At 64.5% G+C, this 56,692-nt stretch carries 54 protein-coding genes (1 of these 54 running past the window's edge); 43 read left to right on the top strand and 11 right to left on the bottom strand.

From position 1 onward, the window contains the following. The 12 genes from JI75_RS07070 to alaS form a co-directional block, all read left to right on the top strand. On the top strand, window positions 1-589 hold the 3' portion of the coding sequence (locus JI75_RS07070; protein WP_039689839.1) for a homocysteine S-methyltransferase family protein. It extends 287 nt beyond the left edge of the window; only the last 589 of its 876 coding nucleotides appear in the window; its start codon lies beyond the left edge, outside the window; it ends in the stop codon at window positions 587-589. Window positions 590-596: 7 nt separating this feature from the next. Beyond that, the gene (locus JI75_RS07065) at window positions 597-872 is read left to right on the top strand and encodes a hypothetical protein (protein WP_420804800.1); all 276 of its coding nucleotides are present in this window, start codon (window positions 597-599) and stop codon (window positions 870-872) included. Next, window positions 872-1,735 carry a mechanosensitive ion channel family protein gene (locus JI75_RS07060; protein ID WP_052241663.1) on the top strand — a complete coding sequence of 288 codons (864 nt, stop codon included), beginning with the start codon at window positions 872-874 and terminating at the stop codon, window positions 1,733-1,735. The genes JI75_RS07065 and JI75_RS07060 overlap by 1 nt, the downstream gene beginning before the upstream one ends. A gap of 543 nt (window positions 1,736-2,278) precedes the next feature. Further along, window positions 2,279-3,961, top strand: coding sequence for an NEAT domain-containing protein (locus JI75_RS07055; protein ID WP_039689836.1), 1,683 nt, complete (start codon window positions 2,279-2,281; stop codon window positions 3,959-3,961). A gap of 10 nt (window positions 3,962-3,971) precedes the next feature. After that, window positions 3,972-4,868, top strand: coding sequence for a heme-binding Shp domain-containing protein (locus JI75_RS07050; RefSeq protein WP_039689834.1), 897 nt, complete (start codon window positions 3,972-3,974; stop codon window positions 4,866-4,868). Next, entirely contained in the window at window positions 4,858-5,892 is a 1,035-nt protein-coding gene (isdE, locus tag JI75_RS07045; protein ID WP_082019807.1) for a heme ABC transporter substrate-binding protein IsdE, read from the top strand. Before JI75_RS07050 ends, isdE begins: the two co-directional genes overlap by 11 nt. Window positions 5,893-5,894: 2 nt before the next feature. Then, complete coding sequence (locus tag JI75_RS07040; protein WP_039689832.1) at window positions 5,895-6,890, top strand: FecCD family ABC transporter permease; 996 nt, start codon at window positions 5,895-5,897, stop codon at window positions 6,888-6,890. After that, complete coding sequence (locus tag JI75_RS07035; RefSeq protein WP_039689830.1) at window positions 6,880-7,686, top strand: ABC transporter ATP-binding protein; 807 nt, start codon at window positions 6,880-6,882, stop codon at window positions 7,684-7,686. The genes JI75_RS07040 and JI75_RS07035 overlap by 11 nt, the downstream gene beginning before the upstream one ends. Window positions 7,687-7,803: 117 nt before the next feature. Further along, the gene (locus tag JI75_RS07030; RefSeq protein WP_039689828.1) at window positions 7,804-9,111 is read left to right on the top strand and encodes a replication-associated recombination protein A; all 1,308 of its coding nucleotides are present in this window, start codon (window positions 7,804-7,806) and stop codon (window positions 9,109-9,111) included. Between the two features lie 96 nt (window positions 9,112-9,207). Continuing rightward, entirely contained in the window at window positions 9,208-9,861 is a 654-nt protein-coding gene (locus JI75_RS07025) for a hypothetical protein (RefSeq protein WP_039689827.1), read from the top strand. A 12-nt stretch (window positions 9,862-9,873) separates the two neighbouring features. Next, window positions 9,874-11,310: an AI-2E family transporter gene (locus tag JI75_RS07020; RefSeq protein ID WP_082019806.1), complete on the top strand. Its 1,437-nt coding sequence runs from the start codon at window positions 9,874-9,876 to the stop codon at window positions 11,308-11,310. 100 nt (window positions 11,311-11,410) lie between these two features. After that, complete coding sequence (alaS, locus tag JI75_RS07015) at window positions 11,411-14,041, top strand: alanine--tRNA ligase (protein ID WP_039689825.1); 2,631 nt, start codon at window positions 11,411-11,413, stop codon at window positions 14,039-14,041. 92 nt (window positions 14,042-14,133) lie between these two features. On the opposite strand, the gene JI75_RS07010 is transcribed toward alaS, so the two are convergent. From JI75_RS07010 to JI75_RS07000, 3 genes are all read right to left on the bottom strand, one after another. Further along, complete coding sequence (locus JI75_RS07010) at window positions 14,134-15,057, bottom strand: LysR family transcriptional regulator (RefSeq protein WP_039689823.1); 924 nt, start codon at window positions 15,055-15,057, stop codon at window positions 14,134-14,136. Window positions 15,058-15,297: 240 nt separating this feature from the next. Further along, window positions 15,298-16,548, bottom strand: coding sequence for an SPFH domain-containing protein (locus tag JI75_RS07005; RefSeq protein WP_039689821.1), 1,251 nt, complete (start codon window positions 16,546-16,548; stop codon window positions 15,298-15,300). Window positions 16,549-16,647: 99 nt separating this feature from the next. Beyond that, a complete protein-coding gene (locus JI75_RS07000; protein WP_052241662.1) occupies window positions 16,648-17,508 on the bottom strand; it encodes a TPM domain-containing protein in 861 nt (286 codons plus the stop codon). Between JI75_RS07000 and JI75_RS06995 the strand changes: the two genes are divergently transcribed. Continuing rightward, window positions 17,507-18,376: a hypothetical protein gene (locus tag JI75_RS06995; protein ID WP_039689819.1), complete on the top strand. Its 870-nt coding sequence runs from the start codon at window positions 17,507-17,509 to the stop codon at window positions 18,374-18,376. The two genes, JI75_RS07000 and JI75_RS06995, sit on opposite strands and share 2 nt — an antisense overlap. Window positions 18,377-18,840: 464 nt before the next feature. Further along, window positions 18,841-19,800: an SGNH/GDSL hydrolase family protein gene (locus JI75_RS06990; RefSeq protein ID WP_039689818.1), complete on the top strand. Its 960-nt coding sequence runs from the start codon at window positions 18,841-18,843 to the stop codon at window positions 19,798-19,800. 7 nt (window positions 19,801-19,807) lie between these two features. Here JI75_RS06990 and JI75_RS06985 read toward each other — a convergent pair whose 3' ends face one another. From JI75_RS06985 to JI75_RS06965, 5 genes are all read right to left on the bottom strand, one after another. After that, on the bottom strand, window positions 19,808-20,140 hold the full coding sequence (locus JI75_RS06985; protein ID WP_039689817.1) for a hypothetical protein: 333 nt from the start codon (window positions 20,138-20,140) through the stop codon (window positions 19,808-19,810). Next, window positions 20,133-21,437 carry a Y-family DNA polymerase gene (locus JI75_RS06980; protein WP_039689816.1) on the bottom strand — a complete coding sequence of 435 codons (1,305 nt, stop codon included), beginning with the start codon at window positions 21,435-21,437 and terminating at the stop codon, window positions 20,133-20,135. Before JI75_RS06980 ends, JI75_RS06985 begins: the two co-directional genes overlap by 8 nt. A 114-nt stretch (window positions 21,438-21,551) precedes the next feature. After that, entirely contained in the window at window positions 21,552-22,043 is a 492-nt protein-coding gene (locus JI75_RS06975; protein ID WP_039689815.1) for a hypothetical protein, read from the bottom strand. 31 nt (window positions 22,044-22,074) lie between these two features. After that, window positions 22,075-23,028 carry an L-lactate dehydrogenase gene (locus JI75_RS06970; RefSeq protein WP_039689813.1) on the bottom strand — a complete coding sequence of 318 codons (954 nt, stop codon included), beginning with the start codon at window positions 23,026-23,028 and terminating at the stop codon, window positions 22,075-22,077. A 257-nt stretch (window positions 23,029-23,285) separates the two neighbouring features. Next, window positions 23,286-24,749 carry a helix-turn-helix transcriptional regulator gene (locus tag JI75_RS06965; protein ID WP_039689811.1) on the bottom strand — a complete coding sequence of 488 codons (1,464 nt, stop codon included), beginning with the start codon at window positions 24,747-24,749 and terminating at the stop codon, window positions 23,286-23,288. Between the two features lie 296 nt (window positions 24,750-25,045). On the opposite strand from JI75_RS06965, the gene JI75_RS06960 reads away from it, so the two are divergent. From JI75_RS06960 to JI75_RS06935, 6 genes are all read left to right on the top strand, one after another. Continuing rightward, entirely contained in the window at window positions 25,046-26,356 is a 1,311-nt protein-coding gene (locus JI75_RS06960; protein ID WP_039689809.1) for an MFS transporter, read from the top strand. 9 nt (window positions 26,357-26,365) lie between these two features. Further along, on the top strand, window positions 26,366-27,361 hold the full coding sequence (gene aes, locus JI75_RS06955; RefSeq protein ID WP_039689807.1) for an acetyl esterase: 996 nt from the start codon (window positions 26,366-26,368) through the stop codon (window positions 27,359-27,361). A 60-nt stretch (window positions 27,362-27,421) separates the two neighbouring features. Next, window positions 27,422-28,570, top strand: a complete 1,149-nt coding sequence (gene caiA / locus JI75_RS06950) for a crotonobetainyl-CoA dehydrogenase (RefSeq protein ID WP_039689805.1) — start codon at window positions 27,422-27,424, stop codon at window positions 28,568-28,570. Window positions 28,571-28,681: 111 nt separating this feature from the next. After that, a complete protein-coding gene (gene caiB / locus JI75_RS06945; RefSeq protein ID WP_039689802.1) occupies window positions 28,682-29,896 on the top strand; it encodes an L-carnitine CoA-transferase in 1,215 nt (404 codons plus the stop codon). Window positions 29,897-29,951: 55 nt separating this feature from the next. Then, window positions 29,952-31,595 (top strand): crotonobetaine/carnitine-CoA ligase, encoded by a 1,644-nt coding sequence (gene caiC, locus JI75_RS06940; RefSeq protein ID WP_039689800.1) that lies wholly within the window; start codon window positions 29,952-29,954, stop codon window positions 31,593-31,595. Between the two features lie 30 nt (window positions 31,596-31,625). Further along, window positions 31,626-32,948 carry an MFS transporter gene (locus tag JI75_RS06935; protein WP_039689798.1) on the top strand — a complete coding sequence of 441 codons (1,323 nt, stop codon included), beginning with the start codon at window positions 31,626-31,628 and terminating at the stop codon, window positions 32,946-32,948. 87 nt (window positions 32,949-33,035) lie between these two features. Here the strand turns inward: JI75_RS06935 and JI75_RS06930 are convergent, their stop codons facing one another. Continuing rightward, window positions 33,036-33,821 carry an enoyl-CoA hydratase/isomerase family protein gene (locus tag JI75_RS06930; RefSeq protein WP_039689796.1) on the bottom strand — a complete coding sequence of 262 codons (786 nt, stop codon included), beginning with the start codon at window positions 33,819-33,821 and terminating at the stop codon, window positions 33,036-33,038. A 289-nt stretch (window positions 33,822-34,110) separates the two neighbouring features. Here JI75_RS06930 and JI75_RS06925 point away from each other — a divergent pair, with 289 nt between their 5' ends. The 12 genes from JI75_RS06925 to JI75_RS06870 all read left to right on the top strand — a co-directional run bounded on the left by JI75_RS06925 (window position 34,111) and on the right by JI75_RS06870 (window position 42,167). Continuing rightward, on the top strand, window positions 34,111-34,866 hold the full coding sequence (locus tag JI75_RS06925) for an adenine nucleotide alpha hydrolase family protein (RefSeq protein ID WP_039689794.1): 756 nt from the start codon (window positions 34,111-34,113) through the stop codon (window positions 34,864-34,866). 43 nt (window positions 34,867-34,909) lie between these two features. Further along, complete coding sequence (locus JI75_RS06920; protein ID WP_039689792.1) at window positions 34,910-35,794, top strand: electron transfer flavoprotein subunit alpha/FixB family protein; 885 nt, start codon at window positions 34,910-34,912, stop codon at window positions 35,792-35,794. A gap of 10 nt (window positions 35,795-35,804) precedes the next feature. Further along, a complete protein-coding gene (locus JI75_RS06915; RefSeq protein ID WP_039689790.1) occupies window positions 35,805-37,106 on the top strand; it encodes an FAD-dependent oxidoreductase in 1,302 nt (433 codons plus the stop codon). Continuing rightward, window positions 37,103-37,402, top strand: a complete 300-nt coding sequence (locus JI75_RS06910) for a ferredoxin family protein (protein ID WP_039689788.1) — start codon at window positions 37,103-37,105, stop codon at window positions 37,400-37,402. The genes JI75_RS06915 and JI75_RS06910 overlap by 4 nt, the downstream gene beginning before the upstream one ends. Before the next feature lie 464 nt (window positions 37,403-37,866). Further along, window positions 37,867-38,085, top strand: a complete 219-nt coding sequence (gene infA / locus JI75_RS06905; RefSeq protein ID WP_039689786.1) for a translation initiation factor IF-1 — start codon at window positions 37,867-37,869, stop codon at window positions 38,083-38,085. A 194-nt stretch (window positions 38,086-38,279) separates the two neighbouring features. After that, window positions 38,280-38,393, top strand: coding sequence for a 50S ribosomal protein L36 (gene rpmJ / locus JI75_RS06900; protein ID WP_039689784.1), 114 nt, complete (start codon window positions 38,280-38,282; stop codon window positions 38,391-38,393). 17 nt (window positions 38,394-38,410) lie between these two features. Further along, complete coding sequence (rpsM, locus tag JI75_RS06895; protein WP_039689782.1) at window positions 38,411-38,779, top strand: 30S ribosomal protein S13; 369 nt, start codon at window positions 38,411-38,413, stop codon at window positions 38,777-38,779. A 10-nt stretch (window positions 38,780-38,789) separates the two neighbouring features. Further along, the gene (gene rpsK / locus JI75_RS06890) at window positions 38,790-39,188 is read left to right on the top strand and encodes a 30S ribosomal protein S11 (RefSeq protein ID WP_039689780.1); all 399 of its coding nucleotides are present in this window, start codon (window positions 38,790-38,792) and stop codon (window positions 39,186-39,188) included. Between the two features lie 17 nt (window positions 39,189-39,205). Next, window positions 39,206-39,799 carry a 30S ribosomal protein S4 gene (rpsD, locus tag JI75_RS06885; RefSeq protein ID WP_039689778.1) on the top strand — a complete coding sequence of 198 codons (594 nt, stop codon included), beginning with the start codon at window positions 39,206-39,208 and terminating at the stop codon, window positions 39,797-39,799. Between the two features lie 30 nt (window positions 39,800-39,829). Further along, a complete protein-coding gene (locus JI75_RS06880; protein WP_039689776.1) occupies window positions 39,830-40,780 on the top strand; it encodes a DNA-directed RNA polymerase subunit alpha in 951 nt (316 codons plus the stop codon). Between the two features lie 13 nt (window positions 40,781-40,793). Next, window positions 40,794-41,336: a 50S ribosomal protein L17 gene (gene rplQ, locus JI75_RS06875; protein WP_039689774.1), complete on the top strand. Its 543-nt coding sequence runs from the start codon at window positions 40,794-40,796 to the stop codon at window positions 41,334-41,336. 60 nt (window positions 41,337-41,396) lie between these two features. Next, window positions 41,397-42,167 (top strand): CbiQ family ECF transporter T component, encoded by a 771-nt coding sequence (locus tag JI75_RS06870; protein ID WP_082019804.1) that lies wholly within the window; start codon window positions 41,397-41,399, stop codon window positions 42,165-42,167. Window positions 42,168-42,207: 40 nt separating this feature from the next. On the opposite strand, the gene JI75_RS06865 is transcribed toward JI75_RS06870, so the two are convergent. Beyond that, complete coding sequence (locus JI75_RS06865; RefSeq protein ID WP_158407632.1) at window positions 42,208-42,843, bottom strand: CPBP family intramembrane glutamic endopeptidase; 636 nt, start codon at window positions 42,841-42,843, stop codon at window positions 42,208-42,210. A 352-nt stretch (window positions 42,844-43,195) separates the two neighbouring features. Here JI75_RS06865 and eno point away from each other — a divergent pair, with 352 nt between their 5' ends. From eno to JI75_RS06835, 6 genes are all read left to right on the top strand, one after another. Further along, window positions 43,196-44,491: a phosphopyruvate hydratase gene (gene eno, locus JI75_RS06860; protein ID WP_039689768.1), complete on the top strand. Its 1,296-nt coding sequence runs from the start codon at window positions 43,196-43,198 to the stop codon at window positions 44,489-44,491. Window positions 44,492-44,664: 173 nt separating this feature from the next. Continuing rightward, window positions 44,665-45,921, top strand: coding sequence for a molybdopterin molybdotransferase MoeA (locus tag JI75_RS06855; protein ID WP_039690737.1), 1,257 nt, complete (start codon window positions 44,665-44,667; stop codon window positions 45,919-45,921). A gap of 15 nt (window positions 45,922-45,936) precedes the next feature. Next, window positions 45,937-46,419 carry a MogA/MoaB family molybdenum cofactor biosynthesis protein gene (locus tag JI75_RS06850; protein ID WP_039689766.1) on the top strand — a complete coding sequence of 161 codons (483 nt, stop codon included), beginning with the start codon at window positions 45,937-45,939 and terminating at the stop codon, window positions 46,417-46,419. Between the two features lies 1 nt (window position 46,420). Next, window positions 46,421-47,752, top strand: coding sequence for an alanine racemase (gene alr, locus JI75_RS06845; protein WP_082019803.1), 1,332 nt, complete (start codon window positions 46,421-46,423; stop codon window positions 47,750-47,752). Between the two features lie 14 nt (window positions 47,753-47,766). Then, the gene (locus JI75_RS06840) at window positions 47,767-48,372 is read left to right on the top strand and encodes a uracil-DNA glycosylase (RefSeq protein WP_039689764.1); all 606 of its coding nucleotides are present in this window, start codon (window positions 47,767-47,769) and stop codon (window positions 48,370-48,372) included. Beyond that, a complete protein-coding gene (locus tag JI75_RS06835) occupies window positions 48,369-49,682 on the top strand; it encodes a bifunctional folylpolyglutamate synthase/dihydrofolate synthase (protein WP_039689762.1) in 1,314 nt (437 codons plus the stop codon). The genes JI75_RS06840 and JI75_RS06835 overlap by 4 nt, the downstream gene beginning before the upstream one ends. On the opposite strand, the gene JI75_RS06830 is transcribed toward JI75_RS06835, so the two are convergent. Beyond that, on the bottom strand, window positions 49,679-50,518 hold the full coding sequence (locus JI75_RS06830; protein ID WP_039689760.1) for a TrmH family RNA methyltransferase: 840 nt from the start codon (window positions 50,516-50,518) through the stop codon (window positions 49,679-49,681). The two genes, JI75_RS06835 and JI75_RS06830, sit on opposite strands and share 4 nt — an antisense overlap. Window positions 50,519-50,632: 114 nt before the next feature. Between JI75_RS06830 and mazG the strand changes: the two genes are divergently transcribed. The 5 genes from mazG (at window position 50,633) to JI75_RS06805 (ending at window position 56,242) form a co-directional block, all read left to right on the top strand. After that, window positions 50,633-51,565, top strand: coding sequence for a nucleoside triphosphate pyrophosphohydrolase (gene mazG / locus JI75_RS06825; protein WP_082019802.1), 933 nt, complete (start codon window positions 50,633-50,635; stop codon window positions 51,563-51,565). Continuing rightward, window positions 51,552-52,268 (top strand): GTP pyrophosphokinase, encoded by a 717-nt coding sequence (locus JI75_RS06820; protein WP_039689758.1) that lies wholly within the window; start codon window positions 51,552-51,554, stop codon window positions 52,266-52,268. The genes mazG and JI75_RS06820 overlap by 14 nt, the downstream gene beginning before the upstream one ends. Before the next feature lie 131 nt (window positions 52,269-52,399). Beyond that, complete coding sequence (locus JI75_RS06815) at window positions 52,400-53,224, top strand: ABC transporter substrate-binding protein (protein ID WP_039689756.1); 825 nt, start codon at window positions 52,400-52,402, stop codon at window positions 53,222-53,224. Window positions 53,225-53,360: 136 nt separating this feature from the next. Further along, on the top strand, window positions 53,361-54,686 hold the full coding sequence (locus tag JI75_RS06810; RefSeq protein WP_039689755.1) for an amino acid ABC transporter permease: 1,326 nt from the start codon (window positions 53,361-53,363) through the stop codon (window positions 54,684-54,686). A 290-nt stretch (window positions 54,687-54,976) separates the two neighbouring features. Next, entirely contained in the window at window positions 54,977-56,242 is a 1,266-nt protein-coding gene (locus JI75_RS06805; protein ID WP_039690732.1) for an Nramp family divalent metal transporter, read from the top strand. The last annotated feature ends 450 nt before the right edge of the window (window positions 56,243-56,692 follow it).

Raw genomic sequence — 56,692 nt, 5'->3', positions numbered from 1 at the left:
TCCCCAGCATATCCTCGCGGAGGTCGGTCCGTGCGGTCTGCCGTTGGACGCGTCATCGAAGGCGTCGCTGAACGAGCATCGCGCGCAGTACGCCCGCGCGGCTTGCGATCTGGAACCGCTTGGGATCGATGCGGTGTTCCTGAACGGGTTTTCCCGCATAACGGAGCTTAAGTGCGCTCTTATGGGGTTCGCCCAGGTTATGGACACGCCGTTGTTCGCATCCGTCAACGTTGACGGCGAAGGGAACCTCGCCGCTTCGGACGAGCCGCTCGAAGGCGCGCTTTCCGCTATGGCCGACCTCGGGGCCGCGGTCGGCGGGTTCGCGACCGCCGCGCCGGCGGAGCGCGCGGCGGCGCTCACTCGCCGCGCCCGCGCCGCAACCGACCTTCCCCTGATGGCTCAGCTGTCGGTCGGCTCCCGAGACGGCCGCTCCGATGCGGCCTACGTGTCTCCCGACGCGATGGTGACCGCCGCGGCGCATCTGCATGCCGCCGGGGCCCAGTTCGTCCGTGCGTCGGGCGAGGCGACTCCGGCCTACACCGGTGCGCTGGTCGCCGCCGTCACCGGCCTGGACGTTCTCGATCGATAGGATGGTTATGGAGGATCGGATGCTTTCGTCGAATGCGATGCGCAGCGACGATTACGGGGCTTTGCAGACGGTGGTGAGCGCGCTGTTCTCCGACGCGCGGGTCGAATCGGTTCGCCGGCTTGACGTCGTGCTGGCGGCCGAGGCGAACGACCTTCCCTCCGACCTGCTGGAAGTGGTGAACCTGCTTCCTCCGGGAACCTACACGCGCCGGCGCCTGTGCGATCAGCTGAACTCGGCGATCGTCGGCCACGCATGGGGCCAAGTGTACGGGACGGTGCAGTAATGGCGCTGGTGAACGGAATCGACTCTTTGCTGAAGCACCTGGTTTCGGGCGAGGTCCCCTGGGCGGTATCGGTCGGGATCACCGCCATGCTCGAAATCGTCGCGACGGCCATCATCGTGCGGATCGTCTCGTACGCGCTGAGGAGCTTCCTGCGCCACGATTCGGTGCCCATCCCCTCGAGCTCTATCTTCGTGAACATCGCTCGCGTTTCGCTGTGGGCGATCTGCGTGTGCGTGGTTCTGGCATCGTGTTTGGGAATCGACGTGTCGGGCGCCATCGCCGCGCTGGGCGTCGGCGGCATCGCGCTCTCGCTGGGATTCAAGGACACCATCTCGAACGTCATCGGCGGCGTGCAGGTGTCGGTGATGGGGCTGGTGGCTCCGGGCGACCATATCCGCGTGGGTACCTCGCAGGGTGTGGTCGAGGACGTGACCTGGCGCCAAACGGTGGTGCGCAGCGCCGAGGGCCAGCAGATCTACATCCCCAACTCGATCATCAACACGGCTGCGCTCGAAAAGCTCCCTGCGGCCGGGCTCGTGAAGATCGGCGTGGTGGCGAACGGCCCCGCGTCTTGCCTGGACGAGTCCGCCCGCGCTATGGCGGATGCTGCGAGGCGGGCCGCCCGCGGCGTCGATGAGCTGCTGGGCGATCCCAAGGTCTCGTTTTCCGAAGTGGTCGAAGGCGGCGTGAAGGGATCGGTGCTGTTCGAGGTGGCGTCTCCCAACCGCGCGGCAGAGGCGCGCGACGCCGTGGTGCGCGCCATCGCACCGTTCGCGCGGCCCGTCGCAGGGGGTTCGGACGGAGATGCGGATTCGGGCGCCGATCGGCCCGACGCGGGGCGCGCCGGAGGGCAGGGGGTTTAAGCGGGAAGCTGTGCGAAGGGCCCTGGAAGGGCCGGGTGCGCAAGAAGTTCCGCACCTGCCCCAGGGTGAACCCACCTCGAAAGGTGGGTGCTCGCAGCTCGCTTCCTGGCTTTCGCATCAACGGATGCGAATCCCCATTTCACTCGCAATCTGGAGCTCCCTAAGAAAGGACATCGGTCCACCGCGTATCGTGGCTGGGTGCGGAACCACTTAGAACTTTAGAGCTCGAAAAGCGCAAAGTAAAGGGTTGACTTGACGTTCGTTTAGCGGTTGTAGGGCGCGGCGCGCATGCGCTGTGCGAACCGCCCCGTTTCCGCGCCGTCAAAGCGCGTTTTGCCCTTCGAGTAAGATGCAGCATACATTTTTTCTTATAGTCGGAGACTCCTCCTTTCCGATGCATTGCGAAAAAAGTAAACCGGTGTTAAAAATTAGGGGTTAAAGAAACCCAAGTCTAACTTTATTCGCCGCATCGATTCGATCTCGGCACCCTTCCCCAGAGGGTGCCGGTCCCGTGCGAGGGCGGGGCGCAAAGGAGGAACATCTATGTACATGACTGGGAAGAACTGGCTTTCATGCGGAGCCGCCGTGGCCCTGGCGGCGACGCTGGCGACCGCTCCCGTGCCGGCCGTCGCGTTCGCCGACGGGGCGAACGCGGTATCCGAGCAGGCTGCGAGCGTCGATTGGGCGAAGCTGGCGAACGGGACCTACACCGTTTCCGTGTCGGCCAAGCAGACCCCTGCGGCGACGTCTGATTCCGTGATGAACTCGGCGCTTACCAAGACGGCGAACCTGACGGTGAAAGACGGCACCTACCGACTGCAGCTGCAGATCGGAAGCGTGTTCGGCGGGTATCTCAGCGCGGTCGACCAGTTCGGCAGCTTCACCAAGGGCTCCGAGCCGACGGGCGGCACGCAGCGCGTGTGGACCAGCCCCGATTCCCAGAACGGGTCGGCAGCCGACTTCACCATCACCCTGAACGAGCAGACCAAGAGCACCGGTCTGGTGGCGCTTCGCTTCACCGCTCCCAAGATGGAGGGATACACGCCCAGCGCCGCTATCCAGATCGACACCTCGTCGGTGAAGGTGGTCAAGCTCGACCAGCCCGCGCCCCCCGTCAACCCCGGCGGCGGATCCGAGGGCGGCAACCCCGGCGGCGGGACGAACCCCGGCGATCCTTCCGACAAGCCCTCCGAGAACCCTTCGGATCCCGCGAAGGTGCCCGGAGATAAGACCGCTGCAGTCAAGTTCGTCAGCCCGACCTCGGGCAAGGACGTGACCGCTCACATGGCGGGGATGGTGGGTACCACGGCAGGGTACACCGCCAAGGCCGACGGGACGTTCGATGTGTTCCTGGTGATCGCGAAGAAGTCCGCCGATATGTTCGCCGGCGCGACTTACGGCGATGACGGGAAGGCCGCCGAGGTATCCGAGGCCGCGGACGGCTCCAAGATCTACAAGTTCAACGTCGCGTCCGTTACGAGCCCCTTCCGCGTGAAGTGGAAGGTGACCGCCGGCCCGCATTCCGAGGTGGCCACCGACGTGGTGCTGGACGTGCAGGAGGCGCCCAAGCCCGATCCCGAGCCCTCGCCCAAGCCCGACCCGGATCCGACTCCGGGCCCTGTCGTGCCCGGTCCCGACCCGGCTCCCAAGTCCGACCCGGCTCCGGCCGAGCAGCCCAAGCAGGCCCAGGGCATGCAGGTCGGGCATTCGTACCGGATCCCCATCAACTTCACCAAAACGGGAACCGGCACTGCGTCCATGGCCGGCCAGTACTTCGGCGATAACGCGGTCGTCATCCCGCGGGCCGACGGGACGCTGGAGGTGCGCTTCTCCACGAACCGTCCCGACTACATCACGAGCCTCACCTACGGCGGTGTCGCCGCATCCGTGGTGAGCGAGAGCGCGGGCAGCCGCGAGTACAGCATCGTCGTTCCCCGGTCCGACAAAGACACCACGGTCAACCTGTCGATGACCATCAGCGCCATGAACAACATGACGGTGAGCGCCGACATGCACCTGTACCTCAGCGATGCGAAGGATCTGGGCGAGGGATCGAACTTCCATGCCACGTCGAACAAGACCGGCACCGTCCCCAGCAATTCCGCCGTGACCGGCGCGCCCCAGACCGGTGATGCGAACGCGCCTGCCGCAGCTGGTGCGGTGACGCTGGCCTCGGCTCTGGCCGCTGCCGGCGCCGCTGTGCTCACCCGCCGCCGCGCCAGGTAGGGATGCGTCGATGAAGGCTTGTGCGACTTTCGCGGACCGCGCGCGCATCGTTGCGGGGCTGTTCGCGCTCTGCTGCATGCTGGCAGCCTGCCTGGTGGTTCCGGGCGGCGTCGAGTCGGCTTATGCCGAGGTGTCGGCGGTCTACACCGCCACGGTGAACCCCTCGTACTCCAATCCCGATACGGGGGCGATCGAGGATGCCGGCGGTTCCGCCCAGTCGGTGCTGGGCACCTCGATGGTCCAGAGCATAACCGGCCAGCAGGCCTACGTCGAAAAGGACGTGGACGGGGCCGTGTTCGTCACGCTTCGCATGGCACAGGCCGCCGAGGTGGGCGCCGTCTCGATCGCGTCGGATGCCGACCATGACGGCGCGTTCGACGAGGCTCAGTCCGCCCAGGTGATGAAAAACGACGCCGCCGAAAACAAGGTGGACGTGCGCGCCCGGATCGCCCATGAGCAGGCCACGCTGCGCGTGAACATGTACGTGAACGCGATGGGCCGCGAAGTGGTGTACTTCGTCACCCTTTCCGATCTGCGGGAGGGCAATGCCGCCGGGTTCGTCGAGACGGTCGTGCCGGGCGAGGGGAGCGCTCCTGCGCCCTCTGCGGAAGCCGGTGCTTCCGAGCCTGCCGCCGATCGTGCAGAGGGCCAGCAGGCCGCCGTCGCCGAAGGGGCCGCCGCGTCGGGCGTGAAGGAGTACACGGGAGACGGCGCCGCGGTCAGCGGTTCTGCTCAAAACGATGCGGGCTCGCTGAACTACCCGGCCATCGTCGGGGGGATCGTCTTGGTGGCGGTCCTCGGCGGCGTTGCGGCGTACGTCGCGGTCGTGAGGCCCCGCCGTGCGGCCCAGGCGTCGGCCGCCGCAGCGGCGGCGGAAAGCGCCGGGGACTCGAGCCGTGACGTATAAGCTAGCGGAATGCGCACGCGGCGCGAAGCGGCGCATAGGGCTTGCGGCTCTCGGCGCGCTCGCCGCCTGCGCACTGCTCGCGGGATGCGTCAACCAGCATCCCGATCGGCCCTCGTCCGGTGAGGGCGACGGGTCGCCGCGGCTGGTTTCCACATCGGCCGCCGTCGTCTCGATCGCCGAGAAGCTCGACCTCGACCTGGTGGGCGTGCCCAAAACGTCGTCGGAGCTTCCCGAGCGCTATGCGGATGCGACGGTCGTGGGGCCTCCCATGGCGCCCGACCTCGAGGTCCTCGCGAAGCTCCATCCCGACTTCGTCATATCGCCCGTATCGCTGGAAAACGACCTGCGGCCCAAGTACGTCTCGATCGGCAAGCCTTCCATCTTCGTCGACCTGAACAGCGTGGAGGGGCTCTACGACTCCATCGCGTATCTGGGAGGCAGGTTCGATCGCGCAGAAGAGGCCCAGCGCCTCCTCGATGAGCGCGATCGGTTCATGGAGGGCTACCTGGCCAGCATCGAGGGCAAGCCCCGCCCGCGCGTGCTCATCCTCATGGGCCTTCCGGGGTCGTATCTGGCGGCCACCCCCCGCAGCTATGCGGGGAGCCTGGTGGCGCTTGCCGGGGCGGACAACGTGTACGCGGACGCCGAGGACGCGTTCGTGAACGCGAACACCGAGGATATGCTGGCGCGCGATCCCGACATAATCCTGAGGACCTCCCATGCGCTTCCCGACGAGGTTCTGAAGATGTTCTCCGACGAGTTCTCGACCAACGACGTGTGGAAGCATTTCAGGGCGGTGCGGGAGGGAAGGGTGTTCGACCTTTCCAACGACCGTTTCGGAATGAGCGCGACGTTTCGCTACCCCGATGCGCTGAGGGATCTGCGCTCGATCCTCTACGAGGATTCCAGCGGATCGGACGGGTCCTCGGCGTCTGTTTTCAAGGCCGATGCATCCGATTTGCCCGAGGCGGGGTCGGATGCGGACGGGGCTCCGAGCGCCCCTTCTGATTCGATAGGCGGGTAGGTATGATCGGTACGGTACGCAAGATCGTCGCGTTTGCGGTGCTGCTCGTCGCGCTTGCGGCGCTGTTCGCCGTCGCGGTGAACACGGGCACGCTGAAGGTCGGCCCGACGCAGCTGCTCCACGGGCTGTTCGTCGAATACGACGACAGCGTCGCCACCGTTTTCGACCTGCGCTTCCCGCGCATCTTCATAGCGATGGCGGGCGGGGCGGCGCTTGCGGCGTCGGGCGCGCTGCTGCAGGCCGTCATCAGGAACCCTTTGGCCGATCCGGGCATCATCGGCATCAGCTCGGGGGCCGGCTTCGCCGCCGTGGCCGTCACGCTGTTCGCCCCCGCGCTGTTCTACTTCACGCCGCTTATCGCGTGCGCGGGTGGATTCGCGGCGTTTGCGCTGGTGTACGCCCTGTCATGGCGGGGAGGGTCGCTGTCTCCCTTGCGCATCGTGTTGGTGGGCATCGCGGTGAGCGCGATGTTCTCGGGGCTGTCGGCGGCGGCGAGCACCGGTTCGGGAGGGGCACTGTCGGGCGCGGCGGCCCTGGTCGACGCGAACATCACTATGAAAACCTGGGGCGATCTGCGCGTGCTGCTCGCGTATGCGGCCCCCCTGCTGGTTGCGGCGCTTGTCGTGTGGAAGCGCTGCGACCTGCTGCTCCTCGAGGACAAGACCGCCCGCTCCCTGGGCGTCGACGTTGCGGGGAGCCGCCTGGGGATCTCGGCGATCGCGGTCGTGCTGGCCTCCATCGCAACGGCCGTCATCGGCCCCATCAGCTTCCTCGGGCTGATCGTGCCGCATTGCGCGCGCCTGCTGGTGGGCTCCGGGCATAAGTGGCTGGTGCCCTATTCCATGCTGCTGGGCGCCTTCGCGCTCCTTCTGGCCGATACCATTGGGCGAAGCGTGGCGGCTCCCTATGAGATCGGCGCCGCCGTCGTGATGTCGGTGATCGGCGGGCCCGCGTTCATCGTCTTGCTGAGAAAGGCTGGGAGCGCGTATGGCGAATAGTGTGTTCACCATCACCGACCTGGGGTTCTCGTACGGGAGCACGCGCGTGTTCGACGGTTTGAGCCTTACGGTGCCCGAAGGCGCGGTCACCACGCTGATCGGGGCGAACGGATCGGGCAAGACGACGCTGTTCAACCTGATGAGCAAGGGGCTGAAACCCTCGTCGGGCACGGTGTTCCTCCGTCGCGGGAACGTGGCCGACCTGCGCTTGCGCGATTACGCCAAGCTGGTGGCCATCGTCCACCAGAACAACACCGCTCCGTTCGACCTGACGGTCGAGCGGTTGGTCGGATACGGCCGTTTCCCCCATCGGGGACGCAGCCGGCTTCTCGGCGCATCGGGCGGGGAGGGCCGGCGCGCTTCGGGGGAGGAAGACGAGCGGATGGTCGACTGGGCGATCGGGGTGTGCGGCCTGTCCGAGGTTCGCTCGCGGACCGTCGCGTCGCTTTCGGGGGGGCAGCGCCAGCGGGTCTGGATCGCGATGGCGCTCGCCCAGGGCTCCAAGGTGCTTTTGCTCGACGAGCCCACGACGTACCTGGATGTGAGGTTCCAGCTGGATATCCTGCGCTTGGTGCGGCGGTTGAACGAGGAGTTCGGCATGACCGTCATCATGGTTTTGCACGACATCAACCAGGCCCTGCGCTACAGCGACCACCTGATCGCGCTTTCCCAGGGGAGGGTCGTCGGCCAGGGCGCGCCCGAAGACGTGGTGACGCCGCAGCTCATCGAAGAGGTGTACGGGGTGAGCCTCGACATCGCCCATGTCGGGGGCAAGCCCTTCGTGCTGGCCGTCTGACGGCTGCGGGGCGCCAGGCCCGGTTTTCGCCCGGTGCGTCCGATGCGCCGGGCGCATGCGCTTCCACAGCGGAGGCTCGTCGCCCAAAACACGAACATATGTGCTATAATCAAGCGCATGGATACTTTGTTCACAGAGCTTGAGAACCAGGCTAAGGAAAAGGTCGCGCCGCTTGCGGTGCGCATGCGCCCGCGCTCCCTCGACGAGATGGTGGGTCAGACCGAGGCATGCGGGGAGGGCAGCTGGCTGCGCACGGTCATCGAGCGCGACCGCCTGAGCTCCATCATCCTGTTCGGTCCGGCCGGGACGGGCAAGACCTCGCTTGCCCGCGTCATCGCGCAGAGCACCGCCGCGGCGTTCGTGGAGGTGTCCGCCATCGGCGGCACCGTGTCCGACCTGCGCAGAGAGATCGCCGAGGCCGAAAAGAGGCTGGGGCTCACCGGCCAGCGCACCATTCTGTTCGTCGACGAGATCCACCGCTTCAACCGCGCTCAGCAAGATTCGCTGCTCCATGCGGTCGAAAGCGGCGTGGTCGTTTTGATCGGCGCCACTACCGAGAACCCGTATTTCGAAGTGAACAGCGCTCTGCTGTCCCGATCGCGCGTAATCGAGCTCAAAGGGCTCGACGATACCGACATCTCCGCCCTGCTCGACCGCGCCTTGGCCGACGAGCGCGGGCTGCAAGGGCGCTACAGCCTCAGCGACGAGGCGCGCGATGCGCTGGTGATGCTGGCGGGAGGGGACGGCCGCGCGGCGCTCACCACGCTCGACCTGGCTTCGGGCATGGTGGAAGCCGGCCTCGCCGATGCTCCGGCCGAGATCGGCGTCTCCGCGGTTACTTCGGCGGTGCCCCACCGCAGCGTCCCTTACGACAAGAACAAGGACATGCACTACGACATCGTATCCGCGTTCATCAAGTCGATGCGGGGAAGCGACCCCGACGCCGCTCTGTACTGGCTCGCCCGCATGGTAGACGGCGGGGAGGACCCGAAGTTCATCGCCCGGCGCATGATGATCGCCGCGTCCGAGGACGTGGGCAACGCCGATCCCCAGGCGCTGCTGGTTGCAGCGGCCGCGTTCAAGGCGGCCGAGGTCATCGGGTACCCCGAATGCCGTATCAACCTCGCGCAGGCGGCCACGTACCTGGCGCTCGCCCCCAAGAGCAACGCATGCGAGGCGGGCATCGACGCGGCGCTGTCCGAGGTGCGCCACGGTCCGGTGCGCGACGTCCCCGACCATCTGCGCGATCGGCACCGCCCCGGATCCGAGGACTACGCGGACTACCTCTATCCCCACAACTACCCGGGCGGATGGGTGGATCAGCGCTATCTTCCCGAAGGTCTCGAACGCGGGGCGTTCTACCGCCCCTCCGAGCGCGGATGGGAGGGGTACCGCATCGACGGCACCCAGCGCGACCGCGCGTAGCGGGCCTATGAACGGCGCATGAACCGAGGGGCAATCAGCCGTTTTCTCAGGGGCGGGATGATATAGTGAGGTGTTACCGTTTTCAGGAGGCTTCCTATGGATGCAACTACCGTGCTCAGCGTGGCGCTGCCCGCCGTATTCGTCGTGGTCGGCATCGCCCTCGTCGTTTTGCTGATCGAGCTGTACCGCACGGTGAAGTCCCTGCGTGCGACGGTCGATGACGTGAAGAAGCAGATCGAGCCCACGCTCGAGCACGTCGAGTACATCACGCGCACGCTGCAGCCCGCTATCGACAAGGTCGATCCGCTGGTCGATCGCGTTTCGCTCACACTCGACGCCGCCAATCTCGAGCTCATGCGCGTCGACCAGATACTCGAGGACGTCACGACCATTTCCGACACGGCGTCCAACGCGGTGGCGGCGGTCGATTCGGTCACCAACGCCCCGATCAATGCGGTGAAGAGCGTTTCCGACAAGGTTCGCTCGGTCCTCCAGCCGAAGATCGTCAGCGACGAGACCGCCCGTCTCGGCCGGCAGCGCGCGGCGGCCGCCCAGGCGCTCGAGCAGCTGAAAAGCGAAGAGCAGAAATCGGGGTTGCGCGCATCGGTTCCGTGCGACGATCCCGCGGTCGAATCCGCCGTCGAGCGCTCCGAGGCCGACGCCGGCGCAACGGCTCCGTCGCCCAGCTCGCCGTCGAGCTCGGATGGTTACTTCCACTACGGGTCCTCTTCGCCCGAGAAGACGGCCTAGGGACGAGCCCCCATGCCCAGTCCCGTTGCCGACAAAGCGAAGCGCCTGCTGGACGCCTTGCCCTTGAAGGGCCAGGCGAACGACGAGGCCGCCCGCGAGGCGGCTCGCGAGAGCCTGCGCGCCGTCAAGGCGCAGCGCAGGTTCTTCACCGTGTGGGCCTGGGTGGGCGCCATCATCCTCGTCGTCGCGGCGGTCAACGCCGTGGTCGTGGTGTCCATTCCCGTCGGCATCATCCTGTGGACGGTCGTGTTCGTGTTCCTTTTGCGCACCCCCGTCGCCTTCCTCGAGAAGCGGGGCGTTCCGCGCCTGATCGGGACCATCATCGCCTACCTTCTGCTCATCGCGGGGCTGGGCGTCATCTCGTTCGTGGTCTTCTCTCCGCAGATCGGCATCAGCAACCAGTTCGCCGACCTGGTGGCCAACATCCCCGATTACTTCAGGTCGCTTAACAACCTGTTCAACGACCTGTATGCGCGCTACTCCAATTTTTTGCAGAACGACCAGGTGAAGCGCACGGTCAATGGGATCGCGTCGTCGCTCATCAACTGGACGTCCTCGCTTGCGGGGTCCAGCGCGGGGACCATCGTCGCGGCGGGCACCTCGATCGCCAACATCTTCATCACCGTCGGCTTCTCGCTGGTCATCGCGTTCTGGATGCTGGTCGACCTCCCGAACCTGGGAGCGGAGGTGCGCCGAGTGTTCGGCCCCAAGTACTCCGACGACCTGAAGATGCTCCACGGCAGCGCGACGCGGGTCATGGGCGGCTACATCGTGGGAACCGCCGTCCAGTGCGCCATAATCGGCGGGTGCTGCGGGGTTCTGTTCACCGTGCTGGGCATCCAGAGCCCGGCCGCGCTCGGGGTCATCACCGGCCTGCTCAACATCATCCCCATCGTCGGACCGTGGCTGGGCGGGCTTATCGCCGCCCTCATGAGCCTGTTCACAAGTCCCGTTACCGCGCTTGTCGCGCTGTTCGGGACGATCGTCATCCAGCAGCTGGTCTACACGTTCGTGTCGCCGCGCATCATGAGCAACGCGGTCGACATCCATCCCGCGCTCACCTTCCTGGCCCTGCTCGCCGGCTCCGCTATCGGCAGCACCACGGCGGGCCTCATGGGAGCTTTGGTCGGCGCCCTCCTGTCGATCCCCGTAGTCGCCCTCGCGAAGTCCGTTTTCGTGTACTATTTCGAGCGGAACACGGGGCGGCGCATCGTGTCCGAGGAGGGCGTCTTCTTCAAGGGCGCGCCGGTTTCCGAAGACGGGTTCGATCCCCTTTCCGATGCGACGGGCGAGGAGGTGGCCCAGGCCGAGCGCGTTGCCGAGGCGCTGAGGCAGCCCGAGGAAAGCCCGCCGATCCTGTCCGAGGAATCCCAGGTGGCGAAGGTTTCCATCGAGATGGACGAGGCGGGGTGCCTCGATCGGTCCCAGGACCGCCGCGAAGGCGTTTAGCGAAGCTGCGACGGCGGCCCTCGCCGGTTCGGGCTTTCGGAGCGAGTAAGGTAAGGCCATGCGAGAGCATGGGTACAGGCGATAGATAGGTAGTTGTTTCGTGAAATACATGACCACGGCGGAGATCCGCGAAAAGTATCTGCAGTTCTTCGAGGCGAAGGGATGCAAGCGCATGCCCTCGTCCTCGCTCATCCCCGACGATCCCTCGCTGCTTCTGACCAGCGCGGGCATGGTCCAGTTCAAGCCCTACTTCCTCCATGTGAAGGAGCTCGACCCCCAGTACACGGGGACCACGACGGTTCAGAAGTGCGTGCGCACCAACGACATCGACATCATCGGCACCACCGGGCGCCACCTCAGCTTCTTCGAGATGCTGGGCAACTTCTCGTTCGGCGCGTACTTCAAGAAGGAGATGTGCGCCTGGGCCTACGAGTTCTCCACCGAGGTTCTCGAGCTTCCCAAAGAGCGCCTGTACTTCACGGTGTACCTCGACGACGACGAGACCATCGAGATCTGGAAGAGCCTGGGAGTGCCCGAGGACCATATCACCCGCCTAGGCGAGGACGACAACTTCTGGCGCGCCGGCCCCACCGGCCCGTGCGGCCCGTGCTCCGAGATCTACTTCGACCAGGGCCCCGATTTCGAGGGCGAGAAGCCGGGTGACGACGGGGACCGCTTCCTCGAGTACTGGAACTGCGTGTTCACCCAGTTCGACGGGCAGGAAGACGGAACGCTCGCGCCCCTTCCCACCAAGAACATCGATACGGGCATGGGCCTCGAGCGCATGGCCGCCATCATGCAGGGCGTCCAGTCGAACTACGAGACCGACGTCATGCGCGACCTCATCAGCGTGGGCGAGCGCCTCAGCGGCAAGGTGTACAAGCAAGACGCCGCGTCCGACCTGTCGCTGCGCATCATCGCCGACCACAGCCGAAGCGTCTCGTTCATGATCGCCGACGGCATCCTGCCGTCCAACGAGGGCCGCGGCTACGTGCTGCGCCGCCTGCTGCGCCGTGCGGTCCTGCATGGGCACAAGCTGGGCATCGAGGGCCCGTTCCTCGGCGCGTGCTTCGAAGAGATCATCAAGCTCATGGGGCATGTGTACCCGGAGGTCATCGACAACCGCGAGCTGGTGGAGCGCGTCATCCTCTCGGAGGAGGAGCGCTTCGGCGCCACGCTTCGCCAGGGCCAGGCCTATCTGGCCGACGCGCTGGCCGATATGGCCCCCGGTTCGGTCCTCGACGGGAAGGCCGCCTTCACCCTGCATGACACCTACGGGTTCCCCGTCGAGCTCACCGAGGAGATCTGCGCGGAAAGCGGCATCTCCATCGATCGGGCCGGCTTCGAGGCGAACATGGAGCAGCAGCGCAACCGCGCCCGCGCGGCCAACACGAAGGACGCGGAGGCCGCCTGGAGCACGTTCGGCGGGGTGTACGCCGACCTGCTGAAGCAAAACGGTCCCACGGAGTTCGTCGGCTACGGGGCGCTTGAATCCGCCGCCAAGGTGGTCGCCCTGGTCAAAGACGGGGCGCTTGCCGCATCGCTTTCCGAGGGAGACGAGGGAGACGTCGTGCTCGACGTCACGCCGTTCTACGCCGAGATGGGCGGCGAGGTGGGCGATACCGGCGTCATTTCCTGCGAGGGCGCGCGCGTCGAGGTGCTGGATACCCGGGCGCCCGAGAAGGGCCTGGTCTGCCACAAGGTGAAGGTCGCATCGGGCGAGATCGCAGCGGGTGCGCAGGTAACCGCCTCGGTTGACGGGCTGCGCCGCGCGCGCATCACGCGCAACCACACCGCCACCCATCTGCTGCATGCGGCGCTGCGCGAGGTGCTGGGCGATCACGTGAACCAGGCGGGCAGCTATGTGGGCCCCGACCGCCTGCGCTTCGACTTCACCCATTTCTCGGCGGTTTCCCCCGACGAGATCAAGCGCATCGAAGCGCGGACGAACGAGATCGTCATGCAGGCAATCCCCACCACCATCTACGAGACCTCGCTCGACGAGGCGCGCGCTTCGGGCGTGACGGGCCTGTTCGGCGAGAAATACGGCGAGGTCGTCCGCGTCGTCGAGGCGGGAGCGTTCTCGCGCGAGCTGTGCGGTGGCTGCCATGTGGGCAATACGTCGGAGATCGGCCTGGTCAAGATCGTGGGCGAATCGAGCGTCGGGGCGAACGTGCGTCGAATCGAGGCGGTCACCAGCTTCGCGGCCCTCGAGTACCTCAATTCCTGCGAGGAGCAGCTGAAGGCGGTTGCCGACCAGCTGAAGGCCCAGCCCTTCGAAGCGGCCGAGCGCGTCGCCGTCAGCCTGAAGGCGCTCAAGGAGCTGCAGGCCGAGGCGAAGCGCTCCAAGCAAAGCGCTGCCGCAGACGGCGTGGCGGGCCTGCTGGAGCAGGTGCGCGAGACCGCTGCGGGCTACCCGGTGGTCGTCGGGATCGTGGAGGGGGCCGACTCGTCTTCGATGCGCAACGCGTGGGACATCCTGCGTTCGCGCATGGAGCGCCCCGGCGCCGTGGTGCTTGCGGGCGAAAGCGGGGGCAAACCCGTGCTCCTCGCCGCGGGAACCGACGAGGCGGTTGCGGCCGGCTTCGATGCGGGCGCTATCATCAAGGCGATCTCTTCTGCTATCAAGGGAGGCGGCGGCGGCAAGGCCTCGATGGCCCAAGCCGGCGGCAAGGACGCGTCGGGCCTTGACGAGGCCCTGAGCCAGGCCCGCGCGATGCTGGGGCTGTAGTTCCCCGAATCGCCGGAACGCTAAGAGCGCATAGGGAAGGGGGAGCCGCATCGTGCGGCTCCCCCTTCCTCGTTTCTCTTTCGTTCGCGCGCTTAGTCGAACGACTGGACGGAGGGATGCTCGTCGATCACGCGGTGGAGCTCTTCGATGTAGCGCAGGAGGAGCTGGCCGGGGCGGCGTTCGTTGTGCATGATGTAGCCGACGGTCATCTTCTGGTCCACGTCCAGCGGGATGGCCACGATGCCCTCGTGCATCTCGGGCGACAGCACGCCGGTCGACACGGTGTAGCCGTTGAAGCTGGTAAGCAGGTTGGTGAGGGTCCCGCGATCCGAATAGCGGATATTGCGGTCGTGGGGGAGGTAGCCGAACGGCTCTTCCGAGTAGTAGAACGAGTTGGCCGTCCCCTGCTCGAACGAGTAGCGCGGATACGCGTCCAGGTCGCCCAGGCTGAGGATCTTGCGGTCGGCCAACGGGTGCTTCTCGCTTACGAATACGTGCACCTTCGCCTTGAACAGCGGCGTGAACGCCACTTCGGCGTCTTTGAAGGCCTTCTGAAGGACGCGCGAGTTGAAGTCGTCCATGTACAGGACGCCCACGTCGCTCCTGAAGGTGCGGACGTCGTCGATGATCTCGCCCGTCGCGCACTCGCGCAGCACGAAGTCGTACTTCTCGCTCTCGCAGCCTTCGGCGACGTTGATGAAGGCCTGGAGCGAGAAATGGTAGTGCTGGGTGGAGACGGCGAGGCGCACCTGGCTCTCGCGCCCGTGCGCATAGCGCGTCTCCAGCATGTCGGCCTGCTCGATCACCTGGCGGGCGTATCCGAGGAGCTCGGTGCCGTCGTTGGTGAGATGCACGCCGCGGTTGGAGCGGGTGAAGATGGTGATGCCCAGTTCGCGCTCGAGCTCCTTGACCGCCGTCGAGAGGTTCGACTGGCTGATGTAGAGGTTCTGAGCGGCGGCGTTGATGGAGCCGTGTTCCGATATGGCGATCAGATAGCGGAGTTGTTGGAGCGTCATGTGCCGTGTTCCCTTCGTTCGATACGCGTTCATTCTAATACAAGATCGGTTATCGAAAAAAGCGAATACTGATTCAGATCCTTTCCGTTGAAAACGGACGACCCCCGACGCCGCCTACGTGCGGTGTCGGGGGTCTGCTGAGCGCGATAACCCGCGATGCATCGGGGGATTCCGACGCTTTTGGCCGGTCGGGCTTTCCGCTGGTTGAAGGCAGCGGAAAAGCGTTTTCACAGAGGTGCGCTAGGGGCGCGGGGTGCCGCAGTTGCTGCAGAACTTGCCCGCGTTCTGGGTTCCGCACTCGGGGCAGAACCAGTTGGCCGCCTCGGGCTTCTTCGTCCCGCAGTTGCTGCAGAACTTGCCGGTGTTCGAGGTTTGGCAGCTCGGGCACGCCCACGAACCGGCCGCGCCTGCGGCGACGGCCGCTCCGACGGCGCCCTGGGGGCCGTCCGCGCCCGTCGGAGCAGCGGAGGCCTGCCGTTGCGCGTTCATCTCGAACAGCTGGTTGGCGCTGACGCCGCCTGCCTGCTGGGCCATGCCGAATCCCATGAAGCCCGCAAGCGCCCCGTTCTCGTTCGCGGCGGCGGCGCGCATGGCGTCGCCCTGGGCGGCGGTAAGCGAACCGGCCGCCATGCCGGGATCGCGCAGCGCGCCGGCCTTCTGCATCTCCTTGATGAGCTCGGCGTCTTCCTCGGACACGTTCACCGAATTCAGCGCGACCTTCTCGAGCGTCAATCCGCGGGCCTCGCCCCATGCCTGGCTCAGCTCGCCGCGCAGGGCATCGGTCAGCTCGGTCACATGGCCGGGCAGCTCGCTGTAGCGGATGCCCATCGCGGAGATGCGCGCGAGGGCGGGCTGGAGCGCCGTCAGCATCTCGCTGCGCAGCTGGCCTTCGATATCGGCGCAGGTGAACTTCTCGGCGACGTTTCCGGCGATGTTGGTGTAGAAGCGCACCGGGTCGGTGATGCGGAACGAGTACACGCCGTTCGTGCGGATAGCCAGGTCGATGTCGAGCCCGACGTTCTTGTCGACCACGCGGAAGGGGATGGGGGAGGTGGTGCCGAACTTGTTCCCGATGATCTCTTTGATGTTGATGTAGTAGACGCGCTGGTCTTTTCCGGGGTCCCCGCCGAATTTGAAGCGCTGGCCGATCTGCTTGAAGGTGTTCACGATGCCCTCGCCCAGGTCGCCGTAGAACAGGCTGGGCTCGGTGGAGTTCTCGTAGGTGTACTCGCCGGGCTCGGCGCAGAACTCCGCGATCTTGCCCGACTCGACGATGATCATGCACTGGCCCTCGTTCACGGCGATCTTCGAGCCGTTCGAGATGACGTTGTCCTCGGCCTTGGTGTTCGAGCTGCGCCCGCGGCTGGACGTCTGCTTCCTGCCTTTGATGATCAGGGTGTCTGCGGCCATTTCATCGCAGTTGAAGAATTCCAGCCAGGTGTCGGCCAGCACACCGCCGCCCGCTCCGACTGCTGCTTTGATAAGTCCCATGGTCGCTCCTTCGTTCGTGCCGCTTCATGCGCTGCGGCTGCGCTTCGAGCCTGTGCTCGGATGATATATCGGATCGTGTGCGAAACGCGATGCCGTTGACTAGAATTTGCCTCCCGACGACCCGCCGAACCCGTCGCTGAAGATGGTGGACCCGCCCCCGGAAGAGTCGTCATCGTCGGGCAGGGGGACGACGGACATGGTGGAGGTGACGAACCAGTCGTTTTGGGAGGTGAGCTTGAAGCTTCCCCGTTCGACGTAATCGGCGGCCTCGGTTTTGAGCCGGGCGGTCTTCATCTTGCGGTACTCCATCGCGCTCAGCCCCCCGGCGGCCACACCTGCGATGACGAGGGCCATCCCGACTTGCAGCAGCAGGTCGAACAGCTTGTCCTGGGCGCTGTCACTCGATTTCGAGTCGAAGGCCGACCCCGTTTCCGCCCGGTATTCCAGCAGGTAGGTGGCGCGGTGGTAGAACGCCGAGCCGGCGTTGTCCCACTGGTTGTCCTTGAGGCTGGGAACGATCCGCTCTTCGAGGGATTTCACCCCGTAATCGGTGAAGGCCTTGATGCCGTCCCCGTAGGTGATGGTCACGTAGTCGCGCGAATCGACCGCCACGAGGAACAGCACGCCGCTTTTCCCCTCGCCGATGCCGAGGTTGCGGCTCTTGTAGTACTCGGTGGCGTACTCGCGCGCCTGCTGCGAGCCGATATTCGACACGACCAGCAGGTAGACGCCCATATGGTAGCGCTCGGCAAGGAAGTCTCCCTGCCGTTCGAGCTGCTGTTTCGCATCGGAGCTGAGGGCCCCGTACTCGTCGAGGACGAACGTCCCCTGGTCGGATTGGTTCTCGTTGTTCGCGAACGCGTCGCTTGCCGCCCAGGCCGTGCCGCACAGGGAGAACGGGGTCAGGGCGAAAAGGCAGATGCACAGGGAAAGCGCTGCCAGCTTTTTCAGCAATCTCATGGGTACCTCGCCTTCCTACAGCGGCGCGAATCGAAGCACGGCGAACGCGACGGCGGCGATCGGGACGAACGCCGCCAAGAACCGCACCGCCAGCCTCTTCCAGCTGATGGGCAGATCGCCGATCAGCTTCCCGGTCTGCCCGTTCGTTCATGGCGAACAGGAAGTCCTGTCCGTTCCACCTGGTATGCAGCATCCAGACGGGCAGAAGGGCGTAGCGGATGTCGTTCCATTCCACCGACGAGCTGCAGCCGTCCAAGCTGACGGTGTCGTAGCCCTCCACCGTGTGGGACAGCGCGTCCTGCGCGCTCTGCCCCATGCGCTCTTCGGCCCGGGCCTTGCATTCCTCGGCGTTCTGATCGTATCGGTCGGCCAGGAAGCCCGGCAGGTACCCGAGGGAAAACGGGACCATCTCGGAATAGTCGTAGGGCTCGATCGAGTCCATATGCGCGTCGGGCATGCGGGTCGATCCGTCCACGGGGACGCGCGCGAAGTCGATGGATCCTTTGCGCTCGGCGGCGTAATGGTCGGTCTTGGTGTAGAGGTTCTCGCTGTCGCTCCAGGTCATAACCTGGGTCATCGAGAAATTGGCATCTGCGTTGGCCGTGGTCGAATACAGCCAGAACGGGACGTAGACCCCTTGGATCTCGTTGAGGTGGTTTTCGTCCGAGAAGCTTTTGGGGAGCAGCTTCTTATCGCGGTAGTACTCCTTCAGCGCCGCGATGGCGTCCTCTTTCGTCTTCTTGAAGGGGATGAGGTAGTCGGGGCGCAGCGCGTCTGCCAGCTGGCCGGGCACGATGGTCTCGTTTCCGCAGTACGGGCACTGCTTGATGGCGGTGACCTGATCGACCATCAGCTGGGCCCCGCATGACGAGCAGTTGTAGGCCCGCATGCTCTCGGCGTCCTTGTCGTCCCACCGGGATCGCTTGAGGTAGGCCTGGATGGGGTCTTCGCCCGCTTCGACCCGTTCCGTCTCGACGGCATGGCCGGGATCGACCGAGGCCTCGGCCGCGCTGGGGGCCTCGGCCGCCGCGGGGCCGTCTTTGCGGCTGTAGTACGCCTCGACGTCTTCGGGGCGGAAGCGGGAGCCGCAGAAATCGCAGGCGAGGTTGTTGGTCTGAGCCTCGAAGTGCAGACGTCCCCCGCACGAGGGGCATTGGTAGTTCGTCGATTCGGATGCCATGGAGCGCCTTTCGTTGAATTGCGAACCGCATCGTCGATGATAGCGGTTTTCCCAGGCGTATAATGCGTCGCGCATAATATCGCTTTTGTTTTCCAGACGTTTCCCGTAAGAGTTTGCATCAGATCCATGCACACGGTTCGAGAGGGGTTCCCGTGACGCGGCTTTTTTCCATTCTGGGCGATTCCATCAGCACGTTCGAAGGTGCGACGCGCGAGGGCTTCGCGGTGTTCTACGAAGGCGAGCGCCGTCGGGTTTGGGGTGTTGAAGCCGTCGAGGACACCTGGTGGATGCAGGTGGTCCGTCGGTGCGGGGGCGTTGTCGCGTCGAACGCGGCCTGGTCGGGATCGTGTGTCGAGGGGCCGGGCTACCCGGCGGGCGAAAGCCCCGAGCGCTCCTCTGCGCTGGCTTCGTCCGACGGCTCGGCTCCCGACGACATCCTGGTGTTTTTCGGGACGAACGACTACGGCTGGGGCGGGTTTCCAAACCAGCTGGCGGGCCGGGGAAACGCGATACCCTTCTGCGTTCAGGAAGAGCCCTGCGAGGACGTGCCGGCCGAGGGGGACGGCGCCTCTCCTGGCGTCTCGGCGTCGTTTCCGGCCGTCGAGAACGCCGTCTGCGGCTTTCGGGATGCTTACGGGCGCATGCTGTCGAACCTTCGGCGCGACTTCCCGGAGGCCCGAATATGGTGCGTCTCGTTGCTGGCGGGGCGCGTGAGTGGGTGCGGATCCCCGACGTTTCCCCGCGCGTACCGGGGCGCGCGCTTCGATGACTACAACGCGGCCATCGAGTCGGCGTGCCGCGATCACGGCTGCACGTTCTGTGCGGCCTCTTCGCTGGGATACGACTACGAAGCGCTCGACGGCACCCATCCCACCGGGCTGGGCATGCGCCAGATCGCCTGGATGGTGGAGGAGTGCATGCGCCGTGCGGGCGACGGGGTTCTGTCCGACCTGGACGTCCCCCCGTTTCCCGGAGGGGAGGGGTTTTTGTCGGCGGACCCCTGCGTAGCTTCGGGGAGGTCGTGCGTGGGCTGCGAGTACGCCCAATCCACGACGGCCCAATGGATGCATGTGTGCCGCCGCTTGATCGAGAGCGGGCCGTATCGAAGGTAGGGACCTCCTACCAGGCGTCGTCGGGGTGGTTGACCGAGCTGAGCGACCGGATGTCGCGGAAGTCGAACGACGCCCCGTTGATCTCCATGCGCCGGGATCGCGCGTCGATGCGCACGACGCTGCCCTCGGCCTGCTCGTAATGGTCCCTCCGGTAGTAGACGACGCTCACCGGATCCCCCGGCTCGAGGGACGCCAGGATCCGATTGAGGGATTCCTCCTCCTCTTCGAGGAGCTGGCAGCGTTCCTGGCGCTCGACGGCGGCGAGGGACATCAGGTTGCCGAGGCCCTTCAAGGCGGCGAAGGGCAGGTATTGTCGGGCCCTGTTCGCTTCGCTATGCACGGTGTCCTCCGATCTGGACGTTGCGCTGTCGGGCGGTTGCGCATTCCAGCGCATCGATTCCCCTGATGAGGGAGTTCTTTCCGTAGCGGTTTCTCACTTCTATGGAGGTGCGGCACAGCGCCCGCTCCCGCTCGAGCTCCCTTACGTCGGTGAACAGGTCGAGCGTCTCGCAGCTTTCCGCCTCGAGGCGCCCCAGCGCTATGCTCATCCGCTTTACGGGGCGCGCGGGATTGACCTTTTCCTCGTAGAGGGCGACGATTTGCTGCTCGAGGTAGCGTCGGGAGGACGTTTTGCGGGAGAGCTTCCTCGATGCCGATGCGGCGGTTTCGGGGGTGAACCGGCGCCTCTGGGTTCGGTAGACGCGCCCCGGCACCGTGTATCCCACCATGAGGGACACGTGTCCGGCCACCATCCGGCGCTCCACCAGCTCGAGGGCAGATTCGTACACCATCTCCTTCAGCACCACGAGCGCCTCGTCGAAGCTGTACTCCCGCATGAGGACCTGCCCGTTGGCGATCGACGTCGAACGGGGGCGGTACGACCTTATCTGGTCGATGGTGCAGTCTTCCCGTCCGTGCGCGTGGTCGATGAGCAGCTGGGCGTTGACGCCGAACTCCCGCTCGAGCAGCGATCGGTCGAGTCGGGTCACCCCTTCGAGGTCGACCACCCCGTGGCGTGCCAGCCGCTCGGCCGTCCCCGGTCCGATGTTCCATATGTCGGTGAGGGGGCGATGCCGCCAGACGGATGCCTTGAACGACGGTTCGTCCAGGTATCCGATGCGATCTTTTTCGCGCTTCGCCGTGATGTCCAGCGCCACCTTGGCCAAAAACAGGTTCGTGCCGATCCCCGCGGTTGCGTAGACGCCCGTTTCGGCGAGCACGGCGTCCATGAGCATGCGGGCGAACGACCGCGCGTCGGTGCGGTAGAGGGCCAGGTAGGGCGTGGCGTCGATGAAGCATTCGTCTATGGAGTACGCATACAGGTCGTTGGGGGACACGTAGCGCAGGTAAGTGCGGTAGATGAGGGACGAGACCTCCATGTACCGGCGCATGCGGGGGGTCGCGACGAGGTAGTCGATGCCGTCGGGTATCTCGAACAGGCGGCATCGGTTTTTCACCCCGCGCTCTTTCATGCGAGGGGTGATGGCGAGGCAGATGGTCGAGCGCCCGCGGTCGGGATCGGCCACCACCAGGTCGGTTGACAGCGGGTCCAGCCCGCGATCGACGCATTCCACGCTGGCGTAGAAGCTTTTCAAATCGATGCACAGATACGTGCGCACGCGCCCAAGGCCCCCCATGGCGCCCCCTTCTTTTTAGAACGTTTGTTCGATTACGGAGGGAATTGTCGCGCGGTTCGCGGGCGCGGTCAATCGAACAAACGATGGAGAATGGGCGGCGTTTCCCGAGCCGGCCTACCGAAGGGCGATCCAGGCCGCCGCGAAGGCGATGACGGCGCAGGCGCAGGCGAATGCGGCCACGGCCGCCCAGGGGATGCTCTCGAAAGGCGCCGCCCCTTCGCGCGCTTCGGCCGCCGCATCGCGGGAGAACGCCACGAAGCCCAGATAGTCTCCATTGTCGGCGAGATGGAGGCACTGCGTTTCGCCGTCGCCGAGGCGGGCTTCCAGCTCGCGGGCGGCCTGCGGGACGAACACGGACTGCACAGGCGCCTCGCGTTGGGACGCGATGGCCACCTTGTGGGAGCCGCTGGCGACGATGCGGCAGGTGGGAGACGTTTCGGTGACGGAATCGGCCACGATCTGCGGGAGATGTTCCTGCTGCGCGCCGTACGCGCGCAGGGCGCGCGCCCAGTCCGCATCGCTTCCCGAGGCGGCGCACAGCGCCAGGGCGACCAGGCGGTCGGCATCGTAGCGGGGGGAGAAGTTCTCGATCGCGGAAACGCGCATGCGGCTCCTTTCCGTTCGGGATCCGGCGCGCCTAGTCCAGCGAGAGCTCGGCGATGACGGCCTTCAGGGCGTCGGCCGATTCGCGCAGGCGCCGGTGCTCGTCTTCCGATATGGGGGCGGGCAGGTGGGAGTCGATGCCCTCGGCGCCGATGACGCTCACGATGCTGAGGGCCACGTCGCTGAGGCCGTACTCGCCTTCCAGCACGGTCGAGACGGTCATGACCGACTTCTCGTCGCGCACGATGGCCTCGCACAGGCGCTTCACCGAGGCGGCTATGCCGTAGTAGGTGGCGCCTTTCTTCGAGATGATCCGCCCGGCGCTGGTGCGCACCTCGTGCTCGACGCGCTCCATGAGCTTTTCGGCCTCGTCGATGCCGGCGTTTCTCAGGCATTCGGAAAGCGGGATGCCCGAGACGTTGGCCATGCTCCAGACGGGAAACTCGCTGTCGCCGTGCTCGCCGATGATGCGGGCGTGCACGTTGCGCGCGTCGAGGTGCAGGTGGGCGGCCAGGATGCTTTTGAACCGCGCGCTGTCGAGCATGGTGCCGGTGCCCATCACGCGGCTGCGCGGAAGCCCGGTGATCTTGGCGGCGACGTAGGTGAGCACGTCGACCGGGTTCGACACCATGATGAGGATGCCGTCGAAGGGGCGCCGCGAGAATTCCACCAGGATCGACTTCAGGATCGCGACGTTTCTCTGGACCAGGTCGAGGCGCGATTCCCCGGGTTTTTGGGCGGTTCCCGCCGTGATGATGGCGATGTCGGCGTCGATAAGGTCGTCGTAGCCGCCCGCGTAGATCTCCACCGGCCCGTAGAACGGGGTGCCGTGCCCGATGTCGAGCGCTTCTCCCTCGGCGCGCTCCCGGTTGACGTCGACCAACGCGATTTCCGAGAACAGGCCGCTTTCCATCAGGCTGAACGCCGATGTCGCGCCTACGAGGCCGCAGCCTATGATCACGGCTTTCCGGGTGTTCGACTGGGTCATGGAGCCTCCTATCGACGTCTGCGCGGCCCTCGCCCCGACGGGGCGCGCAGACGGCTTTCGCCCGCGCGGTGCGCTGAGCAGCATTCTAGGCTCTGTTTCGGTCGATTGTGTTTCGGGTTGCCGTTTTTCGCGAGAAAACGCCTCTGCGGGCTTTCCGTCGGAACCCGAACCGACGCGCGGGCCGCTGCGGCCGGCGCGTGCGCCGCCCGCAGCGCAAGGGGCCGTCCGCGCGTCGGCACCCGCAGCGCCCGTGCGCCCTAGAAGTCGTTGCGCTGCATGTTGAGGTAGTTCAGAAGCTCGCTTCGCTTGTGGATCTGCATCTTCTCGTAGATGTGGCGGATGTGGGTGTTCACGGTGTAGGGCGAGATGACCAGCTTGTCGGCCATGTTGTTGGTGGTGTACCCGCGCGCTATCAGCACGAGGATCTCGCTTTCCCGGCATGACAGCCCGAATTCCTCGGACACTTCGGCGCATATCTCGTCGATCTCGGCGCGCGAAGGGGGCGCGGCCGTGAGGGCGATCATGTTGAACTCCTGGCGCACGAGGGGGATCAGCAAGACGGCCAGGACGCAGATGAGCAAAAGGCAGGTTTCGGGCGTGATGGCCTCGGCCAGCCAGGGCGCGCGCTCGTATTCGACCGCCCAGGTGTTGCCGGCGGCGATGCCCGCGCGCACGAAGCCGCCCGAGAAGGCGAACGCCACCGCCGGGGTCACGTAGCCCTTCGACGTCAGGATACCGAAGTACATGATCAGCAGTATCTCCAGCAGCGACGAGACGCCGGTCGCCAGTATGAAGGCGGGAAAGAAGGTCTCCCGATCGGCTAAAAACAGCCCGAATGCGGTGATGATCAGCACGATCAGCCAGGGGTACATCTTGAATATGTTGGCCTTGTCCTTCGTGGCCAGGCTGATGCCGGCAAGTCCCAGCATGAGGACGGCCCCTCCCAGAACCCCCAGCGTGAAGCTGTGGTCTTTGGGCGGCAGCGCTTCCCAGGGGATGATGGCCACGAGGAAGTAGCAGGCTATGCTTGCGAGGAACGTGATGATGCTCACGGCCACCATGTTCTTCATGCCGCCCTGGGTGGCGCTGCGGGGCAGAAGGACGGGGAAGGCCCGCGCCCCGTCCCGTCGCGCCGCGACCAGCGCGATCCCGGAGACGATGGGGAGGGCGGCCGTGAAGAGGGTCGTGACGTAGGTCGGCAGGATCCACGCGACGCCCACGGTGATGAACAGGGTCAGGCCGAACGTCGTGCCGATGTGGCGCAGCGAGTAGCTGGCCTTGACGCATGCGTAGCGCTCGCCCCAAAGGATCCACATGGCCGATTCGGAGGCGCCCAGGAAGAACGAGAGCGCGTAGGAGATTTCCGGAGTGGCGAACACCTGGGGTATCAGGCACAGCGCCAGGGTGCCCGCCGCGGTGAGCCCGGGGGCGGCCGCGTAGAGCCACCGGTACGAGGACAGGTGGCGCTTGCGTCCCAAGCAGAACGCGATGAGAAGCAGGAAGACGACGGTCGCGCCCAGGTTCACGAGCCAGGCGATGGTCACGCGCTGGTCCAACAGCTCGGTGGCCGCGAACATATGCGGGACGAACCAAAGCGAGTAGTGCCACGCCAGCAGAAGCGCGAATCCCACGTACTTCGACGCGGGCCGGTGCCCCAGCATGTCGGCTATGTCGTTCGCTCCCTCTCTCAGCACTCCCGATGCCTCTTTGCTCGCTGTCATGAAGGCGACCCTCTTTTCTCTGTCTCGATTGCAGGGGCTAGCGATCGCGATGATCTGCTGGGATTTAGAAGGAAAGCCGATGTCGGCTGCCTGGTCACTATGCCCCGAAACTTATCACCAACGAATCATGAAGTCCTCGCAAGAAAATGAGTATTCGGGTAATTAGTGGCCATTTTGCGATGGCAAGCAAACTTCCCCTGAGCAGAATCAGCCCCATAGTCCGGCTTGGGGCCGCATGCCGCGAAGCGCGGCGGACGGTAAGGGTGCTGGGCGAACGTAAGGAGAAAGGAAGGAAGATGTCACTGCTTGCCAAGAGCAAGGGAGAGGTTACGTACAAGGATCTCTCCAAGCTCCACAAATGGGCGCTCGTCGTGCTCATTTCCATGGGGTCGTCCATCATCTACGCGCCGATGTACCTGAAAAGCGTGTTCTACGATCCCCTGATGCAGGCGCTCGGCTGCTCCAACGCCGACCTCGGCCTGATGGTGTCGGCGTACGGTCTGGCCGCCCTGATATGCTACCTGCCCTCCGGGATCGTGGCCGACAAGTTCCGCATGCGCACGCTGGCATGGGTGGGATTCATCGCCACGGCGGTGCTGGTGTTCGTGTACGCGACGCTGCCGTCCGTCCAGGTGTGCCTCGTGCTGTTCGTGCTGATGGGCATCACGTCCATCCTGGTGTGGTGGGGAACGCGCTTCAAGGTGATCCGCCTGTGCTGCGAGGAGAACGAGTACGCCTCCAAGATCGGCATCAGCTATTCGATCTACGGCGTGACCGGACTGATCGTCGGCCTGGTCAACGTCGCCATCGTGGCCGCCATCTCCGGCTCTCTGGGCGTGCAGGCCATGCTCGTGTTCCTGGGCGTCATGATCGCCCTTCTGGGCGTCGCCTCGTACTTCCTGATCCCCGACTTCAAAGGCGAGATCAACAAGGACGCCAAGCTGTTCAGCCTCAAGGAGGCGGCGACTGCGGTCAAGCATCCGGGCGTTCTGTGGGCCTGCGTCGCCTACTTCTGCGTGTACGCCGTCTACCAGGGAGCCACCTACACCACGCCCTACCTCACGCAGTGCTTCAGCGCAGACGGCAACCTGGTCAACGTGACCGGCCTCATCCGCACGTACGGCATCGGCCTTATCGCGGGCCCGGTGGTCGGCTGGATCGCCACGCGCATCAAGAGCCCCTCGAAGGCCATTCTGGGAGGCCTCGTGTTGTCCATCGCCATTCTGGGCGGGTTCCTCCTTCTGCCGCAGGATCCTGCCGGCGTCATGGTCGCCACGGTTCTGGTGGTGGTGTTCGGGTTCGCCACCTACGGTGCGTTCTCCATCGGATCGTCCCCGCTGTCCGAGGTGAAGATCCCGATGTCGATCTTCGGCACCGCCACCGGCATCCTCTCGGTCATCGGCTTTCTGCCCGACGTGTTCATCCACACGTGGTACGGCAGCATGATCGACGCCCAGGGCACCGCGGCGTTCCAGAGCATCTTCGGCTTCGAGATCATGTTCGGCGCGATCGGCTGCGTCTGTTTGGCCATGATGCTCCGCACGATGAAGAAGCGCCGCTGCGAGGAGCCCGCGGCCGAGGCGCCGTCTGCCGCCGACGCATCCTAAGGGGACGCCATGAACAAACTCGACGTCCTCTCGCTCATAAGCCCGCAGATGAAGGCGGTGCTTGCGAAGGAAAGCGAGCTGGCGGGCGACGCGAACGACACCAGCGTCGGCTTCGAGGCCATGCGCGCGAACTACGTCGCCGGGCGCGCGCACTGGGTCGAGGGAGGGCCGCGCATGGCCCTGAAGGCGGACGGGACCGTGGAAGGGCCCTTCGGCCCGATCCCCGTGCGCTTCTACTATCCCACCGAGGGCCGTGCCGCCGCTTCGGCGGCGGGCCGGCCCGAAAGCCCGGCCATCGTGTACGTCCATGGAGGCGGGTTCGTGCTGGGCAACCTCGACACGCACGACCGCATCTGCCGCATCCTCGCCCAGAAGACCGGGGTCGCGGTGGTCGCGGTGGACTACCGGCTCTCCCCGGAGTCGAAGTTTCCCAGCGCGGTGCGCGAGACCGCGGCCGTCGCGTCGTACCTGCACGAGCAGGGCGGCGCCCACGGGATCGACGGGGACGCGCTTTCGTTCGCGGGGGATTCCGGCGGCGCGCACCTCAGCCTCGCCGCGACGATGTACCTGCGCGAGGAGCTGGGCTCAAGCGAGTTCGTGAAGTGCCTGCTTCTGTACTACGGCTGGTTCGGCCTGGCCGATTCGTCGTCGATGCGCCTTCTGGGCGGGCCGTGGGACGGGCTTACCGAAGAGGACTGGCGGTTCTACATGCAGATGTACGCAGACGATCCGTCCGATCTGCAGAAGAGCCCGTACGCGAACCTGTTCCTCAACGACCTGACCCGCGACATGCCGGCCTGCTACATAGCGGCCGCCGAGTTCGACCCGCTGCGCGACGACAGCGCGACGCTGGCCGCCATATGCGACCAGTACGGCATCCCGCACCGCTACGAGGTGTTCGAAGGGGTTATCCACGCGTTTCTGCACTACACCAAGATGCTCGACGCGGCGAACGAGGCGCTGGGAAACGGCGCCGCGTTCTACCGCCGGCATCTGGGGCTGTAAAGGTATCCGAGCTCGCTTCGCGGGGATTGCGCCAAGCGAGCGCCTGCAAGGAGGATGGTTATGGATTTCAAACTGACCGACGAGCAAGAGCTGATCGTCGAGAGCTACCGCACCTATATGGAAAGCGAGAACTGGGAAACGTACTTCCACGAGTGCGACGAGAAGCACGAGTACCCGCTTCGCTGGGTGAAGGGCCTGTGCGATCTGGGATTCGACCAGATCATGCTTCCCGAAAGCCACGGCGGTCTGGGGCTCGAACAGCCGTGCGTGACGCTGATGGCCGTGTACGAGGTGCTGGGCCGATACGGCGCGCCCACCTATGTCCTGTACCAGCTTCCCGGCTTCGAGACGATCATCCGCGAGGGCAGCGAGGAGCAGATCGAGGCCGTGATGTCGACGCTGGGCTCGGGCGAGCAGATCTGGAACTCGGCCTGTACCGAGCCGGGCGCGGGCTCCGACGTGGGAGCGCTCGCCACCACGTACCGGCGCGAGAACGGCAAGATATACTTGAGCGGCACCAAGACCTTCATCACTTCGTCGGCGGGTGTGAAGTACCTGGTCATCATGGCGAAAAACGCTGACGATCCCTCGATGTTCACCGAGTTCTTCGTCGATATGTCCAAGCCGGGGGTGAGGCTGTCCCCCCTCACCAAGCTGGGGCTGCGCATGGACAGCTGCTGCGAGGTGTACCTAGACGACGTCGAGCTCGAGGAGAAGGACATCTTCGGGAAAGAGGGCAACGGCTTCATGCGCGGCGTCTCCGACTTCAACTTCGAGCGCTGGCTGGTGGGTGCGTGCGACTACGGCACCGCCATCTGCGCTTTCGAGGACGCCATGAAGCACTCCAACACGCGCACGGCGTTCGGCAAGCCCATCGGCAGGTTCCAGCTGAACCAGCTCAAGATCACCGAGATGTGCATCAAGCTGACGAACATGAAGAACATGCTGTACGAAGCCGCGTGGAACGCCGACAACAACGGGGGAGACTTCGACCCGGCCGCCGCGGCCATGTGCAAGTACTACTGCGCCAACGCCGCGTTCGAGGTGACCGACGACGCCATGCAGATCATGGCCGGCATCGCCGTGGCAAGTGAGCACCGCATCAACCGCATCTGGCGCGACCTGCGCGTCGATCGCGTCTCGGGCGGCACCGACGAGATGATGATCCTCGCCACGTCCAAGGGCGCGTCCCTCAAGTACCGCCAGTAAAACCGCCGCCGGCCGGCCCCGAGCACGGCGCCTCGGGGCCGGCGCGCGGCTTCTTCCGAGCGGATGCGCGAGGGCATCCGCCCATCTCAGACGAACAGGAGGACTGAAACCATGGCGATTCCCACCGAGAAACCGTCCTACGGGCCGCTCGACGGCGTGAAGGTGGTGTACGCGGCCGTCGAACTGGCCTGCCCCAAGGCGGCCGACCTGCTGGCCGATTGGGGTGCCGACGTCATCTGGCTGGAGAACACGGGCGCGGGCGACACCATCCGCGACACCGCCTACATCAAGCAGGCGGAGCGCCGCAACCAGCGCTCGGTCGCGCTGAACTACTTCTCCGACGAGGGCAAGAAGGTGTTCTTCGACCTGGTTCGGGACGCCGACATCTTCATGGAGGCCTCGAAGGGCGGGACCTGGGCCCGCAAGGGCATCACTGACGAGGTCCTGTGGGAGCTGAACCCGAAGATGGTCATCGTGCACGTCTCCGGCTTCGGCCAGGAAGGCGACCCGAAGATGGTCAAGCGCGCCGCCTACGATCTGACGGTCATGGCGTATTCCGGCATCATCATGCAGAACGGCACCGAAGAGCAGCCGATGCTTCCCGGGCCGTACGCCGGCGACTACTTCAACACGCTCATGATCGCCTCGTCGGCGCTGTCCGCCCTGTACAAGGCCGAGAAGAGCGGCCAGGGCGAATCCATCGACCTGGCCATGCACGAGACGCTGCTCGCCATCGGCCAGTACTACCTGGTCGATTACCTGAACGAGGGCATCAAGTGGCCCCGTCCCGGCGCGCGCAACCAGAACCTGTGCGGTATCGGCGAGTTCAAGTGCAAAGACGGCTTTTTGGGCGTGTGCCTGTACGGCGTCGACCAGAACAAGTACTTCCTCGAGACCATCGGCCTGGGGCACCTGTGGGGCACCGAGGCCATCCCCGAGGACACGTCGGGCCTGTGGCTGTCCAACCCGCATGCCGACGAGATCCAGCGCGCGTTCGAGGCGTTTTGCCTGGAGAACTCCAAGTACGACATCGAGCGGGACTTCGCCGAGCACCGCATTGCGGCCCAGGTGGTCAACGATATGGAAGACCTCGTGGAAGAAGAGCACCTCAAGCTGCGCGGGACCTGGGTCGATTGGGAGACGGCCGACGGCGACACCTTCCATGGCCTGGGGGTGTTCCCGAAGTTCAAGAACAATCCCGGCCGCATCTGGCGCCCGATGCCCCCGCAGGGCGGAGACACCGTCGACGTGATGACGAAGCTGGGCTACACGCGCGAGCGCATCGACGAGCTGGCCGAGGCCGGCGTGGTCAAGATCGGCGAATAGGGCCGCGCGGGCGGTTCTTATCGGCTGGGGGCAGGGTGCGAAAGGAAGGGGAGTCGTGGCCGACATCGTGGGAAACGATACGCTGAGAAGCCTGTGGGACAGGCTCGAGCGCGACTGCGGCGATCGGGAGTTCCTCGTTTTCCAAGACCGGTGGGGAAGCGAGCGGACCTACACCTACCGCGCCTTCAACCGGGAGATCGACCGCACGGCGAACCTCTTCCTATCGTTGGGCGTCGAGCGCGAAGAGCGGGTCGCCGTGCAGATGCGCACCTGTCCCGAGTTCATCATGTGCCTGTTCGGCTTGGCGAAGATAGGGGCCGTCATGGTCCCGATGAACGAGCAGTACCTGGCCGACGAGGTGGCTTACGCTCTCGAGCGCACGGGTGCGACCTTTGCGGTGGCCGAAGGGGCCTTCGCGGGGATCTACCGCGACCTTTGCGACCGGCGGGCGATCGCTCCCGAAAGGGTGCTCATCGCCCGTCGGGGAGGCGACGGGTGCGAGGGAGGGGTCCGAACCTGCGAAAGCGGTCCGCTCTCCGCTTGCGGCCAGAGCTTCCCGGGTGACGGCGCTTGCGGTGACGTCGGGGATGGTTTTTCCGACTTCGACTGCGCGCGCGCCGCCCAGCCCGCCGAGCTGGGCGAGGTTTCGCCCCTTTCTTCCGACGACGTGGCCGAGATCATGTTCACGTCGGGAACCACGGCCTGTCCGAAAGGGGTTGTGCTCACCCATGCGAACATGCTGTTCAGCGGCGTATACGGGGCGTGGGAGGTGGCTTTAGGGGAAAACGACCGCCTCCTGTCGACCATGCCGGCCTGCCATTCCAACTTCCAGCTGGCCGCGCTTACCCCGGTGCTTGCGGCGGGCGCCACGCTGATCGTGGTCGAGCGCTACAGCGCCCGTAGGTTCTGGAGTCAGATCAGGGGCTATCGGGCTACGGTCACCCAGTGCGTCGCCATGATGCTGCGCACGCTGCTGCTGCAGCCCGTCGATCCCGCCGAGCGCGACCACTGCCTGCGCACGATGCTGTACTTCCTGGCGGTGTCGGACGACGAGAAGGAGCGCTTCGAGAAGCGCTATCGCGTATCGCTTGCGAACACGTACGGATCGACGGAATCGGTGGGATGGGTCCTTACCGACCCACCCACCGGTCAGCACCGCTGGCCCAGCGTCGGTCGTCCCGGCCTGGGTTACGAAGTGCGCATCGTGCGCGATGACGGAAGGCCGGCCGCCGCGTACGAGGTGGGCGAGATCCAGGTGCTGGGCGTGCGGGGCCGCACCGTGATGAGGGGGTACTTCGACGACCCCGATCAGACGGCCCGCGCCTTCACCGCGGATGGATGGATGCGGACCGGGGACAAGGGATATCGGGACGATGAGGGCTGGTTCTTCTTCGTGGACCGCAAGTCCAACATGATCAAGCGCGCGGGAGAGAACATCTCGGCAAGCGAGATCGAACGCGTGCTGGCGCAGCATCCCGACATCGACGAGGCCGCGGTTATCGGAGTGCCCGATCCCATTCGCGACCAAGCGGTCAAGGCGTTCGTGAAGCCGGTTGCGGGGCGCTTCCTCACGGAAGGCGAGGTGGTGTCGTTTTGCGCAGAGCGCATGGCGGCCTTCAAGGTTCCCTCGTTCGTCCAGATCGTCGCCGATTTCCCCCGCACGTGCTCAATGAAGATCGAGAAGAGGCTTTTGCATTAGTCGGTCGGCGTTGTCGAACGGGAGGTGGATATGCCGTCAGAGAGAAGCATGGACGATGCGGCTATGACGCCGTTTCTGCGCAAGATCACGTTTTTCTCCAGCGGAGGGTCGTTTCTCGACGGGTACGTGCTCTCCCTCATTGGGGTGGCCCTCACTCAGATCGCACCGCAGTTCGACCTGACGGGAACCTGGAGCGCGGCCATCGGGGCCTCGGTCCTGCTGGGTATTTTCGTGGGAACCATCGCAGGGGGCTACCTCACCGACCTCATCGGGCGCAAGAAGATGTTCGTCGTCGATATCGTGGCGATCGGGCTATTCTCGGTTTTGAGCGTGCTCTGCTCGACGCCGCTTCAGCTGGTGATCGCGCGGTTCCTCATCGGCGTGTTCGTGGGGGCCGACTACCCGATAGCCACGTCGCTGATCGCGGAGTTCACGCCGAAGCGGCATCGGAGCATCTCGATGGGCATGGTTTCGGCGGCCTGGTACCTGGGGGCTACGGCGGCGGCGTTCGTGGGCTACTTCCTACACGACGTCGATCACGGATGGCAGTGGATGCTGGGAAGCGCGGTCGTTCCCTGCATCGTGCTGCTCGTCGGGCGCCACGACGTCCCCGAGTCTCCCCTGTGGCTTGCGCAGAAGGGCCGCGCCGACGAAGCCGCCGCGGTGATGCGCAGCGTGTTCGGCGAAGGCGTGTCGCTCCCTGCGCAGTCCACGGGGGCGAAGACGGATATGCGCAAGGTGTTTTCCCCGGGCTACCTGGGGCGCATCGTGTTTCTGGGGATCCTTACGCTGTGCCAGGTGGTCCCCATGTACGCCATATACACCTTCGGTCCCGACATCATGGCGGCCTTCGGGCTGGGGCAGGGCCGCGAGGCCATCCTGGGCGAAAGCGCCGTCAGCTTGTTTTTCCTGGTCGGATCGATTCCGGCGATGTTTTGGCTGAATTCGATGGGCCGTAGGCCCCTGCTCATCGGATCGCTTGCGCTGATGGCGGTCGGGCTGACGGTGCTGGGGGTGTTTCCTGACGCGCCGATCTGGGTCATCGTGGCCGCTTTCGGTCTGTACGCGTTTTTCAGCGGGGGTCCGGGGATCTTGCAGTGGCTGTATCCCAACGAGCTGTTCCCGACCGAGGTGCGGGCGACGGCGGTGGGGACGGCCATCGCGTTTTCGCGCATCGGCACCATCGTGGCGACGTACGGCACGCCTCTTTTCATGCAGGCTTACGGCATCGGGCCCACGATGCTGGTCGCGGCCGGTTTGGTGGTTTCGGGCCTGGTGCTGTCGGTGGCCTTCGCGCCCGAGACCAAGGGCAGGTCGCTTTCGGAGACGAGCTCGCTTCGCCCGGGTGCCTAGCCGAAGCGCCGGGGGTGGAAAAAGCGGGGGGAGGAAGGGCCGCGCGGCCCTTCCTCCCCCCGTCGTGCGTTCGGGAAACCCGGTTTCCTAACGGCCCTGCCATTTCGGCTCGCGCTTCTCCACGAACGCAGCCGGCCCCTCGATGCCGTCGGCGGTCTTCTCCAGGAAGCGGTAGGCGGCGTCGGAATAGCGCATCGCGTCTTCTTCCGACATCTGATCCGCCGCGTGCACGATGTACTTCGTCCACTTCAGGGCCAAAGGAGCGTTCTTCAGGCACGCTTCGGCCAGCTCGATGGCCTTGTCCAGCACCTGCTCGGCGGGAACGACGTAGTTGATCAGCCCCAGCTCCTTCGCTTCGGGGGCCTTGATCTTCTTGCCGGTCAGCAAAAGCTCCATGCAGTCCTTGCGGTTCACGTCGCGGGCCAGGCGCACGATCCCGCCGGTGGAGGCGATGATCCCCAGGCCGACCTCGGTGCAGCCGAACTTCGCGTTCTCGGCGGCGACCACCATGTCGCAGGACAGCGCTATCTCCATGCCGCCGCCTGCCGCCGAGCCGTTGCACGCGGCGATGACCGGTTTGGAGCACAGGCGCGCCGTCAGACCTCCGAAGCCGTGCTCGGTCACGGTCTGGCACTCCCCGCCCTCGCTCAGCTCGGAGAGGTCCTCGCCGGCGCAGAACACCTTGCCGGTCCCGGTCACGATGATGGCGCGAACCGACGGATCGGTCTCGGCGTTGTTCATGATGTTCTCCATGGCCTTGGAAGTCGCGCCGTTCAGCGCGTTGGCCACGTCGGGTCGGTTGATCCTGATGGTCAGCAGACCGTCCTCTCGCAGTTCCGATACGACGGTTTCGGTTCCGTGGTAGTTCGTCATCGTCCCTCCCTGGTTGTTGCGGGCCTGTTTGTCTCGCGCTGCATCGAGCGCTTCAGGGACATGCTAGTCGCCGCCTATCGGGCACGCATCGCAAACAGGGCGCTAATTTCCAGGTCACACGAGGGTAGTTAAAAACAGGCTATAGCCAGATTCTAGGTAGCGCCGGTTTCACGGAGATCTTGCGATGACAGCGGGCGCACCTCGGCCCACACTTCGGTCACGCTTCGAGTGCGCGGGCCCGGTATTCGCCCCGCATTCGATCAAACCGAGCGAAAAGGAAAGGTGAGAGATGAAAATCGTCGCTGCGTTCAAGGTGGTTCCCGACGATCAGGACATCCAGGTGCTCCAGGACGGCTCGCTGGACTACTCCAAGGCGAAGGGGGTCGTGTCCGCCTACGACCTGAACGCCCTCGAGTTTTCCGCCCGCCTCGCCGCGGAGACCTCCGGATCGGTGACCGCCGTGTCGGTCGGACCGGCTTCGATCGACGATCCCAAGCTGAAGAAGAACGTGCTCGCCCGGGGCATCGACGAGCTGGTTATGGCGGCCGACGACAGGTACGGGGATCTTGACGCGCATGCCGCGGCCGAGGCGCTGGCCGTGCTCGTCGGGAATGCGGCGCCGTTCGACCTCGTCGTGTGCGGCGGGGGCTCTGCCGACAACTACGCCCAGCAAGTGGACATCCAGCTGGCGGCGAAGCTGGGCCTCCCCGTTGTGAACGGGGTGACGAAAGCCGAGGTCGGCGCATCGTCTCTCGTGGTCGAACGGGTTACCGAGCAGGCCGTTGAAACCATCGAGGTCCCTCTTCCCGCAGTCGTGTCCGTGCTTCCCGACGCGGCCGAGCCCCGCATCCCGGGCATGAAGGACATCCTCGCGGCGGGGAAAAAGCCCATGAGCACGGTCGATGCCGGCGAGCCGGCCGCGCGCGCGGTCGAGGTCGCCTCCTGCAAGGCCCCCAAGGGCGCCGAGCGCAAGCTCGAGGTTCTGGATGCATCGGACGACGGCGCGATCGAGCGCTTCGTCGCAGCGCTCAAGGCATCTCTGTAAAGCCGCTTCGGATAACGCGGTTGGAAGGAAGGTTGGTACACCAATGAAAGCACTTGTCATCACCGAGGGAACCGAAGCGGCACGCGAGCTTTCCGCAGGCGCCCGCCTCATGGCCGACGAGGTCGTCCTGGTATCGTTTTCCGATGCGCCCGGAAACGTCGCCGACAAGGTGGCGAAGGTCTCGGTTCCGGAGGGGTTCGTCCTAGACGACGCCGCCGACACCGTGATCTCGGTATTCGCATCAGAGCGTCCGGGGGTCGTCCTGGTCGAGCCTACGCGCCGCCTGAAGGCGGTCGCAGGTCGCCTGGCCGCCCATGCCGGCACGGCGGTCGTCACCGACGCGACCGGCTTTTCCGATGAGGGCGCCAAGAGCCTGTATTTCGGCGGCGTCGCGGAGCGCGTTCAGAAACCCGCCGGCGACGTGGCCGTTTACACGGTGCCCGCGGGCGTGTTCGACGGCTCGGACGCAACGGGCGCCGGCGTCGAGGAAGAGGTCGCCTGGGTCGCCCCGGCCAACCCTCTGAAGCTGGTGTCGTCGAGGCCCCTTCAGCGAAGCGGCGTCGATCTGGGCAAGGCCGACGCGGTCGTTGCGGCCGGGCGCGGGTTCACCGAAGAGTCCCAGCTCGATCTGGCCCGCGCGCTGTGCGAGAAGCTGGGGGCGGGGCTGGGCTGTTCCAGGCCGTTGACGGAAGGGGTCGACTGGCTTCCCACCGAGACCTACATCGGCGTGTCCGGCCTCATGATCTCCCCGAAGGTCTACGTCGCTTGCGGTATCTCGGGGCAGATGCAGCACATGGTGGGATGCAACCGCTCCAACACGGTGTTCGCGATCAACAAGGACAAGAACGCCGCGGTGTTCAAGCAATGCGATTACGGCCTGGTGGGCGACATCAAAGAGGTTCTGCCGGCCCTGACGGCCGCTCTGTAAGGGGGAAACGGTGTCCGATACCGATTTCGACGCGATAGTCGTCGGCTCCGGATGCGCCGGGGCCGTGGCCGCATACGTGCTGGCCCGCGCGGGCAAGAGCGTTCTGGTGGTCGAGCGGGGTAACTTCGCCGGCGCCAAGAACATGACGGGCGGCCGCATCTACTCGCATGCCCTGAAGGAGGTGTTCCCGAACTTCGAGGAGGAAGCGCCCCTCGAGCGCCGGATCACCCACGAGCGCATGGTCCTGATGGACGCCCGCGCGGCCACGACCATCGATTTCACCAGCGACGAGCTGGCGGCCGAAGGCCGGGACTCCTACTCGGTCCTGCGCGCGCCGTTCGACCAGTGGCTCGCCTCCAAGGCCGAGGAGGCGGGTGCCGAGTACATCTGCGGCATCGCGGTGGAAGAGCTCATCAAGGACGGATCGGGGAAGGTCGTGGGAGTCCGTGCCGGCGAAGACGAGATAACGGCCCAGGCGGTGGTGCTCGCCGAGGGCGCCAACCCCCTCCTCGCCGAGAAGTGCCTGGGTAACCCGCGCCCGAAGCCCAGCCAGATGGCCGTAGGGATCAAGCAGGTGTTCGAGTTGGCCCCTTCGCAGATCGAGGATCGCTTCCTGTGCCCGGAGGGGCAGGGCGCGGCCATGCTGTTCGTGGGAGACTGCACGCATGGCAACGTCGGCGGAGGGTTCCTCTACACGAACAAAGAGTCGATCAGCCTGGGCCTCGTGGCGACCATCGAGACGGCGGCCCGCGGGTCGAACCCCCATTCGATCTGCCGGATGCTCGAGGACTTCAAGCGCCACCCGGCGGTCGCCCCCATCATCCGAGGCGCGAAGCTGGCCGAGCATTCCGGGCACATGGTTCCCGAAGGCGGGTTCGACATGGTTCCCGAATACGTGTTCGACGGGTGCGTCATCGCCGGTGAAACGGCGGGCCTGTGCATGAACATGGGTTACCAGGTGCGCGGGATGGACTTCGCCGTGGCTTCGGGGCGCATGGCCGCCGAGGCCGTCATCGAGGCCATCGATCGGGGCGATACCGGCAAGGAGGGCCTCGCATCCTACCGCACGCGCATGGAGGGGTCCTTCGTGATCGGGGATCTGAAGACGTTCCGGCGCTGGCCGCATACCATGGAGGGGTGGGACTCCCTGTTCAAGGATTACCCGTCTCTGGCGAAAGAGCTGATGAACGAGCTTTTCGTTGTGAACGGGGCCCCTCAGGCGCCGCTGATGAAGCGCATGATGCCCGTGTTGAAGAAGAGAGGGCTCATTAAGCTGGCTCTCGAGATGAGGGGAGCGTGCAAGGCCCTATGAGCAACGCCGAGATGCATACCGTCAACGTCGACGAGTTCCTCGCATTGGACAAATACGAGGTCGATGAGGAGAACGCCCACATCGAGCTTGCGAAGGACCCCGATATCGACGAGTTCATGAAGCTGGTGCGCGTGTGCCCGGCGGCCCTGTACCGTGTAGACGAGGGAGGGGCGCTGTCGTTCGATTACGCCGGGTGCCTGGAGTGCGGGACCTGCCGTATCGCATGCGGGGACACGATCGTCGTCAAATGGGAGAACCCGCAGCCCACGATGGGCGTCGAGTACCGCTTCGGATAGTTCGTCCGAGCTCTTTGCAGCTGCGGCGCGCCGGTCGGGATTCCCGGTCGGCGCGCTGCGGCATCGCGCTCGTTTCGCGGCGCAGAGCGCTCGGCGCCCGTGTTCGCGCAGCGCTGCTTGCCTTCTACCCGCATTCGGGTTACAATGCAGCGGTTCGCGTCTACGGGCGCGTCGCTACTTCGAGCCGACAAGGCGGCTCGCGTGCCGAAACCGCAGCGCCCAGCGCCGGCTTTCGGGACACGCAGAATACCTGGCGGTCCCCTCCTCGGTTCCGAGGATGCGCGGACTGCGCGATCTTGAGAGTCGCGCGCCTGACATGCAGGCATTACGAGCCATCGGCCCAGAAGGGCGGGGGATGGTCGGAATTTTTTTGTGCTCAAAAAATCCCAAGCATTTCAGACTGAACATCTGCTAGCATCTAGAGTTGCTGCTTACTGTCGATTTGCTTATGCAAAGGAGCACTTTTGACCAAACAAGATGTCATCGAGCTCGAAGGAACCGTGCAAGAAGCATTGCCCAACGCAATGTTTCGCGTCGAACTCGAGAACGGCCACACCATCTTGGCCCATATCTCCGGAAAGATGCGCATGCACTACATCAAGATCCTTCCCGGGGACAAGGTGACGGTGGAGCTTTCCGTGTACGACCTCAACCGAGGGCGCATCACGTACCGCTTCAAGTAGCGACCGCTTTTTCTGAACGGTCGCGTTTTCGACTTTTCAGACAAAGCGACGATCGCGCTTCCCGCTCGCGGGCCGCGCGCTGTCGCTCGTTTGGCTCGGAGAGCCTTTTCCAAGCAGGTAGCAGGGCAGACAACAACGGCAGCGGCTGGCCGTTTGAGATAGACGAATTGGTAGAACGCCGAAAGGAAGAAAACATGAAGGTACGCCCTTCGGTCAAGAAGATGTGCGATAAGTGCAAAATCGTGCGTCGCCACGGCAAGATCTTTGTGATCTGCGAAAACCCGCGTCATAAACAGCGTCAAGGCTAGAAAGAGGAGATAAGCATATGGCTCGTCTTGTTGGTGTCGACCTCCCGCGCGAAAAGCGCGTCGAGATCGGTCTGACCTACATCTACGGCATCGGTCTGACGACTTCCAAGAAGATTCTTGCGGAAACCGGTGTCAACCCCGACACCCGCTGCAATGACCTGACGGAAGACGATCTGTCCAAGCTCCGCGACTACATCCAGGGCAACCTCACGGTCGAGGGCGACCTGCATCGCGAGGTTTCCCAGAACATCAAGCGCCTCATGGAGATCGGTTGCTACCGAGGCCTGCGCCATCGTCGTGGCCTGCCCGTTCGCGGTCAGCGCACCCACACGAACGCTCGTACGCGCAAGGGTCCTCGCAAGCAAATCGGCGGCAAGAAGAAGTAGGGGTAGCTAAATGGCTCAGAAGAAGAATGCAACTGCGCACATCAAGCGCTCCGAGCGTAAGAACATTGCCGTTGGCGCTGCGCATATCAAGTCCACGTTCAACAACACGATCGTGAGCATCACCGATCCCCAGGGCAACGTGATCTCGTGGCAGTCCGCCGGCACCGTCGGCTTCAAGGGCTCCCGCAAGTCCACTCCGTTCGCGGCTCAGATGGCTGCCGAGGCTGCCGCCAAGACCGCTATGGAGCACGGCCTGCATAAGGTGGCCGTTTTCGTGAAGGGCCCCGGTTCGGGCCGCGAAACCGCCGTCCGCTCCCTGCAGGCAGCTGGCCTCGAGGTTTCCAGCATTCAGGATTGCACGCCCATCCCGCACAACGGTTGCCGTCCGCGCAAGCGTCGTCGCGTGTAGTTGAAAGGATTTAGATCATGGCAATTGACAGGACTCCGGTTCTGAAGCGCTGCAGGCAGCTGGGCATCGAGCCCTCCGTCCTCGGCTATACCACTAAAGAATCCAAGCGCGAGCCCAAGCGCCGCCGCAAGGAGAGCGAGTACGGCCAGCAGCTTCGCGAGAAGCAGAAGGCCAAGTTCATCTACGGCGTTCTGGAGAAGCAGTTCCGCAGCTACTTCAAGCGCGCCAAGGCTATGGAGGGCGTCACCGGCGAGAACCTCCTCACCATCCTCGAGTCCCGCCTCGACAACGTGGTGTTCCGCCTCGGCTTCGCCCGTACTCGCAAGGAAGCCCGCCAGGCGGTCACCCACGCTCACTTCACCGTGAACGGCCGCAGCGTCGACATCCCGTCGTACCGCGTCCGCCCCGGCGACGTGATCGCGGTCGCTCCCAAGGCCAAGGAGCTTTTGGTTATCAAGAGCGCCCTGGTCAGCAACGAGCGCGTTGCCGTTCCCGCATGGCTCGAGGTCGATATCGAGAAGCTTCAGGGCAGCGTTTCGTCGCTTCCCACGCGTGATCAGATTGATCTGGACATCAACGAACAGCTCATCGTCGAACTCTACTCGAAGTAATCACGCCCAAAGTAAGGAGGCTTACCAAGCATGACAGAGTTCATGAGGCCTACAGTTACAACGGAAGAAGTGAGCGACACCCTCGCTCGTTTCATTGTCGAGCCGCTCGAGCGCGGCTACGGCAACACTCTGGGCAACTCGCTGCGTCGCGTTCTGCTTTCGTCTTTGGACGGCGCGCGTGCGACGGCGATCCAGATCGAGGGCGTGCAGCATGAGTTCACCACCGCCGAAGGCGTCATCGAAGACATCACCGATATCGTTCTGAACGTGAAGGGCCTGGTCTTCCAGGCTCTCAACTCCGACATCGAGCAGGCCATCGCCCATGTGTCCGTCGAGGGCCCCTGCGTCGTGACCGGAGCCGACCTCGAAGTTCCCACCGAGTTCACGCTGATCAACCCCGAGCACGTCATCGCGACGGTCGCCGATGGCGGCCAGCTCGAGATGAGCGTCCGCATCGGCGTGGGCCGCGGCTACGTTTCGGCCGAGCGCAACAAGCGCACCGAGGACCCCATCGGCATCATCCATGTCGACTCGCTGTTCTCGCCGGTGCGCCGCTGCACCATGAACGTGGTCAACACCCGCGTCGGCCAGCGCACCGACTACGACAAGCTGGTCCTCGAGGTCGAAACCGACGGATCTTCCACCCCCGTCGAGGCGGTCCTGCGCGCGGTGAACATCATCAACCAGTACATGGGCGCCTTCATGGTCCTTTCCGGAGACGAAGAGGAAGAGGAGATGGAGATCCCCTCGATCTTCACCCCCGAGGGCCAGGAGACCAACGTCGAGCTCGACAAGCAGATCGAGGATCTGGACCTTTCCGTCCGCTCCTACAACTGCCTGAAGCGCGCCGGCATCCATTCCGTGCGCCAGCTGGTCGAGTTCTCCGAGAACGACCTGCTGAACATCAGGAACTTCGGCGCCAAGTCCATTGAGGAAGTGAAGGACAAGCTCATCTCCATGGGCTTGAACTTGAAGCTATAGGAGATACGAGACCATGAGACACAACTACAAGGGCCGCAAGCTCGGTACCGACACGAGCCATACGCGTGCGATGAAGCGCAGCCTCGTCAGCGCTCTTCTGGCCAACGACCGCATCAAGACCATCGAGTCGCGCGCCAAGGAGATCCGCCCCGACGTCGATCGCATCATCACCTGGGCGAAGAAGGGCGACCTTCATTCCCGCCGCCTCGCCATCGCCAAGCTCGGCGGTGACAAGGAACTGGTGCGCGAGATCTTCGAGAAGGTCGAGCAGGGCCTGTTCGCCGACCGCAACGGCGGCTACACCCGCATCATGAAGCTGGGCTACCGCAAGGGCGACAACGCCCCCATGGTGGTCATGGAGCTGTGCACCGAGCCGGTGAAGAAGAAGGCCGCCAAGGCCGCTCCGAAGAAGGTTGCCCCCAAGAAGGTCGAGGCGACCGAGGAGAAGCCCGCCGAGGCCGAGGTCGTCGAGACCGAAGCCGCCGAGGCTGCAACCGAGGCTCCGGTCGAGGCCAAGGCCGAAGAGGCCAAAGCCGAGGAGACGAAGGCCGAGTAGCCTGTCGTTTCCACCCATGCGAAAGCGAGAACGGATCCGGCTTGCCGGATCCGTTTTTTCATGCCCGTATGTCATACTGGGACGATGCCCTTTCGGTTCAAAACATACTATCCGGGGAAATCCCCCGTTCATCGCTGCGACCCGCGCGTCAAGATCGCGTTGCTCGCAGCTTTGTCGGTGTGCGCTTTCCTCGTCGGGACGATCGCGGGGATGGGCGTGCTCGCGCTTTCGGTGTCATGCTGCGCCCTTGCGTCGCGCATTCCCCCGAAGGCGCTCGTCGCGCCGCTTGTCCCCGTAGGCGTCCTCGGAGCTTTCGCGCTGTGGTTCTCGGCTGTGAACGGGGCGGGGGCAGAAGCGGGGACGGTTGTCGCCCTGCGCATGCTGGTGCTGGTCGAAGCCAGCATGGTGGTGGCGCTCAGCACCGCGTCGAGCCAGATCATGGGTGCGATAGCGCAGATGATGGCCCCTTTGCGAAGCGCGAGGGTCCCCGTGGACGATATCGTTGTGACGCTGACGCTGGCCCTGGCGTTCATTCCCGCCATCGCCGCCGAGATATCTCGGGTTCGCTGCGCCCATGCATCGCGCGGCGCCGAGGCCGCAACGGGTCTGAGGGCGACTCTCGCACGTTGGGGAAGCGTGTTCTCCTCTGTGTTCGTCGGGCTGTTCGACCATGCCGATTCCCTGGCTCGGGCGATGGACGCGCGCGCTTACGGGGCGGCGGGCGAAAGGACGTCGCTCAATGCCTTGAAGGCGCGCCCCTGTGATGCGGCGGCGCTTTTCCTAGGCCTGGTGGCGATGGCTGTCGTGGGGTTCTACTCTCTTAGGGGATAGTTTTTGATGGACGCACGCCATCAGGCAGAACAAGGGAGTCTTACAAGGAGTCCAAGATGGCGTGGGCAGTTACGGCCAGGTTCAGGTCCCCTCTCTTCTCCGTGAGGAAACAGAGGATGCATCCCGCAATGGCATATCCTGCGATCGACGATGCGATTGCGATGATTGGTGGTGCTCCGATCAGGATTTTGCTAACGGAGTGACAGAGGCCCCATATGGCTCCGGAAAGAAGTCCGGCCATCGCAACGGGAAACTCCATACGGGAAGCGTCGAGGGCCGCTTTCATTCTTGGGAACAGCAAACCCCTGAATAAAAGCTCTTCCGGCAATGCAACGAAAAAGAACAGGTAGACAGGTTTGTACAGCTGCGCGATGCCTGCGCCCAATTTCGCAGCTAACACAAGGCTGATCAGACCGTAGATAGCGATCGAAACGACGAGTTCCCTGTTCGCGTTCAGCATGAAACTTTGCTTAGGGTTCCTGCGGATCAAAAGCAAAGCAGGTATCGCAACAACAAGGCCAGCGAGAAGATCGAATGCCGCTCTTTGAAACAGCGAGCTTAAGGTCAGTCCGTCAAAGGAGGGGCATAACCCGTTTTGCATACCGAAGAAGACCAACGTGCTTTCCGCTAAGCAAACGGACATGATCAGGAAAGATATGTTCACCATTTTCTTCATAGGTTCACTCTGCATACCCTGATTCTTTTCTCAAGTCCTTCCACAAAAGGGTAGTCATGGGTTGCGATGATGATTATTTTGTCTTTGTAGATAGAGGTAAGGTGCGAGGCGAGCTGGTTTGATGCTGTATTTAATAACTAAAGACACTTTATTTAAAAGAGTTATATAAAGGCAACATTTTAGGCGATTGAAATTATTTATCGAAAGCTTATTGTGCAAGCTTTGCTGTTTTCCGTGTTCGAACGCGGGTCCGGGTTTCGCAACCGCCGGGCGGGCGGCTTCGACGGGATCTGCAGTGCGGATGCTATCATCTAGCTGTCGTTCAATACTGCAGTATGTCGAGGAGGCATAGATGAGCATCATTATCGATGTGTACGGACGCGAGGTTCTCGATTCACGCGGCAACCCCACCGTCGAGGTCGAGGTCACTCTCGACGACGGCTCGTTCGGCCGCGCCATGGTTCCCTCCGGGGCCTCCACCGGCGCGTTCGAGGCCGTGGAGCTGCGCGACGGTGACAAGGGCCGCTATCTGGGCAAGGGAGTGCTCACGGCAGTGAACAACGTGAACACCGACATCGCAGGCGAGCTCATCGGCTTCGAGGCGACCGACCAGCGCGCCATCGACGAAGCCCTCCTCGAACTGGACGGCACCGACAACAAGGGCCGTCTGGGAGCCAACGCCATCTTGGGCGTGTCCCTCGCAACCGCGCGCGCCGCGGCCGAGTCGTCCGCCCTGCCCCTGTACAAGTACGTGGGCGGCGTGAACGCCTACGAGCTGCCCACGCCCATGATGAACATCCTCAACGGCGGCGTGCACGCCGACAACAACGTGGACTTCCAGGAGTTCATGATCATGCCCGTGGGGGCCTCCACGTTCGCCGAGGGCCTGCGCTGGTGCGCCGAGATCTACCACACGCTGAAGAAGGTCCTGCACGATGCCGGCCTCGGCGGAGGCGTTGGCGACGAGGGCGGCTTCGCCCCGAACTTCACCACCAACGAAGAGCCGCTCCAGTACATCGTGCGCGCCTGCGAAGCCGCCGGCTACCAGCCCGGCTCCGATATCCTGTTCGCGATGGACCCCGCGTCCACCGAGTTCTACGACGCCGACAAGCAGCGCTACGTGCTGGCGGGCGAGGGCCGCGAGCTCACCAGCGACGAGATGGTCGACTACTGGGCTGCGCTCGTCGAGAAGTACCCCATCGTGTCCATCGAGGACGGCATGGCCGAGGAGGACTGGGACGGCTGGAAGAAGCTCACCGACCGCATCGGCGGCAAGGTCCAGCTGGTGGGAGACGACCTGTTCGTCACCAACTCCGAGCGCCTTGCCAAGGGCATCGAGCTGGGCTGCGCGAACGCGATCCTCATCAAGGTGAACCAGATCGGCAGCCTCACCGAGACCCTCGACGCCATCCAGATGGCCAAGCAGGCCGGATACGCCTGCGTCATGAGCCATCGCTCCGGCGAGACCGAAGACACCACGATCGCCGACCTGTCCGTGGCTCTCAACACCGGCCAGATCAAGACGGGCGCCCCGTGCCGAAGCGACCGCGTGGCGAAGTACAACCAGCTCATCCGCATCGAAGAAGAGCTCGACACCCAAGCTCGATATGCAGGCCGTCTGGCGTTTTACAACATCGAGTGCGAGTAGTCGAGCTGCTCGACAGCGCGTCGGTCCGTTGTGATATTCTCAACAGACGGCACGTGTCCGATGCGACTTTTCCGCACCCTGCGCGTTCGTGCAGGGTGCTTTTCGTATGACCTGTTCGTGCGGTATCTGCACCTACTTGCTTTGAAAGGCGATGAACCGTGGAAAAAACGGCAATTCCCGAGATGATCTCACTTGAAGAGGCCCGCCAGCTGGTTCTTTCCAAAGTGCGGCCGCTTCCGATCGAATCCGTGCCCTTGCACGATGCGGTCGGCCGCCCCGCCGCCGCCAACCTTGCCAGCGATATTGACATCTCCCCGTTCGCGCACAGCGCCATGGACGGCTTCGCGTTGCGAGCCGACCAGATCGCCCGTGCGTCCGGGGAGTCTCCGGTCGAGCTGGACGTCATCGCCGAGGTCGCTGCGGGCGATGTGTTCGAGGGCGAGATCGGGGAAGGGCAGTGCGTGCGCATCATGACGGGCGCCCCGCTTCCCGAGGACGCCGATTGCGTAGTGAAATACGAGGTCGTAGGCGTAGTGAGCGGAGAGGGGAAGCCGGGTGGCCGCGTGTCGTTCTCGGCTCCCGCCAAGGTGCGGTCCAATGTGAGGGAGGCCGGCGAGGAGGCCAGGGCCGGCGAAGTCGTAGTGCGCGTCGGCGAGGTCGTCGGCAGCGCCGGCGTGGGGTTTCTGGCAGGTTGCGGCGTGACGTCGGTGCCGGTTCATCGCAGGCCCCGCGTCGCCATCGTCTCGATCGGGTCAGAGCTGGTCGAGGCCGATCAGGTTCCCTCGCGCGGCAAGATCCGCAACTCCAACGCCCATGCGCTTGCGGCCTGCGCCTCTGCGGCGGGCGCCGTCGCCGTCCGGCTTCCCATCGTCGAGGACTCGCTCGAGGCCCTGCAAGCCCAGATCAAGCGCTGCGCCTCCGAATACGATTTCGTGGTGACCAGCGGCGGGGCGTCGAACGGCGATTTCGATTTCATCAAGCCCGCCATCCAGGGCGCAGGGGAGCTTCTGATGGCCACCGTGAACATGCGCCCGGGAAAGGCCCAGGCGTTCGGGCTGGTGGACGGCACGCCGGTGTTCGGCCTTCCGGGGAACCCGGCCGCTGCTTATCTGGGTTTCGAAATGCTGATCAGGCCCGCTCTTAGGAAGATGCAGGGTTTCTCGAACTTCGAGCGCCCGCGCGTGAGGGCCCGTTTGGCAAGCGATTTCAAGAAGAAGGACCCGCGCCGCATCTTCCTGCGCTCCACGCTGACCAAGGCGGAGGACGGATCGTACGTTGTCGCCCCGGCGAAGAACCAGAGCTCGGGGCTGTTCGGCGTCATCCAGCGCAGCAATTGCTTCGCCATCATGCCCGAGGGGCTGGAATCGCGCGAAGCGGGGTCGCTGGTCGAGTGCGTCCTGCTCGACGTGAGCGAAGACGTGGCCATTTAGGGAAGGAGCGTCGCCATGTCCGTTGAAAAACCGACGTTTTGCATCGTCACCTGCTCTGACACGCGCGGGATGAAGCAGGATACGGCGGGTGCGGCCCTCGAGGCGCTCATCGCCGAGCAGGGTTGGGAGTGCATCGACCATGTGGTGGTCAGAGACGAACGCGACCTGATCTCGGCCGCCATCGTGCGCGGTGCCGACGAGCTGAAGGCCGATGTCGTGCTCACCTGCGGCGGCAGCGGATTGTCCCCGCGCGACGTCACGCCCGAGGCGACCATGGACGTCTGCGAGCGCAACGTCCCCGGCATCGCCGAGGCCATGCGCGCCCACAGCCTGTCCATCACGCCGTTCGCGATGCTTTCCCGCGCCCTGTGCATGCAGCGGGGCCGCACGCTGGTGCTGAACCTTCCCGGCAGCGAAAAGGCGGCGCGCGAGAACTGGGCCGGCGTGGTGAAGGCGCTTCCGCATGCCGTGTCCATGATGGCGGGAGGCGGTCACTGATATGTATTCGTCCGATCTGCCCAACGGGTTCACGGGGATGCCCCGGAAGAAGAGCGGCGGGACGCTGTTTTCGGACGCGTCGCCGTCCCCCGAAAACGGAGCCCGACCCTCCGAGGGCGACGGGGGCGCCCTCGCGCAACCTTCCCGCGGACGCCTGACGCTCGACGTCGAGCAGGCCGATGCGATAGAAGAGTCGCTGCGCCGCTGGTCGTGGGTGAATATCGATCTGAGTGCTGTGCGCCACAACGTGCGCGAGGCGCGCAAGCTCATTCCCCGCTCGACCCGCCTGCTGGCCGTGGTCAAGGCCGATGCCTACGGGCACGGCGCCGTGAAGGTTGCGGAAGCGGCGCTTTCCGCCGGGGCCGATCATCTGGGCGTGGCGACCGTGTCTGAGGGAATAGAGCTGCGCCGCGCGCAGATCGGCGCTCCGATCCTCATCCTGTCGCAGCCGCCCGCAAGCGCTATCCCCTTGCTTTTGGCCTACAACATCATGCCCTCGGTGTACGAGTCCGAGTTCGCCGTCCAGTACGGCGAGATGGCCGACGCGCACGGCATGGAGGCCCCGTTCCATCTGGCGGTGAACAGCGGGATGAACCGCATCGGCGTCCGCTACGACGAGGTGGTTCCCTTCATGATGCAGATCGGGTTCCATCGGGCCCTGAAGCTTGCGGGCGTGTTCACCCATTTCGCCACCGCCGATGCCCCCGAGCCGTTCGAGTTCGACGTCCAGGCGCATCGGTTCGAGGAATCGATCGCGGCCCTGCGCCAGATGGGGGTCGATCCGGGTATCGTCCATGCGGCGAATTCGGCGGCCACGGTTCGCTATCCGGGCGTCCACTACGACATGGTGCGCTGGGGGATCTGCATGTACGGGTTCCACCCGTGTCCCGAAACGCGCCTGAGGGTCGCGCTGAAACCGGTGATGAGCGTGCACGCGCGCATCACCGACGCGCGCCTGGTCCCCATGAGCGAGGGCGTGAGCTACGGGTTCAACTACCGCTCTCCCGGCAGCGTGAAGATCTGCACGCTGCCCATCGGATACGCCGACGGCCTGGTGCGCGGGCTTTCGGGCAGGATCGACTTCCTGTTGAAGGGAAGGCGCTTCCGCCAGGTGGGAAACATCTGCATGGACCAGTGCATGTTCGAGGCTGACATGCGCTCGTTCGCCACGCGCACGCGCATCGACCCGCAGGTGGGCGACGAGGTCGTCATCGTCGGGGAGCAGGGGGACGAAGCGGTCACCATCGATGATATGGCTGCTAAGCTGAATACGATATCGTACGAGGTGGCGATCGGGTTTTCCCATCGCATGCCGCGTTACTACCTCGGTTAGGACGGAGTGGGCTCATGGCGGATTCCCGTACTTTGGATGATGTGAGGGCCGATGTCGCGGCCTGTCGCCGCTGCCCTCTGTGCGACGGGCGGACCAACACCGTGTTCGGCAACGGAGACCCGCATGCGCGCGTCTTGGTGGTCGGTGAAGCCCCGGGTAAGAACGAGGACAAGCAGGGCGAGCCGTTCGTGGGCGCCGCAGGGCGCAACCTGTCCGAGTTCCTGGAGATTGCGGGGCTCAAGCGCGAGGAGATATTCATTGCCAACGTGCTGAAGTGCCGCCCGCCCGACAACCGCGACCCGCGCCCCGACGAGATCTGCGCCTGCGCCCCGTTCCTGCGCGAACAGACGCGCCTGATCGACCCCGAGGTGATCGTGACTCTGGGCAATTTCGCCACCAAGTTCATCCTGAAAACCGAGCGCGGCATCACCAGCCTGCACGGGCAGACGTTCATGGCGGGCAGGTTCAAGGTGTTTCCCATGTTCCATCCCGCAGCGGCGATCTACGATCGCACCAAGCGCCCCCTGATCGAGGAGGATTTCGCGCGCCTTGGCGAGGTTCTGCGCGCGGGCGGTGCGAGCGCGTCGGCAGAGGGCGCGGCGCCCGTGGACGCCCGATGACCCCGTTCGACCCGATCGCCTACATCAACGAGCCGCGCTGGCAGCACTCCCGCCTGGGGCTCGAGCGCATAACCGACCTGTTGGAGCGCTTGGGGAGGCCCCAGGATGAGCTGAGGTTCGTCCATGTGGCGGGCACCAACGGGAAAGGTTCGACCTGCGCGTTCATCGAGTCGATCCTCCGCGCCGCCGGGTATCGGACCGGTCTGTTCACCAGCCCCTTCATCCTGCGGTTCGAAGAGCGCATCCGCGTGGACGGCCTCGATATCTCCCTTTCGGATCTCGGCGAGGCGACGCTTGAGGTGCGCGATGCGGCCGAAGCCCAGTTCGAGGAAACCGGCGAGCATCCCACCGAGTTCGAGCTGATGACCGCGGTCGCGCTCGTGCATTTCGCCCGGAGCGCCTGCGACGTGGTCGTGCTCGAGGTCGGGCTGGGCGGGCGCCTGGACTCGACCAACGTCGTCGATGCGCCCGAGGCGTGCGTGATCACGCGCATCGGACTGGATCACACCGGTTTGCTGGGCGATACGGTTTCCCAGATAGCGGCCGAGAAGGCGGGCATCGTCAAAGCGGGTGCCGCCGTGGTGTCGTACCCGCAGGAGCCGTCTGCCCGCGCGGTTATTGAACGGGTTGCCGCAGATGCCGGTTGTACCGTTGTCGAGCCCGACCTGGGCGAGCTGGAGGTTGGCGGCGGTGTCGGGCGCGGTCGCCGGGCGTTTTCGTATCGCGGGCGGCCCTTCGAGACGCGCATGCTGGGAAGCTACCAGCCGGCGAATGCCGCAGTGGCCCTCGAAACCGTCGAAGAGCTGCGAAAGCGCGGATGGGACATCTCCGACGACGCGGTCGAACGCGGCGTCGCGTCGGCGTTTTGGCCGGGCCGCTTCGAGGTGAGGGATGCGCGGGGGGCATGGCCCGCAACCGTCATCGACGGGGGGCACAACCCGCAGGGCGCTTGCGCGCTGGCCGATTCGCTGAAAGACGCGTTTCCCGGCCAGTCGTTCACGTTCGTCATGAGCGTGCTGGCAGACAAGGACTACCGCGCGATGATCGACGCGCTTTCGCCCTTGGCGCGCGCCTTCGTATGCACCGCACCCGACAACCCCCGTGCGCTTGCGGCCGACGACCTGGCTGAAGCGGTGCGGGCGCAGACCGAGGGGCGCTCGGTCCCGCTGGAGGTGGTCGTTGCGGGCGATATGGCCCATGCGCTGGGCATAGCGCGCCGCCTGACGGGCGAGGGGGGCGTCATGTGCGTGTTCGGGAGCCTGTACGCCCTGTCCGCCGCGTACGCGGTTTTGGACGGAGGGGATTCCTAGGCGGTTTCGCGCACGAGCTCCCAGAAGGCAACGGCGCTCGACGCCGCCACGTTGAGCGAGTCCACTCCGTGGCGCATGGGGATGCGCACGGTCATGTCGCAGTGTTCGAGCGTGGTGCGCGACAGCCCGTACCCTTCCGTTCCGAACACCAGGGCTATCTTGTCCTGTGCGCGGACGCGCGGATCGTCGAGGGGGATCGAATCGTCCTCAAGCGCCATGGCGGCGATGGTGAACCCCAGTTCCCGCAGCGTACGGGAACCGTCGGCGAACCAGGTGCGCGGGTCGCCTTCCATGCGGGTCCACGGCACTTGGAACACCGCGCCCATCGACACGCGCACGGCGCGGCGGTACAGCGGATCGTAGCAGGCGGGGGACACCAGCACGGCATCGGCCCCGATGGCGGCCGCCGAGCGGAATATGGCGCCGACGTTGGTGTGGTTCCGGATATCCTCCAAGACGGCCACGACCCGTGCGTTTTCCAGCGTCTTTTCCACCGATGCGAGCGCGGGTCGGCGAAAGGCGCACAGGGCGCCGCGCGTGAGCTCGAACCCGGTGAGCTGCCGCAGCTCGCTGCGCGGGGCCGCGAACACGGGCACGTCGGGATGCTCGCGTTCGATGCGGCCGATGACCGTTTCGAGCTGGCCGAGGTACTCGGGGGCCGTCAGCAGGGACAGCGGAATGCAGCCTGCGTCGAGGGCGCGGCCGATGACCTCGACGGTCTCGGCTATGAAGACCCCCTTCTCCGGTTCGATCCGGCTGCGCAGCGCAACGTCGGTGAGACGGGCGAAGGGATCGAGGCGCGGGTCGGAGAGGCGGTCGATGGAAACGAGCGGCACGGCGGGGTCCTTTCGAAGGGTTCGGGATCAAGTATACCCTGTGCGATTTTCAACCGAACGCCCGGAGCGGCGCTATACTCGATGCAGTGCAGTCGTGAGTTCAGGAGCTCATGCATGGCTATGAATGAGAACGACCCCGAAGGGTCGCTGTGCGACGGGGAACGCGCTGCGGGCTCCGGCGCGTTCTATGATTTCGTCGAAACGGTTGCCGCCCTGCGCGCACCCGAAGGGGGCTGTCCCTGGAATCGGGCGCAGACCCACGAATCGCTGACCGAGTACCTGGTGGAGGAAGCCTACGAGGCGGCCGACGCGATCGAGGCGCGGGACACCCGGCGCGTCGAAGAGGAGCTCGGCGATGTATTGCTCCAGGTGGTTCTGCAAAGCCAGATCGCAGCCGAGGCGGGCGAGTTCACCATAGACGACGTGTGCGCGACCGTCGATGAGAAGATGGTGCGGCGCCATCCCCATGTGTTCTCGGATGCCGCCGGCGGGGACGCGAACGAGGTCGCCCGCCTGTGGGAGCAGGTCAAGCTGGCGGAAAAGGAAGAGGCGGCGCGCCGTGCATCCGAATCGGGCCGCATTCCCAGCCTGCTCGACGACGTTCCGCGCTCGTTTCCCGCGCTTCTCCAAGCCCAGAAGATCTCGCGTAAGGCGGCGGCTGCCGGCTTCGAGTGGGATGCGCTTGACGGGGTGTGGGCCAAGGTGCGCGAAGAGGAAGCCGAGCTGCGCGAAGCCTACGCGGCGGCGCCCAAGTCGGAAGACGGGCGCATGCTGCGCGGCGCCGATGCGACCGATCCTTTGGTGGAAGCTGCCGAGCTGGAGTTCGGCGACCTCCTGTTCGCGCTGGTGAACGTGGCGCGGCATATGGGCATCGATTCCGAATCGGCGCTGCGGCGCACCTGTGCGAAGTTCCGCTCCCGCTGGGAGTCGATGGAGGGGGAGGCCCGGGCTTCCCGCACGCAGATCGACCGGCTGACCGCCGATGCGCTCGAAGGGTTGTGGCAGGCGGCGAAGGACAGGGAGGGCGCCGAACATGGATCAGAGTAGCTCGCTGACCGAACGGATCGAGCGGATCGACCCGCATCGCTCGCTGGTGAAGCCGGGAGAGGAAGACCTGATGGTGGAAACATCCGAGAACGCCCGCCGGTTCTTCGCCGACGTGCTTCCCATGCTGGCCCGCTACCATGCGGCCATGCGCGAGATGGAGGTGCGCTTCGAGATCATCGATCGGGACCTCAGCGTCCGGCGGCACCGCAACCCCATCCACCACGTCGAATCGCGCGTCAAGGACCCGCGGGGCGTTTACGAGAAGCTGGCCCGCTACGGCAAGCCCCAGACGGTCGCCAACGCCGAGCGCTACGTTATGGATATAGCCGGCGTTCGGGTGATCTGCTCGTACATTCATGATGTCTACGAATTATGCGAAATGCTGAAACGCCACGACGACCTCGAAGTGGTGAACATCAAGGACTACGTGGCGAACCCCAAGCCCAACGGGTATCGCAGCTTGCATATGATCGTCAAAATACCTGTTCACTTTGTTGACAGAACCGACATGATTCCCGTCGAGGTTCAGATACGGACCATCGCGATGGACTTCTGGGCCAGTTTGGAGCACGAGCTGAAATACAAGGCGGTAAGCGAGGTCGCAGGCATCGACTCATACGACGAATTACGTGATTGCAGCAGAATTATACGGAATGTTGAATCACGAATGCGGATCCTCGCCCAGGCCCTCGATGCCGAATAAAACAGCCGACTGTGTTAAATCTTCAATATCTCGCCTGAATATCATGGTGCGATAGGGTATGTTGGTGAGCACTCGACAAAGAGGCGCGCCGTGCGGGCGCGTGTTTTAAGTATGCATGAAGGGAGAAGCACATGAAAATGAAGAAGATCGGCGCGGTGCTGGCGATCGGGTGCCTTGCCGCCGCCCTCGCGCTTGCGGGCTGCTCGGGCTCGTCGGGCTCCGCTTCGTCGGGGTCGAGCGACTCGAAGTCCGATTCCGGGTCGGCCTACAAGCTTCAGAGCGCGGGTACCCTCACCATCGCCACGTCGCCCGACTTCCCCCCGTTCGAGAACATGGAAAACGGCGAGTACGTGGGCCTCGATATCGAGGTGGGCAAGGCGGTTGCCAAGAAGCTCGGCCTCGAGCCCAAGTTCGTCTCCCTTCAGTTCGACGCCATCCTCCCCGCTATTTCGAGCGGCACCCAGGCCGATATCGGCATTTCGGGCTTCACGGTCGACCCCGAGCGCGCCAAGCAGGTTGACTTCACGAACTCCTACTACACCGACGACCTGTCCATCGCGGTCATGAATTCCAGCGCGGTGACGAAGGAAACGGTCGACGCCGACCTCAACTCCGCCGGTGTGAGCATCGCGGTCCAAAGCGGCACTACGGGCGAGACCTACGTCCAGGAGCACTATCCCGATGCGCGCGTGGTGGCTTACGGCAATTCCAACGACTGCTTCGCCGCCATGCAGGCGGGCCAGGTCAACGCCGTGTGCACCAACTACGCGGTGGTGAACAAGATGCTCGCCGACGCGTATTCCGACGCCAAGGTGGTGAAGAGCATCGCCACCGGCGAAGAGTACGCCATCGCGGTCTCCCAGGACAACAAGGCCCTTACGGAAGACATCAACAAGGCCCTGAAGGAACTTGCCGCAGACGGCACCATCGACAACCTGCTGAAGCAGTACATGTAGCAGGGAAACGACCGAGAAGTCGGTATAATGGAACCCCCCGTTCGTTTCTCGAAAGGGAACGGGGGGTTCTTGTTGTTTGAGACTCGCCGCGCATCGTGGGCGAAACGCTTAGCATTAATGGGGTAGTGATCGACCGATGAACAATGCGCAATCAGTTAAAACCGGCGCAAGGCTGCTGGCCGTCTGCGCCGTCGCTCTGTCTTTGGCTCTGGCGGTTTTCTCGTCTCCCGTTGCGGCATACGCTCTGACGACGTCGGATATGACCGCCCGCCCGAACGGCAACAGCGGATCGGACGTGCTGGGCGGCACCGAGACGCGCATCTCGTGGGAAGGCCAGGCCGCGCCCGACGAGTCGGTGAGCAGCCTGTCGTTCACGCTGCCCGAGGGAACCCGCTTCTCGCTGGACAATGCCAAGCTCACGCTGCTCACAGGCGAGGACCGCATGACCCGCACGAAGGTCGACGCCCGGTTCTCGTCCGAGGGCCAGACCGTCACCGTGGCCATCGATGGGCAGGTCGAGGCGGGCGCCTACTACCGCGTCGAGCTTTACGGTGTGGAATTCCCCACCTCGGGCGGCGATATGGCGATCAAAGGCGCCGCATCGTTTGCGGACGGCTCCAAGCAGGAGCTTGCCGATCTGCCCACCATCAAGGTGACCTCGGTGTCTCCCGCCGACCAGTTCGCCCGCTATCTCGAAGGGCAGGATTGGGTGAAGGCCTGGAACTCCAACAAGTTCCTGAAGCTGTTCTTCAACCCGCCTTTGCTGGTCACCAGCTTCCCCGTCGTGATGAACGGGTTTTTCCTGGCGGTGGGCATCGTGGCCGTCGCCTTCCCCTTGGCCATCCCCGTCGGCCTGGCTCTGTCCTTCATGCGCATGTCGCGCTTCCGGGTCCTGCGCGCAATCGCGGCCACGTATGTGAACGTGGTGCGCGGCACCCCCGTGTTCCTGCAGATCTACATCGCGTTTTTCGGTTTGCCTCTGGCCGGCGTCGAGATCCCGTCGTTTCCGCTGGGAGTGTTGGTGCTGGGCATGAACTCGGGCGCCTACCTGTGCGAGATCTTCCGCGCCGGCATCCAGTCCATCAACAAAGGCCAGTTCGAGGCCTCGCGCTCGCTGGGCATGAGCGGTGCGCAGACCATGCTGTTCGTCATCATCCCCCAGACGGTTCAGCGCGTTCTTCCCACGATGACCAGCGAATTCATCCTGCTTTACAAAGACACGTCGCTGCTGGCGGCCGTGGGGGTCATGGAGGTGGTCATGTACGCCAAGACCATCGTCGCCTCCACCGGCTCCATCACGCCCTACATCGTTGCCGCATGCTTCTACCTGGTGTTCACGCTGCCGCTTGCCAAGCTGGTGGGGATCTTCGAGGCTCGCCTTGCCGGAAACGACGCGGGTTCGGCGAAGAAGAGGCCGCGCAGGCTGAAGTCGGCCGTCCGTCGGCAGGCAGAACAGCGATAGGCGAAGAAAAAAAGGCGGGATCGGGCGGAAAGCCCGGCCCGAGGGTCGCGTCGAGCCCCGGTTTCCGGGCCGCTGTTCCGACGCTCCTCGCCGCCCGCTTCGCCTCGCTTCGAGGGCCCCGTATCGGCCGAGCCGCTTGCGGTTTCGTCGGGGTTAAATGTGCCCTCGGCGCATTTATTGGTTAACTTCCCTGGTAAAGTGGGAAATGTTACGTGATAGGCCCTTGTATCACCCCAAGGGCGCCGGAAAGGGGCGGGGCATCCCTCCTTATGATCGAGAAAGGATCGCGAATGGCTAAGAGCACTCTCGCCGAGAAGTTCAAAAACATCGGCCCGGGCGCGCTGGTCGCAGCAGGCTTCATCGGGCCGGGCACGGTCACCACGTGCACCGTGTCGGGTGCGAGCTACGGTTACACCATGCTGTGGGCGCTTCTGTTCGCAACCGTGGCCACCATCCTGTTTCAGGAGATGGCGGCTCGTATCGGTATCATCACGGGGAAGGGTCTGGGTGAAAACATCCGCGACCGCATCGGCAACCCCGCGCTGAAATGGGCGGCCATCGCCATCGTCATCGTTGCGATCTTCGTGGGCAACATCGCCTACGAAACGGGCAACGTCACCGGCGGTATCCTGGGCATCCAGGCGTTCGCTCCCGGAATCCAGATGCTGCCCATCGTCGTGGTCATCGGAATCGCGGGTTTCGCCTGCCTGTGGATCGGTTCGTACAAGCTGGTCGAGAAGATCCTCACGGCTATCGTGGTGTTCATGGGCGTGGTGTTCCTCGTCACGGCGTTCGCCTCTCCGGTTGATTGGGGAGCGGTCGTCTCGGGCCTGTTCGTCCCGACGCTGCCCAGCGCCGAGCAGACCGGCGGGGTGTCCCCGATCCTGGTTGCAGCCGGCCTGATCGGCACGACGGTGGTTCCGTACAACCTGTTCCTGCACGCTTCCGGTGCGGCAGAGCGCTTCAAGGATCCCGACCAGGTCGCCGATGCCCGCTTCGATGCGGCGCTTTCCATCGGCCTCGGCGGCGTCATCTCGATGGCCATCCTCATCTGCGCCGCCGCGAACATCCACGGCACGGGCGTTACGGTTGCCAACGGCAAGGACATGGCCATCGCGCTCCAGCCGCTGCTGGGCAGCTGGGCCACTTACATGATCGGGCTCGGCCTGCTGGCTGCCGGTTTCTCCAGCGTGATCACGGCATCTCTGTCGGCGGCGTATGCGGTGAACGGCGTTTTGGGTTGGGGCAAGGGCCTCAAGGACATCCGGTTCAAGGCGATCTGGCTGATCGTTTTGCTGGCCGGCTGCTTCATGGCCGTCGCGTTCGGGAAGAGCCCCACGCAGCTCATCCTCACCGCCCAGGCGGCGAACGCCATCCTGCTTCCCATCATGGCTTTCTTCGTGATGTTCTGCGCGAACGGCGCCGATCTCGAGAAGTTCAAGAACCACCTGTTCGCCAACATCGCGGGCGTGGTGATCATCCTGGTCACCATCTTCATCGCGTACCGCAACATGTCCTCGTTCATCACCTCTGTCCAGAAGCTCCTGGGTGCGTAAAGCGCCCCGAGCGATGGCTGAAAGCGCCCCTGCCGGCAGGGGCGCTTTTTCGTTTCGAGGTGCGGCAAGCCGCTGTGGAGGCATCTCTTATGGAGGTTTCTTTCGGCGGTGTTTCCCTCTTTTCGGCGGCTCGGAGGTGTCTTTCGGCGGTGTTTCCCTCTTTTCGGCGGCTCAGAGGTGTCTTTCAGCGGCGTTTCTTTCTTTCGGGGGTGTCCTGCCAAAAAACGGGAGGTTTGCATCGGCGTGTGCCGAACGGAGCGTCTTTTGCCAAAAAACAGCAGGTTTGTATTCGCTATAGGGCTTTTCGAGGGCCAAAGGCGTTGATTTTTGGTCAAAGCCGCCGTAAAACCCCAGCAAAAGAAGGTCTCGCTACTCCAAGGAGTCGCGCATTCCAATGCAAACATGCCGATTCTTGGCAAAAGGGGCGTTTTCCATGCACGCCGATGCAAA

Source organism: Berryella intestinalis, assembly GCF_000814825.1.
Taxonomy (GTDB): domain Bacteria; phylum Actinomycetota; class Coriobacteriia; order Coriobacteriales; family Eggerthellaceae; genus Berryella; species Berryella intestinalis.
This window is presented reverse-complemented; position numbering and strand designations above follow the sequence as displayed.

Excerpts from the sequence above, each read along its gene's own strand:
- JI75_RS07065 (WP_420804800.1), top strand. The coding sequence starts at position 597 with ATGGAGGATCGGATGCTTTCGTCGAATGCGATGCGCAGCGACGATTAC.
- JI75_RS07060 (WP_052241663.1), top strand. The coding sequence starts at position 872 with ATGGCGCTGGTGAACGGAATCGACTCTTTGCTGAAGCACCTGGTTTCG.
- JI75_RS07055 (WP_039689836.1), top strand. The coding sequence starts at position 2,279 with ATGTACATGACTGGGAAGAACTGGCTTTCATGCGGAGCCGCCGTGGCC.
- JI75_RS07050 (WP_039689834.1), top strand. The coding sequence starts at position 3,972 with ATGAAGGCTTGTGCGACTTTCGCGGACCGCGCGCGCATCGTTGCGGGG.
- JI75_RS07040 (WP_039689832.1), top strand. The coding sequence starts at position 5,895 with ATGATCGGTACGGTACGCAAGATCGTCGCGTTTGCGGTGCTGCTCGTC.
- JI75_RS07035 (WP_039689830.1), top strand. The coding sequence starts at position 6,880 with ATGGCGAATAGTGTGTTCACCATCACCGACCTGGGGTTCTCGTACGGG.
- JI75_RS07030 (WP_039689828.1), top strand. The coding sequence starts at position 7,804 with ATGGATACTTTGTTCACAGAGCTTGAGAACCAGGCTAAGGAAAAGGTC.
- JI75_RS07025 (WP_039689827.1), top strand. The coding sequence starts at position 9,208 with ATGGATGCAACTACCGTGCTCAGCGTGGCGCTGCCCGCCGTATTCGTC.
- JI75_RS07020 (WP_082019806.1), top strand. The coding sequence starts at position 9,874 with ATGCCCAGTCCCGTTGCCGACAAAGCGAAGCGCCTGCTGGACGCCTTG.
- JI75_RS07010 (WP_039689823.1), bottom strand. The coding sequence starts at position 15,057 with ATGACGCTCCAACAACTCCGCTATCTGATCGCCATATCGGAACACGGC.
- JI75_RS07005 (WP_039689821.1), bottom strand. The coding sequence starts at position 16,548 with ATGGGACTTATCAAAGCAGCAGTCGGAGCGGGCGGCGGTGTGCTGGCC.
- JI75_RS06995 (WP_039689819.1), top strand. The coding sequence starts at position 17,507 with ATGGGTACCTCGCCTTCCTACAGCGGCGCGAATCGAAGCACGGCGAAC.
- JI75_RS07000 (WP_052241662.1), bottom strand. The coding sequence starts at position 17,508 with ATGAGATTGCTGAAAAAGCTGGCAGCGCTTTCCCTGTGCATCTGCCTT.
- JI75_RS06980 (WP_039689816.1), bottom strand. The coding sequence starts at position 21,437 with ATGGGGGGCCTTGGGCGCGTGCGCACGTATCTGTGCATCGATTTGAAA.
- JI75_RS06975 (WP_039689815.1), bottom strand. The coding sequence starts at position 22,043 with ATGCGCGTTTCCGCGATCGAGAACTTCTCCCCCCGCTACGATGCCGAC.
- JI75_RS06970 (WP_039689813.1), bottom strand. The coding sequence starts at position 23,028 with ATGACCCAGTCGAACACCCGGAAAGCCGTGATCATAGGCTGCGGCCTC.
- JI75_RS06965 (WP_039689811.1), bottom strand. The coding sequence starts at position 24,749 with ATGACAGCGAGCAAAGAGGCATCGGGAGTGCTGAGAGAGGGAGCGAAC.
- JI75_RS06960 (WP_039689809.1), top strand. The coding sequence starts at position 25,046 with ATGTCACTGCTTGCCAAGAGCAAGGGAGAGGTTACGTACAAGGATCTC.
- aes (WP_039689807.1), top strand. The coding sequence starts at position 26,366 with ATGAACAAACTCGACGTCCTCTCGCTCATAAGCCCGCAGATGAAGGCG.
- caiA (WP_039689805.1), top strand. The coding sequence starts at position 27,422 with ATGGATTTCAAACTGACCGACGAGCAAGAGCTGATCGTCGAGAGCTAC.
- caiB (WP_039689802.1), top strand. The coding sequence starts at position 28,682 with ATGGCGATTCCCACCGAGAAACCGTCCTACGGGCCGCTCGACGGCGTG.
- JI75_RS06935 (WP_039689798.1), top strand. The coding sequence starts at position 31,626 with ATGCCGTCAGAGAGAAGCATGGACGATGCGGCTATGACGCCGTTTCTG.
- JI75_RS06930 (WP_039689796.1), bottom strand. The coding sequence starts at position 33,821 with ATGACGAACTACCACGGAACCGAAACCGTCGTATCGGAACTGCGAGAG.
- JI75_RS06925 (WP_039689794.1), top strand. The coding sequence starts at position 34,111 with ATGAAAATCGTCGCTGCGTTCAAGGTGGTTCCCGACGATCAGGACATC.
- JI75_RS06920 (WP_039689792.1), top strand. The coding sequence starts at position 34,910 with ATGAAAGCACTTGTCATCACCGAGGGAACCGAAGCGGCACGCGAGCTT.
- JI75_RS06910 (WP_039689788.1), top strand. The coding sequence starts at position 37,103 with ATGAGCAACGCCGAGATGCATACCGTCAACGTCGACGAGTTCCTCGCA.
- rpmJ (WP_039689784.1), top strand. The coding sequence starts at position 38,280 with ATGAAGGTACGCCCTTCGGTCAAGAAGATGTGCGATAAGTGCAAAATC.
- rpsM (WP_039689782.1), top strand. The coding sequence starts at position 38,411 with ATGGCTCGTCTTGTTGGTGTCGACCTCCCGCGCGAAAAGCGCGTCGAG.
- rpsK (WP_039689780.1), top strand. The coding sequence starts at position 38,790 with ATGGCTCAGAAGAAGAATGCAACTGCGCACATCAAGCGCTCCGAGCGT.
- rpsD (WP_039689778.1), top strand. The coding sequence starts at position 39,206 with ATGGCAATTGACAGGACTCCGGTTCTGAAGCGCTGCAGGCAGCTGGGC.
- JI75_RS06880 (WP_039689776.1), top strand. The coding sequence starts at position 39,830 with ATGACAGAGTTCATGAGGCCTACAGTTACAACGGAAGAAGTGAGCGAC.
- rplQ (WP_039689774.1), top strand. The coding sequence starts at position 40,794 with ATGAGACACAACTACAAGGGCCGCAAGCTCGGTACCGACACGAGCCAT.
- JI75_RS06870 (WP_082019804.1), top strand. The coding sequence starts at position 41,397 with ATGCCCGTATGTCATACTGGGACGATGCCCTTTCGGTTCAAAACATAC.
- JI75_RS06865 (WP_158407632.1), bottom strand. The coding sequence starts at position 42,843 with ATGAAGAAAATGGTGAACATATCTTTCCTGATCATGTCCGTTTGCTTA.
- eno (WP_039689768.1), top strand. The coding sequence starts at position 43,196 with ATGAGCATCATTATCGATGTGTACGGACGCGAGGTTCTCGATTCACGC.
- JI75_RS06850 (WP_039689766.1), top strand. The coding sequence starts at position 45,937 with ATGTCCGTTGAAAAACCGACGTTTTGCATCGTCACCTGCTCTGACACG.
- alr (WP_082019803.1), top strand. The coding sequence starts at position 46,421 with ATGTATTCGTCCGATCTGCCCAACGGGTTCACGGGGATGCCCCGGAAG.
- JI75_RS06840 (WP_039689764.1), top strand. The coding sequence starts at position 47,767 with ATGGCGGATTCCCGTACTTTGGATGATGTGAGGGCCGATGTCGCGGCC.
- JI75_RS06835 (WP_039689762.1), top strand. The coding sequence starts at position 48,369 with ATGACCCCGTTCGACCCGATCGCCTACATCAACGAGCCGCGCTGGCAG.
- mazG (WP_082019802.1), top strand. The coding sequence starts at position 50,633 with ATGGCTATGAATGAGAACGACCCCGAAGGGTCGCTGTGCGACGGGGAA.
- JI75_RS06820 (WP_039689758.1), top strand. The coding sequence starts at position 51,552 with ATGGATCAGAGTAGCTCGCTGACCGAACGGATCGAGCGGATCGACCCG.
- JI75_RS06815 (WP_039689756.1), top strand. The coding sequence starts at position 52,400 with ATGAAAATGAAGAAGATCGGCGCGGTGCTGGCGATCGGGTGCCTTGCC.
- JI75_RS06810 (WP_039689755.1), top strand. The coding sequence starts at position 53,361 with ATGAACAATGCGCAATCAGTTAAAACCGGCGCAAGGCTGCTGGCCGTC.
- JI75_RS06805 (WP_039690732.1), top strand. The coding sequence starts at position 54,977 with ATGGCTAAGAGCACTCTCGCCGAGAAGTTCAAAAACATCGGCCCGGGC.